The organism is Helicobacter sp. 11S02596-1, from assembly GCF_002272825.1.
Taxonomy (GTDB): domain Bacteria; phylum Campylobacterota; class Campylobacteria; order Campylobacterales; family Helicobacteraceae; genus Helicobacter_J.
The window spans coordinates 57672-115342 of the sequence record NZ_MLAM01000007.1 but is presented as its reverse complement, the minus strand read 5'-3'; the positions used below and the strand labels follow the sequence as shown (position 1 = coordinate 115342).

General features: G+C 41.8%; 56 protein-coding genes and 1 tRNA gene (1 of these 57 only partly in view). 14 read left to right on the top strand and 43 right to left on the bottom strand.

Annotated features, from left to right (window positions below; all coding sequences use genetic code 11):
• Positions 1-114 precede the first annotated feature (114 nt).
• Together BJI48_RS05745 and BJI48_RS05740 are read left to right on the top strand one after the other, a co-directional pair.
• Positions 115-2361, top strand: a complete 2247-nt coding sequence (locus tag BJI48_RS05745) for a TonB-dependent receptor (protein WP_095332868.1) — start codon at positions 115-117, stop codon at positions 2359-2361.
• A gap of 116 nt (positions 2362-2477) precedes the next feature.
• The gene (locus tag BJI48_RS05740; protein ID WP_095332866.1) at positions 2478-3425 is read left to right on the top strand and encodes a catalase; all 948 of its coding nucleotides are present in this window, start codon (positions 2478-2480) and stop codon (positions 3423-3425) included.
• Positions 3426-3484: 59 nt separating this feature from the next.
• Here the strand turns inward: BJI48_RS05740 and BJI48_RS05735 are convergent, their stop codons facing one another.
• Both BJI48_RS05735 and BJI48_RS05730 read right to left on the bottom strand, forming a co-directional pair.
• Complete coding sequence (locus BJI48_RS05735) at positions 3485-4534, bottom strand: AAA family ATPase (RefSeq protein WP_095332864.1); 1050 nt, start codon at positions 4532-4534, stop codon at positions 3485-3487.
• Positions 4535-4544: 10 nt separating this feature from the next.
• A complete protein-coding gene (locus tag BJI48_RS05730) occupies positions 4545-5585 on the bottom strand; it encodes an aliphatic amidase (protein WP_095332862.1) in 1041 nt (346 codons plus the stop codon).
• A gap of 293 nt (positions 5586-5878) precedes the next feature.
• Between BJI48_RS05730 and BJI48_RS05725 the strand changes: the two genes are divergently transcribed.
• On the top strand, positions 5879-8053 hold the full coding sequence (locus tag BJI48_RS05725; protein ID WP_180763062.1) for a TonB-dependent receptor: 2175 nt from the start codon (positions 5879-5881) through the stop codon (positions 8051-8053).
• A 15-nt stretch (positions 8054-8068) separates the two neighbouring features.
• Positions 8069-8821 carry a methyltransferase domain-containing protein gene (locus BJI48_RS05720; RefSeq protein ID WP_095332858.1) on the top strand — a complete coding sequence of 251 codons (753 nt, stop codon included), beginning with the start codon at positions 8069-8071 and terminating at the stop codon, positions 8819-8821.
• Between the two features lie 122 nt (positions 8822-8943).
• Here BJI48_RS05720 and BJI48_RS05715 read toward each other — a convergent pair whose 3' ends face one another.
• The 18 genes from BJI48_RS05715 to BJI48_RS05635 form a co-directional block, all read right to left on the bottom strand.
• The gene (locus BJI48_RS05715; protein WP_143428775.1) at positions 8944-9366 is read right to left on the bottom strand and encodes an acyloxyacyl hydrolase; all 423 of its coding nucleotides are present in this window, start codon (positions 9364-9366) and stop codon (positions 8944-8946) included.
• 179 nt (positions 9367-9545) lie between these two features.
• Positions 9546-9692 (bottom strand): hypothetical protein, encoded by a 147-nt coding sequence (locus BJI48_RS09445; RefSeq protein WP_180763061.1) that lies wholly within the window; start codon positions 9690-9692, stop codon positions 9546-9548.
• A 74-nt stretch (positions 9693-9766) separates the two neighbouring features.
• Positions 9767-10789 carry a uroporphyrinogen decarboxylase gene (hemE, locus tag BJI48_RS05710; protein ID WP_095332854.1) on the bottom strand — a complete coding sequence of 341 codons (1023 nt, stop codon included), beginning with the start codon at positions 10787-10789 and terminating at the stop codon, positions 9767-9769.
• A 98-nt stretch (positions 10790-10887) separates the two neighbouring features.
• A complete protein-coding gene (locus tag BJI48_RS05705) occupies positions 10888-12219 on the bottom strand; it encodes a cation:dicarboxylase symporter family transporter (protein ID WP_095332852.1) in 1332 nt (443 codons plus the stop codon).
• A gap of 147 nt (positions 12220-12366) precedes the next feature.
• Positions 12367-13023 (bottom strand): hypothetical protein, encoded by a 657-nt coding sequence (locus BJI48_RS05700; protein WP_095332850.1) that lies wholly within the window; start codon positions 13021-13023, stop codon positions 12367-12369.
• 20 nt (positions 13024-13043) lie between these two features.
• Positions 13044-14417: a M28 family peptidase gene (locus BJI48_RS05695; protein WP_095332848.1), complete on the bottom strand. Its 1374-nt coding sequence runs from the start codon at positions 14415-14417 to the stop codon at positions 13044-13046.
• Positions 14414-15127 (bottom strand): 3-methyladenine DNA glycosylase, encoded by a 714-nt coding sequence (locus BJI48_RS05690; RefSeq protein ID WP_095332846.1) that lies wholly within the window; start codon positions 15125-15127, stop codon positions 14414-14416. Before BJI48_RS05690 ends, BJI48_RS05695 begins: the two co-directional genes overlap by 4 nt.
• On the bottom strand, positions 15120-16706 hold the full coding sequence (locus tag BJI48_RS05685) for a tetratricopeptide repeat protein (protein ID WP_095332844.1): 1587 nt from the start codon (positions 16704-16706) through the stop codon (positions 15120-15122). The genes BJI48_RS05690 and BJI48_RS05685 overlap by 8 nt, the downstream gene beginning before the upstream one ends.
• Before the next feature lie 35 nt (positions 16707-16741).
• Positions 16742-18289 carry a flagellin A gene (locus BJI48_RS05680; RefSeq protein ID WP_095332842.1) on the bottom strand — a complete coding sequence of 516 codons (1548 nt, stop codon included), beginning with the start codon at positions 18287-18289 and terminating at the stop codon, positions 16742-16744.
• Between the two features lie 141 nt (positions 18290-18430).
• The gene (locus BJI48_RS05675; RefSeq protein ID WP_095332840.1) at positions 18431-19729 is read right to left on the bottom strand and encodes a (Fe-S)-binding protein; all 1299 of its coding nucleotides are present in this window, start codon (positions 19727-19729) and stop codon (positions 18431-18433) included.
• A 1-nt stretch (position 19730) separates the two neighbouring features.
• A complete protein-coding gene (hemN, locus tag BJI48_RS05670) occupies positions 19731-21137 on the bottom strand; it encodes an oxygen-independent coproporphyrinogen III oxidase (RefSeq protein WP_257874411.1) in 1407 nt (468 codons plus the stop codon).
• Positions 21138-21139: 2 nt separating this feature from the next.
• On the bottom strand, positions 21140-21619 hold the full coding sequence (locus BJI48_RS05665; RefSeq protein ID WP_095332833.1) for a DUF2603 domain-containing protein: 480 nt from the start codon (positions 21617-21619) through the stop codon (positions 21140-21142).
• Complete coding sequence (gene argF / locus BJI48_RS05660) at positions 21595-22551, bottom strand: ornithine carbamoyltransferase (protein ID WP_095332831.1); 957 nt, start codon at positions 22549-22551, stop codon at positions 21595-21597. The genes BJI48_RS05665 and argF overlap by 25 nt, the downstream gene beginning before the upstream one ends.
• A 189-nt stretch (positions 22552-22740) precedes the next feature.
• The gene (gene aroC / locus BJI48_RS05655; protein ID WP_095332828.1) at positions 22741-23826 is read right to left on the bottom strand and encodes a chorismate synthase; all 1086 of its coding nucleotides are present in this window, start codon (positions 23824-23826) and stop codon (positions 22741-22743) included.
• Positions 23827-23830: 4 nt separating this feature from the next.
• The gene (rnc, locus tag BJI48_RS05650) at positions 23831-24520 is read right to left on the bottom strand and encodes a ribonuclease III (RefSeq protein ID WP_095332826.1); all 690 of its coding nucleotides are present in this window, start codon (positions 24518-24520) and stop codon (positions 23831-23833) included.
• A complete protein-coding gene (gene rnhA, locus BJI48_RS05645) occupies positions 24513-24977 on the bottom strand; it encodes a ribonuclease HI (RefSeq protein WP_257874410.1) in 465 nt (154 codons plus the stop codon). Before rnhA ends, rnc begins: the two co-directional genes overlap by 8 nt.
• Positions 24974-26047, bottom strand: a complete 1074-nt coding sequence (locus tag BJI48_RS05640) for a tetratricopeptide repeat protein (RefSeq protein WP_095332823.1) — start codon at positions 26045-26047, stop codon at positions 24974-24976. Before BJI48_RS05640 ends, rnhA begins: the two co-directional genes overlap by 4 nt.
• Before the next feature lie 2 nt (positions 26048-26049).
• Positions 26050-26922 (bottom strand): peptidylprolyl isomerase, encoded by an 873-nt coding sequence (locus BJI48_RS05635; protein WP_095332821.1) that lies wholly within the window; start codon positions 26920-26922, stop codon positions 26050-26052.
• Positions 26923-27036: 114 nt separating this feature from the next.
• On the opposite strand from BJI48_RS05635, the gene BJI48_RS05630 reads away from it, so the two are divergent.
• Positions 27037-28200 carry an MFS transporter gene (locus tag BJI48_RS05630; protein ID WP_095332817.1) on the top strand — a complete coding sequence of 388 codons (1164 nt, stop codon included), beginning with the start codon at positions 27037-27039 and terminating at the stop codon, positions 28198-28200.
• A 22-nt stretch (positions 28201-28222) separates the two neighbouring features.
• Positions 28223-29497: a DNA recombination protein RmuC gene (rmuC, locus tag BJI48_RS05625; protein WP_095332814.1), complete on the top strand. Its 1275-nt coding sequence runs from the start codon at positions 28223-28225 to the stop codon at positions 29495-29497.
• 562 nt (positions 29498-30059) lie between these two features.
• Here rmuC and BJI48_RS05620 read toward each other — a convergent pair.
• From BJI48_RS05620 to BJI48_RS05610, 3 genes are all read right to left on the bottom strand, one after another.
• Positions 30060-30923: an outer membrane beta-barrel protein gene (locus tag BJI48_RS05620; RefSeq protein ID WP_095332810.1), complete on the bottom strand. Its 864-nt coding sequence runs from the start codon at positions 30921-30923 to the stop codon at positions 30060-30062.
• Between the two features lie 19 nt (positions 30924-30942).
• The gene (locus tag BJI48_RS05615; RefSeq protein WP_180763060.1) at positions 30943-31929 is read right to left on the bottom strand and encodes a tRNA-dihydrouridine synthase; all 987 of its coding nucleotides are present in this window, start codon (positions 31927-31929) and stop codon (positions 30943-30945) included.
• A gap of 78 nt (positions 31930-32007) precedes the next feature.
• Positions 32008-33300, bottom strand: a complete 1293-nt coding sequence (locus BJI48_RS05610) for a hypothetical protein (protein WP_180763059.1) — start codon at positions 33298-33300, stop codon at positions 32008-32010.
• A 113-nt stretch (positions 33301-33413) separates the two neighbouring features.
• On the opposite strand from BJI48_RS05610, the gene queC reads away from it, so the two are divergent.
• Together queC and BJI48_RS05600 are read left to right on the top strand one after the other, a co-directional pair.
• On the top strand, positions 33414-34091 hold the full coding sequence (queC, locus tag BJI48_RS05605) for a 7-cyano-7-deazaguanine synthase QueC (RefSeq protein WP_095332802.1): 678 nt from the start codon (positions 33414-33416) through the stop codon (positions 34089-34091).
• A 454-nt stretch (positions 34092-34545) separates the two neighbouring features.
• The gene (locus tag BJI48_RS05600) at positions 34546-35697 is read left to right on the top strand and encodes an AAA family ATPase (protein ID WP_095332800.1); all 1152 of its coding nucleotides are present in this window, start codon (positions 34546-34548) and stop codon (positions 35695-35697) included.
• Positions 35698-35849: 152 nt separating this feature from the next.
• Here BJI48_RS05600 and rimP read toward each other — a convergent pair whose 3' ends face one another.
• The 14 genes from rimP to BJI48_RS05530 form a co-directional block, all read right to left on the bottom strand.
• The gene (gene rimP, locus BJI48_RS05595; RefSeq protein ID WP_095332898.1) at positions 35850-36287 is read right to left on the bottom strand and encodes a ribosome maturation factor RimP; all 438 of its coding nucleotides are present in this window, start codon (positions 36285-36287) and stop codon (positions 35850-35852) included.
• Positions 36280-36690 carry a 30S ribosome-binding factor RbfA gene (gene rbfA / locus BJI48_RS05590; RefSeq protein WP_095332798.1) on the bottom strand — a complete coding sequence of 137 codons (411 nt, stop codon included), beginning with the start codon at positions 36688-36690 and terminating at the stop codon, positions 36280-36282. The genes rimP and rbfA overlap by 8 nt, the downstream gene beginning before the upstream one ends.
• 27 nt (positions 36691-36717) lie before the next feature.
• Complete coding sequence (infB, locus tag BJI48_RS05585; protein WP_095332796.1) at positions 36718-39354, bottom strand: translation initiation factor IF-2; 2637 nt, start codon at positions 39352-39354, stop codon at positions 36718-36720.
• On the bottom strand, positions 39336-39623 hold the full coding sequence (locus BJI48_RS05580) for a DUF448 domain-containing protein (RefSeq protein ID WP_095332795.1): 288 nt from the start codon (positions 39621-39623) through the stop codon (positions 39336-39338). Before BJI48_RS05580 ends, infB begins: the two co-directional genes overlap by 19 nt.
• Positions 39624-39641: 18 nt before the next feature.
• Positions 39642-40526: a homoserine kinase gene (gene thrB / locus BJI48_RS05575; protein ID WP_095332792.1), complete on the bottom strand. Its 885-nt coding sequence runs from the start codon at positions 40524-40526 to the stop codon at positions 39642-39644.
• Between the two features lie 31 nt (positions 40527-40557).
• On the bottom strand, positions 40558-41100 hold the full coding sequence (locus BJI48_RS05570; RefSeq protein ID WP_095332788.1) for a hypothetical protein: 543 nt from the start codon (positions 41098-41100) through the stop codon (positions 40558-40560).
• Positions 41101-41142: 42 nt separating this feature from the next.
• Entirely contained in the window at positions 41143-42042 is a 900-nt protein-coding gene (gene lpxC / locus BJI48_RS05565) for a UDP-3-O-acyl-N-acetylglucosamine deacetylase (protein ID WP_095332786.1), read from the bottom strand.
• Positions 42039-42596, bottom strand: a complete 558-nt coding sequence (gene minC, locus BJI48_RS05560) for a septum site-determining protein MinC (RefSeq protein WP_095332784.1) — start codon at positions 42594-42596, stop codon at positions 42039-42041. The genes lpxC and minC overlap by 4 nt, the downstream gene beginning before the upstream one ends.
• Positions 42568-43116 (bottom strand): M23 family metallopeptidase, encoded by a 549-nt coding sequence (locus BJI48_RS05555; protein ID WP_095332782.1) that lies wholly within the window; start codon positions 43114-43116, stop codon positions 42568-42570. Before BJI48_RS05555 ends, minC begins: the two co-directional genes overlap by 29 nt.
• A 78-nt stretch (positions 43117-43194) precedes the next feature.
• The gene (locus BJI48_RS05550) at positions 43195-43995 is read right to left on the bottom strand and encodes a hypothetical protein (RefSeq protein WP_095332780.1); all 801 of its coding nucleotides are present in this window, start codon (positions 43993-43995) and stop codon (positions 43195-43197) included.
• Between the two features lie 35 nt (positions 43996-44030).
• On the bottom strand, positions 44031-45311 hold the full coding sequence (locus tag BJI48_RS05545; protein WP_095332778.1) for a 3-isopropylmalate dehydratase large subunit: 1281 nt from the start codon (positions 45309-45311) through the stop codon (positions 44031-44033).
• Positions 45312-45363: 52 nt separating this feature from the next.
• A complete protein-coding gene (locus BJI48_RS05540; RefSeq protein WP_180763058.1) occupies positions 45364-46341 on the bottom strand; it encodes an outer membrane beta-barrel protein in 978 nt (325 codons plus the stop codon).
• A 9-nt stretch (positions 46342-46350) separates the two neighbouring features.
• The gene (locus tag BJI48_RS05535; protein WP_095332774.1) at positions 46351-47001 is read right to left on the bottom strand and encodes an outer membrane beta-barrel protein; all 651 of its coding nucleotides are present in this window, start codon (positions 46999-47001) and stop codon (positions 46351-46353) included.
• Positions 46991-47653, bottom strand: a complete 663-nt coding sequence (locus BJI48_RS05530) for a hypothetical protein (protein WP_095332772.1) — start codon at positions 47651-47653, stop codon at positions 46991-46993. The genes BJI48_RS05535 and BJI48_RS05530 overlap by 11 nt, the downstream gene beginning before the upstream one ends.
• A 156-nt stretch (positions 47654-47809) precedes the next feature.
• Here BJI48_RS05530 and panB point away from each other — a divergent pair, with 156 nt between their 5' ends.
• The 4 genes from panB (at position 47810) to BJI48_RS05510 (ending at position 51543) form a co-directional block, all read left to right on the top strand.
• A complete protein-coding gene (gene panB / locus BJI48_RS05525) occupies positions 47810-48595 on the top strand; it encodes a 3-methyl-2-oxobutanoate hydroxymethyltransferase (protein ID WP_095332770.1) in 786 nt (261 codons plus the stop codon).
• A gap of 3 nt (positions 48596-48598) precedes the next feature.
• Positions 48599-49627 carry a Holliday junction branch migration DNA helicase RuvB gene (gene ruvB, locus BJI48_RS05520; protein ID WP_095332768.1) on the top strand — a complete coding sequence of 343 codons (1029 nt, stop codon included), beginning with the start codon at positions 48599-48601 and terminating at the stop codon, positions 49625-49627.
• A 169-nt stretch (positions 49628-49796) separates the two neighbouring features.
• The gene (locus BJI48_RS05515) at positions 49797-50012 is read left to right on the top strand and encodes a DUF262 domain-containing protein (protein WP_095332766.1); all 216 of its coding nucleotides are present in this window, start codon (positions 49797-49799) and stop codon (positions 50010-50012) included.
• Complete coding sequence (locus tag BJI48_RS05510; protein WP_180763057.1) at positions 49981-51543, top strand: DUF262 domain-containing protein; 1563 nt, start codon at positions 49981-49983, stop codon at positions 51541-51543. Before BJI48_RS05515 ends, BJI48_RS05510 begins: the two co-directional genes overlap by 32 nt.
• A gap of 1017 nt (positions 51544-52560) precedes the next feature.
• On the opposite strand, the gene accA is transcribed toward BJI48_RS05510, so the two are convergent.
• The 5 genes from accA to rpsU form a co-directional block, all read right to left on the bottom strand.
• A complete protein-coding gene (gene accA, locus BJI48_RS05505) occupies positions 52561-53490 on the bottom strand; it encodes an acetyl-CoA carboxylase carboxyl transferase subunit alpha (RefSeq protein ID WP_095332762.1) in 930 nt (309 codons plus the stop codon).
• A 15-nt stretch (positions 53491-53505) separates the two neighbouring features.
• Positions 53506-54756, bottom strand: coding sequence for a beta-ketoacyl-ACP synthase II (locus BJI48_RS05500; RefSeq protein WP_095332760.1), 1251 nt, complete (start codon positions 54754-54756; stop codon positions 53506-53508).
• Between the two features lie 54 nt (positions 54757-54810).
• Entirely contained in the window at positions 54811-55044 is a 234-nt protein-coding gene (gene acpP / locus BJI48_RS05495; protein ID WP_095332758.1) for an acyl carrier protein, read from the bottom strand.
• Positions 55045-55146: 102 nt separating this feature from the next.
• Entirely contained in the window at positions 55147-55890 is a 744-nt protein-coding gene (gene fabG / locus BJI48_RS05490) for a 3-oxoacyl-ACP reductase FabG (RefSeq protein WP_095332756.1), read from the bottom strand.
• Positions 55891-56014: 124 nt separating this feature from the next.
• Positions 56015-56227 carry a 30S ribosomal protein S21 gene (gene rpsU, locus BJI48_RS05485; protein WP_095332754.1) on the bottom strand — a complete coding sequence of 71 codons (213 nt, stop codon included), beginning with the start codon at positions 56225-56227 and terminating at the stop codon, positions 56015-56017.
• A gap of 126 nt (positions 56228-56353) precedes the next feature.
• Here rpsU and BJI48_RS05480 point away from each other — a divergent pair.
• Positions 56354-56430: transfer RNA gene (locus tag BJI48_RS05480), tRNA-Arg, on the top strand.
• A 136-nt stretch (positions 56431-56566) separates the two neighbouring features.
• Entirely contained in the window at positions 56567-57169 is a 603-nt protein-coding gene (locus BJI48_RS05475; RefSeq protein ID WP_095332752.1) for a phosphatase PAP2 family protein, read from the top strand.
• 43 nt (positions 57170-57212) lie between these two features.
• On the opposite strand, the gene dcd is transcribed toward BJI48_RS05475, so the two are convergent.
• A protein-coding gene (gene dcd, locus BJI48_RS05470) for a dCTP deaminase (RefSeq protein ID WP_095332750.1) crosses the window boundary here: on the bottom strand, positions 57213-57671 show its 3' portion. The gene runs 111 nt beyond the window's last position; 459 of the gene's 570 nt are visible here — the last part of the coding sequence; its start codon lies off the right edge, out of view — the gene reads right to left on this strand; the stop codon is at positions 57213-57215.

Here is a 57671-nt window from a genome sequence, read left to right as displayed (position 1 = left end):
AAAATAGATTTATTACATAAAATTAATTTTTAATAATATATTAAGATTTAGTTGATATTATGTTAATAATATTATTATAAAAATAATAATAAATCTGATGGATTAAGGAAGATAATGCGAACGATTCAAAGGAAAAAACATTTTGTTTTAGTGCCCTTACTGCTGTGTGTGGCAGGTGGGACACCCGCACTTTTGGGTGATGAGGCAAAAGACTATGAGCTTAATAGGATTGTAACGACCTCAACACGAACGCCCACGATGATTTCAGAAGCCCCGGGCAATGTCAGCGTGATGGAACACAAGGAGATAAAAGACAGGACATCCCAGCAACTCAGCGATATGATGCGGGTAATGGCAGGCGTAAAAGTCGATAAGGACGCAGGGTATAACGGCAGACCCCAAGTTTTTATGCGAGGGATTCCCTATGGGACACTCATAATGCTTGATGGGGTAATCCTCAATGACTTGGAGGGCGAAATGCGTATCATCCAGTCGATTTCGAGTATGGATATTGAGAAAGTCGAAGTCGTCCGCGGTCCATTTAGTAGTCTTTATGGGACAGGTGGGATTGGCGGGGTAATCAATTTCATCACATCAATGCCAACTAAGCTTGAAGCCAAAGCCGAACTAGGTTATGGCAATGAAATCGTTAATGGCGGGGCGGAGCAAAACCGCGTGCGGGGGTATTTTAGTATCGGGGATGCGTTTTTGGACAAACGATTGCGTATCAAAGCCAGCTATGGATTTAGTAGTAGCGATGGCTATGCCCGTGTGCCAGCGATAATGAAAAATACTTTTAAAAGTGGTAGTAATATCACCTTTGATGGGCGCGCCCCGCAAAAAGGCGATGTGGTGGGTAATGTCGGGCGGACCGGGTATCTCACCAACAACGCCCATATCAAAGCAGCATACGATTGGAGTGAGAAGGACACCACGAGTTTGACATTCAATATCTCCACCATCAATGAAAATCAAAACTCGGTCAAAACAAATTTAAGATCAAGCAACCAGCCAGTTTATGGGGGTGAAATTAATAGCAGTGGATTTTATAGCCCTTTTTATGGGATTGGTTGGTCGGGATTTCGCTTTGAGCAAAACTACATCGCTTCGATTTCACACAAACATTATTTTGATGATGATTCTTCGCTCACCACGACGATTTCAAGCGTGGATTTGGTATCGCATTTTTCTGATGGGGATGCTTCCAAAGCCAATGCGAGTATTTTTGGCGGTCCGGGCAAATCGCTCGATAATAATGCGAGTAGCAATTATTTAGACATCATCTATCAAAACAAACTTTCTCCGATCCATACGCTGATGGTGGGCTTTCAGGGTAGGTTTATGCAGGCGTCAAATGAAAGGCATTATGTAGGCAATTGGACGCAAAGGGATTTTTGGAAAACTTACACCGGTCTTTATGGGCAAGACAAAAGCAATGCTTGGACAATCGCTGCTTGGGGACAGCTCACCAGCAAATGGAGTGATGTTTTTAGCACCAATTTGGGCTTACGGCTCGATTATTGGCAGACATTTAATATGACGACGCTGGATAAAACCTCAATAAATCCGAATAAAGAAACCTTGCCAGATACCAAAAAATTCTTCCCCTCACCCAAATTTGCTATCAATTACAAACCCTATAAATACACCGTGCTAAAAGGCTCGATTGGCTTGGCATTCCGTGCGCCCAATACCCGAGAAATGTATGCACACGCCCATAGCGGGGATTATCAAGCGAGCAACCCGCTCCTTTCTCCAGAATACGGGCTGGAGTTTGACCTCGGCATAGAGCAAGGGAATGCTTATGGCGGGCTTTTCAAAGCGTATTATTACCAAACCGAGATGTTTAATGCGATCTACAAAAGTGGCTCTGGCACGGAATCTGACCCCTACAAAAACATCAATGGCGGGCACGAACGTATCAATGGTGTCGAGCTAGAAGTCGATCAAAAAATCTATGGGGATCTCTCTATAATGGCAAACTATACATTTACCAATGCTCGGGTGGTGCGAAATGATAATGAACCAAGCATCAATGGGCATCATATCGCTTATATTCCCGAGCATATGGGGCATTTGGCGTTATTGTATGGGGGTGAGGATCGCGTGGGATTTTTTGGGTCATTGCAGATGAATGCCCAATCAGGCGCTTATGTAAGTATCAAAAATACCAAAATGCCCAAAAATAGCTTTGGCTCCGTCGATCCACGTGTAACATTTGATGTAAAAATTGGCTATGAATTCCATAACAAAACCTCCTTGTCGCTAAGTTTTCTAAACTTTACCAATTCGCAATATTATGATTATTATAAAGTGCCGGGGGCATCATTTTATGTCCAGATTGCCAGCAAGTTTTTTTAAACTTGCTTGATGGGGTTAGAATTTCTAAGAATCAAATGCCTTATTAAAATGAGGTATTATTTTATCATTTAAAAATTTTTATTATCATAAAAGTTATTTTATTTAAAAGGAAGCGAATGAAAACAAAATGCGTATTACTATCCATCGGTTTAATAGCGGGCATACTTTTTGCCCAAGAGACAATGACCCCAGAAAAAGCTGCAGATTTTTTTTATAATCAATTCAATCACAAAGAACACCCGCATATCAAGGTAAATCACACCAAAGGATTTTGTGCTACAGGGAGTTTCACCCCTCGAGAAGACATCAAAGAATTTGTCAATATCCCCCTGCTAAATACAAAAGATAAAGTTCTCGCACGCTACTCTACAGGTGGGGGAAATCCCAAAGCTGATGATAGATTTAGCGCCCACGGCCTCGCACTTAAAATCAGCAATGACAAAGAACAATGGGATTTTGCAACGCTTAATGCTGTCATCAATGCCGGAAAAACCCCCGATATCATCTTGAAATTTTTGAGCCTCGTAGGCAAACCAGACAAAAAAGATGAACTCGCAGCCCTAGCCAAAAAATATCCGAGTGTCGCCCAAGTTTTGGCATATAACCAAACCATTGGGGCGACCAAAAGTCTCGCAAATACGCAATTCAACAGCCAACACACTTATAAAATCACAGGGGCGGATGGGAAAATCATCAATGCAAAAATTATCTTTGTCCCACAAGATGGCATTATCGAGCTTTCAGCCAAAGAAGCCAAGAAAAAAGGTCCTGATTACCTCGAAAAAGACCTACAAAAAAAGCTCAAAAATGCTAGCGTCAAATACTATATGTATCTGCTTGTAGCCAATCCAAAAGACGTGGTTGATGACATTAGCGCAGTTTGGGAAAATACCAATAAAAAGATTTTTTTAGGCACGCTAACGCTTGAGAAATACACCGGCGCTACCTGCAATTCTGATGTGTTCTTGCCCGGCATTTTGCCTGATGGCGTGGGTGCGCCCATCGATCCTGTGTTTGAATTTCGCAATCAAACCTATAGTATCACCCATTCCCGACGCCAATAAACCCCCAAGCACCTCAAAAGCACGCATTTATTGGCGTGCTTTGGCTTTATTTTCTTTATTTATTTGATAGAATTTTCCCCAATCTCCAAAATAAATCGATTGTTTTTAAAATCAATACCAATACGTCCAGAACCGCTGGGATTGCAAAATATCCACTCGGCAACAAGAGGCTTTATGTGGGTTGTGAATTTTCTAGCAATATCGCGTGCGCCATATCGTGGGTCATAGGATTTTTGGAGCATTTCTATCGCATTTTCAGATAAGGAAATCTTAAGTTCTTTGTTTTGAAGAAGCTCGTTGAGTTGGTCTAGCTCAAGCTGGATGATTTGTTTGATGGCATTGGTTGGGATTTTTTTGTAATACAAAATCGTATCGATACGATTCAAAAATTCAGGGTCAAAAAACGCTTCTAGCGAGGATTTCAAAATTTTATTTTCTTTTTTGCTGTGTTTGAATCCAAAAAAATTCCAAAGTTTGTATAAAAAACTATTTTGAAATATGGCTAATTTCTTTGAACCCAGATTGCTTGTCATAAAAATCAAGCTATTTTTGAAATCAATGCTTCTATTCCCTGAAGTCAAGGTCATTTTTCCATTATCGATGATATTGAGTATCGATCGGATGACTTGAGGATTTGCCTTTTCGATTTCATCAAACAAAACAATACCGGGTTTTGAATAGCTCCCCTCAATCAAAGGGATTTCAAAAAGGGTATGCCCCTCTTTGCTCCCGACATAACCCGGCGGTGCGCCAGTTAGGGAGGCTGAATAATGTTCTTGAGAAAGTGTGTTCATATCAATGCGACAAAATCCATCTAGCGAATGGTGGATACATTGGGCGATAAGGCGGATGGTTTGGGTTTTGCCCACGCCCGTAGGACCGATGAGGAGAAATACCCCCAGTGGTTTTTGCGGGTTGGTTATCCCTGCTTGGATGACTTTTAAAATTTTTTCAATCTCTAAAAAAGTATCATCTTGAGCGATGATTTGAGAGCGCAAATGCCGAATGATTTCTAAGTGATCAAAACTAAAGCGCGAAATCCCTTTTTTACTTGGGACTTCGCGTTGATTGCGTTGATTTTGTTCGAGCATATCGTTGATAAATGGCATTTTTCTTCCGTTAGATTTCTTTTTCTTTGCCACTATGGGGCAAGTTTCCAACCGGGCATTCCGCTACGCCGATGGTAGAGCGTGTGATTTTTTCGACATTTTCTTGGGCTTTTTTGGCATCAAGCACCCAATTGCGATAAAAATCAAATGGGCAATCTGCGATCCCTTTGTCGCCATCACCCCCGTTATATACGCCTGAATACCCTCGATGGAGAATCTTGAAAAGATGATTTTGGGATTGATCGTATTTTCTGGCGTCCCTGATTTCTGGGATAGATAGTTGGGCGTATTGGATACCATTTTCCTCCTCGCCACATTCCCCAAGCGTCCTGCCATCAAACCCTACGATAGCAGAATGCCCAAAATACGTATAAACACCATCAAAGCCCGTCGCATTCGCAACAGCCACATAGCAATTATTCGCCCAAGCCATTGCTTTTGCCATCAATACTTGTTGGTCTTTGGCTGGATACATATAGCCTTGGCAACGGATAATCAGCTCAGCACCTTTCATCGCACAATCTCGCCAAATCTCGGGATAATTCCCATCATCACAGATAATCAGGGATATTTTTAGTCCCTTCGGACCTTCTGAAACATAGGTCTGATCGCCAGGATACCAGCCCTCAATAGGACACCAAGGGATGATTTTCCGATATTTTTGAACGATTTTTCCTTCATTATTAATCAAAACAAGCGTGTTGTAGGGCGGTTTATGGGGGTGCTGCTCGTGGCGTTCGCCCGTGAGGGAAAATACGCCCCAGACATTGGCTTCTTTGCAAGCTTGCGAAAAGATATTGGTTTCATCTCCGGGGATACACGCAGCCGTTTCCATCATTTCTTTGGGATCATACATAATACCCATCGAGCTGTATTCGGGAAATACAATCAAATCAAGTCCGGGAAGCCCCTGCTTGATACCTTTTATCATATTTGCAATGTTTTTACAATTTTCCAACACTTCTGCTCTTGTATGCAAACGAGGCATTTTATAATTAACTACTGCTACCCCAAGGGTATTTGGGCTACTACTAATATCACCGTGTCTCATTGGTTTCTCCTTGAATTTTTGTAGATGAAAATCTTCATCTATTTCTATGCTAGTAGATGAGTGGCAATCAAAGATAAATAAATATGAATAAAATATGAATAAATTGTGTGTAAATCTACTTTTAATTGTTATGGTATTCTTATTAACTGCATAAAAATGAAAAAATGTAACAAATAATTTTTAAAAATTAGAATCAATCTCTTAAATCTTTTATTTTTCATAAATTCTTATGTATAATCGCTCCTGTCAGTAATATTTCTAATACAAAAATAATAAAAAAATGGATGGTGGAGATGTTGAGTAGATTCTTGGTTATGATTTTGGGCATAGTGGCGGTGAGTTTTGGCGAGGATGAAAAAAGCTACATACTCGATAGGCAGGTCAGCACAGCCACACGCCTAGAGACCACCACAGACAAAGCCCCAGGCAATGTGAGTGTCATCACCCCCAAAGAAATGAAAGAAAGAAGCCCGCAAAAGGTGAATGATTTTATCAAGAATTATGAGGGAATCCATATCCTCAATGACGCCGGTCTCAACCCGCGCCCTGCCATCACGATACGGGGGATCAGCAAAGGGACGCTCGTAATGCTTGATGGGGTGATATTGAGCGATTTGGAGGGGGAAAATCGCATTCTTGATGAGCTTTCTCTTTATGATATTTCCCGTGTGGAAGTGGTGCGAGGACCTTTTAGTAGCCTCTATGGGACAGGTGCTATCGGCGGCGTGGTAAATTTCATCACCTCAATGCCGACTAAGTTTGAGAGTATGGCACTTTTGGGCTATGGCAACGCATTTAAAAATCGGGAAGCCGATATGAATTTAGTCAGGGGGTATGTGAGCGTAGGCGATGCGTTTTTGGATAAACGACTGCGTATCAAGGCAAGCTATGGATTTACCACCTCTGGAGGGTATCCGAGCGTGCCTGCCTTTGGGAATGCGACAAATTTTGCTAAACTGAACAACATCACGGGCTATTTTATCGACAAAGCAGGCACTTATATCGCTGGGGATGCCGGCAGGCGGGAATATGCCCTCAATGATGGGCGAATAAAAATAGAATATGACTGGAGCGATACAGATACCACAAGCGTGATGGCTTCTATCTCTAATCACCATTATCGCTTTGTCGATCCCAAAACAATCCTCAAAAACGCTCAAGGACAGCCCGTATATGGCAACGACCAATACAACCCATTTGTGGGGAGTGGCTATGCAGGGATTGGGAGCTATACGCATTATATCGCCTCCGTTTCACATACCCATACATTTGGCGATGACGCGACATTGCAGACAACATTTTCAAGCGTGAATCTTGATAGCTACTGGCTAGACGCTACTTCTGCCACGCCCGCTCCCAATCTCGCTGGGGGCAAAGGGTATTCCCAAGACATCGATACATCGAGCAATTATCTCGATATTGTCTATACCAAAGCATTTGACAAGCAAATCCTAACTGCTGCCTTGCAAGGGCGCTATATGTGGCTAGAACAACTCAACTATGGCTTGAGCGACTGGAAAGTGCGCAATTATGATTTGGGATTGCAAAATGCCTTTGGGGGCAAGGCGTTTTTGGCAGCTGGGTTTGTCCAGCTTGATAGTAATTGGACCGAACGATTCCATACGACTTTGGGGTTGCGCTATGATTATTGGCAAAATTTTGATAATTATACCTGGATTGATAACAAACGCACGCCGGTGAAAAATATTATCCAAAATAGCGTGTCTCCAAAGGCTTCGATTAATTACAATCTTTTTGATGGGGTGGTTTTGAAAGCTTCGGCGGGGACAGCCTTTCGTGTGCCAACTCTGCGAGAGATTTTTAGAATCAGTGCTGGTAGCCAAAAGTGGCTGAATAATCCCAACTTAAAACCCGAGCAAGGCATTTCGTTTGATGTTGGCGGGGATTTTAATACCTTTTATGGCGGGCTATTTAAAATCTATTATTTCCAAACCGAACTTGATAATGTGATTTATCGCTCCGGAAATGGCAAAGAGGATAATCCTTACCAGAATAAAAATGCGGGACACGGGCGTATCAATGGTGTTGAAGTCGGTTATATCCAACCATTGAATGCGCTCTTGAGTCTGAATGCTAGCTATACCTATACCAACGCAAAGATTATCAAAAATTCTGCAAATCGTGCGACAGAGGGGAAATTCATCGCTAATACCCCCGAGCATATGGCACATATTGCCTTGCTTTATGGAGGCAAATACGGGTTTTATGGCTCGATTGCGGGTAACTTTCAATCAAGCGCTTATAGCGATGATACCAATACCAAGATTTTCAAACACACCTTTGGCTATTATGATACCCAGCTTTATTTTGACGCCAAATTAGGCTATGTAATGCAAAACAATCTCGATTTAAGTATCAGTTTTTTGAATTTCACCAACCAGCGATATTATGATTATTATCAAGTTGCTGGGGCGTCATTCTTCGCCCAAGCGAGCGTAAAATTTTGATGTTAAGGCAATAAAATGTTAGAAGAAATACAAGACTATTGGAATGCCCGCTCAGCAAGCTATGCGGAGCATAATCTCGAAGAACTCGCCAGCATAAAACGAGAAAAATACCAATCGATCTTTTTGCAGTCCGCCCCCATCCCGCTTGAAAAAGCAAATGTGCTTGATATTGGCTGTGGTCCGGGAATCTTTTCTGTTATCCTAGCAGAAATGGGGGCGAATGTGAGTGCTTTGGACTACACACCAAAAATGCTCGAAAAAGCCCAAAAGAATGCTACCAAACACGGGGTTAGTATCCGTTTTTTTCAAGGCGATGCGCAAAATCTTCCCTTTGAAACAGGGTGTTTTGATCTCGTGGTTTCTAGGAACTTGACGTGGAATCTAAACGATCCCATCAGGGCGTATCACGAGTGGTATCGGGTGCTCAAAAAAGGCGGGAAAATGCTGAATTTTGATGCGAATTGGTATTTGTATCTTTATGATACAAAATGCAAGGAGCATTATCAAAAAGACAGGCAAGAGGTCGCAAAACAGGGGATTATCGATCATATGACAGATGGTTATCCTGATGCAAAAAAAATGGAAACGATTGCGAAATCTCTCCCACTAAGCAAGATTCATCGCCCCCAATGGGATAGGCAAACCCTCGAATCTATCGGCTTTGAAAATATAACTTGCGATGAAGATTTTTATCAAGAAATCTGGGATGAGAGCGAAAAATTAATGTTTGCCTCCACACCGATGTTTTTCATCAGCGCACAAAAGTGAGTTATCAAAAAAGATTTGACTTCTGGAGTTTTATCGCCAAAAATCCTCAAATCCTATAAATAGAGTTTGAGGGTTGCCAACAAATTATTTGATTTTTAGGCGAATTGCTTCAAACGATACTATCAATGGGAGTGGGGTAGCTTGAAAAGCAATGACAAGCCCACAGAGGTATAGCCCGCATTTGGCGTTGCGAGCGCGCCATTGGAATAATGTCTTGCAAATATTTCATATACCAATCTTTTGGTATCGATGGATAAAAATAGCCTCTCACCAAATGTGAAATTTGAACCTATCCGCTCATCACGATGGTTGCGGATATAAATCCCCAAACTCACACCGAGTGCCATATGGCACCAAGTAGGCGTGAGGACTTCTTGAGCCACACCTATGCCTACTTGATTGTAAGCGATCCCATCAAGTATCATCAACGCTTCAAGATTGACTCTCCCGGGCGCTCTCATAAAGGTATTGTCTTGTTTGTAGGCAAATTCGAGGATTTGTTTGTTGGTAAAACCTTCTCTTTTGAGATCAGCAGAGAGATTCACACCCAAAAGATCATCTGCGAAGCTAGTCTGCCCCCCCCCCTATCAAAAAAAGACAGCATAAAATTTTTCTTAAAAACGACATAAAAAAACCTTTCTTGTAAAATATTTTGGCTAGATTATATATTTTTTTTTGGGGGGGGGGGGGGGTGAAAAGAGCAGAAGCCCAGAGAGTGTCTGGACTATTGTCTAGGTATCCAAATGGTTTGCTGGGATGCTTTAGAAGCCATATTAGATGAAGCTCCCATCGCCAAGACCGAACTATCGGTGCTTGCAGCACAACCGCTTAGCCAAATAATACCTAAAATGCTTATTATCAATGTTTTCATTTTTAATCCTTTTGATTCATTTTTATATTCCGAATCATAAGGATTAATTATAAATAATTATTAAATGATAATTTTTATCTTTTAGTTTTTTCTCGAACCATCTGCACCAATGCTTTGGCATTTTCTCTGGGTAAATCTGGCAACATCCCGTGCCCGAGATTGAAAATATGCCCGGGCGTTTTGCCCATCACGCCAAGGATTCTATCCACACCCTCTTCCATCGCCCCTCTATCATAGAGCCGTGAGGGCTCAAGATTGCCCTGCAAAACATATTTGTGTCCCAAATGCGCCTTTGCCATCTCTAATGGCGTCCCCCAATCCACGCCAAAGACATCAAAATCCCCATCTATCTTATCAAGATAGCTCCCAATGCCTTTGGGGAAAAGCATTACAGGAATTTCAGGAGATTGCTTTTTGATATGGCTAGCGATTTCTTTCATATAACGCCAGCTAAATTCCAAATACGCCTCCCGCTCTAACGCCCCCGCCCAAGAATCAAACACCATCACGGCATTTGCGCCTGATTTTATCTGCATATCCAAATAACCTTTTAGCTCCTCCGTGAGAGTAGCAAGCAATGTATGCAATACATCAGGCTGGGTATAAAGCATTTTTTTGCTATGAGCATATGTCTTGCTCCCCTCACCCTCGATCATATACGTAGCGAGCGTCCAAGGCGAGCCACAAAAACCTATCAAAGCCTTTTGTTTATCGAGCTTTTTACGCACATCACAAAGCGTATCATATACATAAGAAAGGTTTTTATAAGCGTCCTTTTTCAGACCAAGCACGCTGTTTTTGTCCCGAATAACTTCACCAAAGCGAGGGCCCTCCCCACTCACAAATTCCAAAGGCAAGCCCATTTCCAAAGGCACAACCAATATATCGCTAAAAATAATCGCCGCATCGACATCCAAAATATCTACCGGCTGGAGGGTAACCTCACTGGCGAGCTTGGAATTAAAACACAAATCCAAAAAACTCCCCGCTTCTTTCCTAGCCTCTCGGTATTCTTCTAGGTATCTCCCAGCTTGGCGCATCATCCAAATCGGGGTGTAGGGGGTTTCTTTTCTCTTGCACGCATCAATAAAAATCATTGCAGTCCTTTCAAAGGTTCAAAAATCAAATAGGCAAAATCAAGCACAAAACCGATCAAAAGTATATAAAGTTAGGGTAAATTCGCCCGTTTTTTAAGCTAAACCACCCGAAATTCATCAGGATGATCGAGTGCGTAGCGGAATTTATCCATATCGATTTTTTTATCCCAAATCGAAACAATCATACACGCCACCGAATTGCCACACAAATTCCCCACCGCACGCATTTCGCTCATAAACTTATCCACGCCCAAAAGTGCTGCCACGGTTACTGCAGGTATCGTGCCAGGACCTGCGCCCATCGCCTGCAATGTGCCTGCTAAAACGATAAATCCTGAACCCGTAACGCCCACCGCACCCTTTGAAGCGACCATCAAAATGACAATCATCGCAATCGTTTGCTCCAAGCTCAAAGGGATATTGAACGCTTGGGAGAGGAAAATAACGCTCAAAGATAGATAAATATTGGTGCAATCGAGATTAAAAGAATAGCCCGTCGGCAAGACAAGCCCCACAGAACCCTTGTGCATACCTGCACGCTCAAGCTTACGCATCAAAGGGGCAAGGGCGGTTTCAGAAGAACTCGTAGCAAAGACAATCAGCACCTCTCTAGCGATAAATCGCATAAACTTAAAGACATTGACTTTAGCGAGCGCGCAGATGATTCCCAAAATGACAAAAATAAAAAACAAGCACGAAAACAACATTACAAAAAGCAAGTAAGCCATATTAAACAGGGTTTCAAAACCAAATTTCCCAATCAAAAATGCCATCGCCCCAAATGTCGCAATTGGGCTGTAATACATCAAAATCGTGAGGATTTTAAAAAAGAAATTCTGGGCAGTTTCTAGGGGCTTGATGATCTTGTTTTTGAGCTGTTGGTTAAAAAACGAAACCACAATCGCAATCACGACAGCCATAAACAAAACCTGTAATGTATTGCCAGTCAGAAATGGCGTGATAGGATCATCAGGGATCGCACTCAAAAGAATCGATTTGAACGAATCGACATTTTCACCCGTGTGCGAGGTGTATTTGGCAACCGAATTGGTATCGAGGGCATTAACATCAAGATTCATCCCGTGCCCGGGCCGAAATAATTCACCAAAACCCACCCCCGCAACGAGTGCGAGCGTGCTTACCACCTCAAAATAAATGATGGTCTTAATACCCAAGCTCCCCAAGGATTTTAGATTTTCCAACCCCACGATACCACAAATGATTGTCGTGAAAATAATCGGCCCGATGAGCCATTTTAATGCCTTGATAAATGGGTCGATTGTCCATTCTTTTGTCGCAATGCCTGCCTGTGGTGCAACATAGCCCAAAATCACACCAAAAATAATCCCCATCACCACCCAAAACGCCAAACTTTTAGCCAGTCTCCTTGCGATTGTGGGTTTTTTTGCACGCAAACCATCCTGTGGCATATCCTTCCTCCTAATTCTTAAATTAAAGAATATACTACCATATTCATCGATGTTAAGCGATAAAAAATCAAGATTTTTGCTTCCAAGATACAATCAGTAACGATTTGGGTTGCTATCAATTCAAGCTACGCCCTAAAAAATGCCCCGCTAAATCCCAAAATCATAAAAAGTAAAACTTACCATCACCGCATACATATTAAATTTGGGTTGATTATAGGCTTTTGCCTGATCGCCTCTGACAATATGAAAAGGCAAGCCCCCACGAAACTCAAGACTCACGCCAAAGCCTTGGGCGATATTGGCAAAAACCCCAATCGTGCCGACTGCCGATTGGATATTGTATTGACTAGAATCATTGGGCAAACTCAAATGCTGGAGTTGGTAACCAACCGAAATCTTTGGAATCAGCCAGCCATCGAGAAGCCGAAGCCCAAACATCGCCCCAGCAGAGAGATAATACGTCGTCCCCGCACCCGCATCCAAATAGCCCCCAAACATTAGCATTTTGTTTGGACCGCCCACATAGCCCCGCTCAAGACCAAAATACGCATTGCTTGAGCCGAGATGATAGGAATCAGTGCCATCTTTTAGCGGGATTTTTTTGGACCAAAGATTTTGATAAACATACCCGATCCGAAATGCCCCATAAGAATGCTTTGTGGGCGCTGTGGGCGCAAATACGAAATCTTTGTCTTCTTCTTGTTGCTTGGGGTTTGTCGATTCTTTATTATCAGAAATCCCCTGATCGAGGGCATTTAAATAACACCCGCCCAAAAACAAAAAACATAAAAGCAATCTCCTCATTTTCTTCCCTTAAAAAAATGTTATATTCTATAATTTTCAATCAAACTTTCCAACACCCCAAAAAATTTCTCAAATGCTGGCAAATCTAGCCTTTCATCCAAAGAATGCGGGGAGAGAATCGTAGGGCCGATGGAAAGGATTTTGAGATTTTTTTTGCCCATATTTTCAAGTCTGGCTTGCAAAATCCCGCATTCTAGCCCGGCGTGTATCTCACACAGCGTGATAGGATAATCCCCAAATGCCTTTTTCACACTTGCTAAAAAATCATCGTCCCCAGAGATATTGCGCTCCCAAGGCGGGTAAAAATCATCGATTTGTATGCGGGCATTTGGATTTATTTGCTTAGTGAGTGCCTCTAAATCAGCGAGGTTTTTTTCAAGCAAATCTTTTGTGTTCGCACGCCCCATCAGATCAATGCAGACTTTTGATGATGTGAGCTTAACCAAAGAAATGTTAAGCGAATCAATTACATCTTGCCCATTTAAAGCACGCACGCCATTTTTTGCCCCAAGGATAAAAGCCATCAAAGGCTCTTTGGCATAAACAGGGGCTTTGGTTTGGATTTTTTCAACCAAAAAATCCTCACAACTTTCGATGATGGCATTGGTTTTGATAATCGCACACGAATGCACGGGGATGGAATTTATCTTCTCGCCTCCCTCAAACGCACAAATCCCGCCTGTAATACCAGAAATAAATTCTGCCAAACGCACGATGGCGTTTTTGATGCCTTTGTGGATGTCAATGCCACTATGCCCGCCTCTAAAGCCTCTCGAAGTTATGCGATAGGTAAAATCATACGAACGCTCATCTCTAGGGAGTTCCAAAACAATACGCATATCATAGCCCCCCGCACAGCCTAGCACGATCTCGCCAAAGGTTTCGCTATCAAGATTGATGATCCTCTCAGAATCGATGGGTAATTCCAAGCCTTTCGCACCCAAAAGCCCGACTTCTTCGTTATTGGTAAATAAAAATTCCAAATCACTAGCTTTTTGCATTAAATACAATTGCAACGCCACGCCAATGCCATTATCTGCACCCAAAGAGGAATTTTTCGCCCGCAAAAAGCCATTTTCTCTAAAAAGCTCCAACGGCTTATCCGCCTGCCCCACGCCAACCATATCATAATGCGATTGGAAGCAAAGCCTGGGCGGGACTGAAGTTTTAGCGTGAATATTTTGGGCTGTGTCTGTGCGGACTTCATACCCACAACTTTGGGCAAATTCACAAATATAGGCAAACAAATCTTGTGTGTGAAAGCTCATATGCGGGATATGTGCGATTTCTGCAAAGATTTCTAAGGGGGTTTTGATTGTTTTGTTTGCAGATTTTTTGGGGTGGGTCGGTTTTGTAGGCTTACTAAATTCGCTGGATGGGGATTTTTGGCTCATTTTGGCAACTCCAAGGTGATTTTTTTCTTTGAAGATTCTACAATCTTTCCGTGAAACCGCGCATAAATGCACGCCAAAGGCAATTTTTCGCCATAGAGCTTAAAAACATTTTGCAGATTTTCTTCGATACCTTTTTGAAACCACGCTTGCAACTCATCATAATCAGGGATTTCTATTCCCATAGCACACAAAAATTTATATGTATATTTATCTACCACCATCACATCACGCCCGCAAGCGTAATTGAGGATAGAATCCGCACTTTCTTTGCCAATGCCTTTTTGAGAAAGCAACCATTCTCTACTGACCTCACAAATAAAATTTTCAAAACTGCCAAAATCCTTTAAAATATTTTGGCATAGCAAGATAAGGCGTGCGCTTTTTTGGTTGAAAAATCCACTTGAAACGATGTGGCTTGCCAAAACATCTTGATGGAGATTGGCGATATTTTGCAAGTTTTTTTCATCATCGGCAAGATTTTGTGCCAAAATCTTATACCGAGCCTTGTAAGTTTGTGGCGTATTCTCTAAAATGCCTGCATTTTTGAGCGATTGCAGGCTTTTTTCGACATTTTCCCATTTTGTATTTTGGGTCAAAATCGCCCCAACGATGACCTCAAAACTCCCAGCCCCAGGCCACCAATACGGCGGCGACTTATCTAATAGATGAAGTTTTTTTAAAGCCACTAACACATCATAGCTATCAAACATTTTTTAGATACTCCCTTAAAATCTCTAGCACGCTCGCCCAGTCTCCCGCACGCTCTTGGGCAATACCTGTGATACTATCATACCAAGGCGATTTAATCGGATAGACTTGCCCCAATCTCCCCCATCGCCAATCGTATTTTTTATGCAAAAGCACGATCGTAGGGATTTGATACATCCCTGCCAAATGCACAATCGCAGAATCCACGCTCACAAGCAAATCGAGCGTTTTGAGTTCTGTTAGCGTGTCATCAAAATTTTTGATCTTATGGGATAAATCTTTCACGCCAAATTGCTTACAAAGCCCCTCATCAATGCCTTCAGGTTGCAAGGAATAGAGATCAAAACCTTTGAGGGATTTTAAAAGAAGTTTTGGCGGGATAGATTTTTCAGCAAAATAAACAAAATCCCGATTTGATGAAAAAAATAGCCCAATTTTTTTGATGTTTTTAGGTTTTTGACAACAACGCTCCAATCGATTCAATCCAACCGCACGCACGCCAAGCATAGCCGGCAGTGAAAGCAAAGAAAATGCCCGCTCATAGCTAGGGATATCGGCTTGTTTTTGCTTCACACATTTCCCCCATTGCTGCTCAAAAACCTTGTGGAGGGGTTTTTGTGGGTAGATACTTAGGGATTTGACTTGTGGTGTGAGCATATCAAGAAATCGTGCAAACATCAAGCTATCGCCAAAACCTTGCTCGTGATACACCAAGACATTTTTGTCGCAAAAATCCTCACATATAAGCGCTGTATCGATAGGCAGAGGCAAGATATTTGGCAACAAAAGGCGTTTTTGATAGTGCCTAAAGCCCGCTTCAAATTCGCCTAAACTCAAAAGCAAATAGGCATAATTCACATAAAAAATAGGGTCTGGCAGGAGCGATATTGCCTTTTGATACAAGTCTTTTGCCCCATCAAAATCCAAAGTCGCCCACAACGTATTGGCGGTGTTGAAACAAAAATAAGGATCACTAGAATGCTTCACCCAAAGGCTCTCATAAATACCTAATGCCTGTTTTTCCTCAAAAAGTGCGCTATAAACACCTGCGAGATTTATCCCCGCATTTTCATTGCCCATTTCAAAGCTCTTTTTGAAGGCAATGCACGCCTTTTGATAATCTTTTAGCTCAAGCAATTGGTTGCCTAGATTGTGCCAAGCGAGGGGATCATTGGGGTTGATTGCCAAAACGGCGTGATAATGCTTGATAGCTTGGGCGTGGTTTTTGCCATCACTCAATGCCCGTGCAAGATTAAAATGCAAATCAGGATTTTGGCTCGGAAGACAAGAAGATAAAATTGCGATCGCCTTTTCTGGATTGCCTGCTTTTCGATACATTTCCCCCAAGCTAATCTGCAAAGAAATATCATTCTTATCGTTATCATCGTTATAAAGACTTAAAGAATGCTCAAGATACTCAATCGCCTTATCAATCTGCCCCAAAGCATATAAAGCAAAAGCACAAAGTTGCCAGGTTTTGACATCAGATGGGTGATAAGACAAGATTTGAATACAGCAGTCTATACATTCTTGATAGCGGTTTTGAGAATAAAAATTTTTGGCAGAAGAATAATCAATCATTAAAAACCCTCCCAAAAAGAGGGAGGGGGCTAAGATTAGCTAAGAAGTCTTAAGATATTTTGCTGGACAGCATTCGCTTGACTCATCGCATAGCTACCTGATTGTGCCAGGATGTTGTATTTGTTGAAGTCAGCAGACTCTTGAGCAAAATCCACTTCACGGATTTGAGATTCAGCCGCTTTGACATTCACCTGAGTGATAGTGATGTTATTAACGGTGCTAATCATTTGTCCTTGGACAGAACCCAAGTCAGCACGGACTTTATCAAGCATTTTTTGTGCAGATTCAGCAATATCCATTACCACCATCGCACCTTTGAGGGTTGTTACCCCGGAACCAAGGCTTGTATTCCCGCTAGCGATTACGGCATTGTAGTTCGCACCAGAAGCCGATTTTACAGCTGCGTTGAAAGTTCCGGTAACATCCCGTAGATTCACGGTGGTTTGGGCTACTTGAGCAGTCCCAAAACCGATACCAGAAAACCCGCCAGTGGTAGAATCTGCAGCTGAAAGCACCATAATATCTCTGGCATCTAGTCGGCTCAAAGACAATCGACCAAAGTTTGTTGAACCATTATTGATGTCTTGCCCGCCATTTACCGTAGCGATAGACACAGGACCAGCAGCTGAAGTCCCGCCTGCAGGAGGGGTTGTCCTGAGGTCGATCCCTCTACCATCAATACTTCTTAGGTTCAAACGACCATTGATGTCTGTGTAAGCTTCCACGCCTGTTTCTGAAGTAACCGCATTAAATGCTGCGACCAAACGACCATCGCTATCATTGTGTCTGATACCAACGATATCACCCAAAGCAATGCCGTTGATAACCACGCCATTGAGGCTTCCAGACATAATCGCTTGATCTGATGTCGTGATAACATTCGCTTGCGCTCGGATACCTGTAGCATTGGTGTTTTTATTGATAACCTCTGCTAAAACACCCAGACCTGTGCCTGCAGAAGTGGAGATTCTCACCGATTCGAGCTTAACATCCCGGACGCCATCGACTTGCTTGAATGTCAAACTCACATCTCCAGAAGCCGTGATCAAAGCACCTGTCGCGATTCTCACTTGCCCGATTTTGTCAGATGTGGTAGAACCGATAGAGGCTTTGATACTTTGGTTTGAATACGCTCCCACTTGAAATTCTTTATTGGTGAATTGTCCAGAAAGGAGTGCTTGCCCATTATAAGAGGTTGTATTACCGATACTATCAAGCCCTTGAATCAAACGGATAATGTCTGATTGGATCGCTTTTCTTGATTCGGTAGTCTGACCATCTTGGGCAGCTTGAGTAGCTTTAACCTTGATAGTATCAAGAATCTTGATTTGCTCATCCATCGCTTTGTCGGCAATCTGGATAATACCCATACCATCGTTTGTATTTTGAATCGCCTGACCCAAAGCACTCGCTTGAGATTTCAAGCTATCAGCGATAATCATACCAGAGGCATCATCGGCTGCCTTATTGATTCGAAGACCAGAACTCAATTTTTCAAGAGAATTTTTAAGATCCCTCTGTGTAAGAACGGATTGTGCGTGTGCATTCAACGCATTGATGTTTGTATTGACCTGAAAAGCCATTGTGTAACTCCTTGTTATTTTATCCAAAGCTTCCTTGCTTGGTTGAAAAATATATCGGCTGTTTTAAAATGATTTTAATATTTTTTAAAATAACTTATGGGGATGGGATTTGATGAGAGATTTCACCCATTCGCAATAAGTTTAAGATTTTCCTAATGCGTTGGCGATGAGCTCAAGTGGGTGCAGAAACGTTGCTTGCACGCCTGCATTATCCATCGCATTATTGATTTGCATCCGACAAGCACTGCATTCAGCACTCACGATATTTGCCCCACTTTCTTTGATCATCTGCGCTTTAGGCATACCTGCTTTAAAGACAAGATCATAGCGATCACTCTGCATACTCACCCCGCCAAAACCACAACACCGGCTTGAATCACTCATTTCGACCAAAGAATAGTTTTTACCCAAAAGATCGCGAGGTTCTTTATAAATCCCAAGCACCTTTCTGGCGTGGCAAGGATCGTGATACGTGATATTCCCGGCAAGCTTTGGCGACTGGCTCAAAAACTCACTCAGTGCGGTTTGGCTCTCAAGCCATAGGCTTGCCATTTTCATTTTTGGGATCAATTTTTCGAGCCTATCTTGCCATTTTTGAGCGTCTTTATCGTGTTCTAAGGCGTGTTTCCAATCCTCAATCAACATCGCTGCACAGGTCGCTTCAGGGATTAAAATCGCATCGACTTCATCGATGAAGCGCTCCATTTGGGCGATGTTTTTTTTGATGAGAAACAGCACGCTTTGAATATCCCCGCTAAAATACGCCGGTGCGCCACAACATTCTTGCTTGGGAATCAATGCTGTGATACCGAGCCTATCAAGCACAAAAAGCAGGCTTTCCCCGACATTGGTGTAATTATAATTACTCAAACAACCGATAAAAATCGCTACTTTATTGTGTTTGAGTTTGGGATTTTTTAGCGGTTTTTGTGGTGGTATCTCGCCACTATGGCGTTGCAGAAAGCTTTTAGAAGAAAATGGAAATATGGTTCTTTTACCCATTTTTGGCAATGGAAAACGCAGGCGATTTTTGGTCTTGGTTGTATCAGATTTGAACGCACAGGGGGCAATAAAATACACAAAAGAAAAAACAAAATCCATCAAAGCCCGATGTTTTAGCAGATAGAAAAACACCCGTTTATACCACGCAATGCCGTATTTTTGAGCAATTGCAACACGAATATTTTCAATCATCACATCAACAGGCAAGCTGCTTGGGCAAGTCTGCACGCAAGTGGTGCATAAAAAACACGATTCAAAGATGGTTTTGGCGTTTTTATCCAGTGGCAAATCCCCCCGCTCATACGCCCCAAGCAAATCCAAAAACCCTCTTGGAGACGTGCTTTCATCTCGATTGACTTGATAAATCGTGCAACTAGGGATGCATTTGCCACATTTTACGCAAGCTTGCGAGATGGTTTTGAAATCAAGAGAACTCATTTCATACCGTTTTGCTAAATCTTCTTTTTTCTGGAGGGATTTTATTTAAATACGCATCAAAAACCATCGCAATATTGCGAATCAACATCCCGCCTGTCGGGCTTGTAGCGATACCACTTTGCGTGAGACTCACCAAATCGGTGCCCTCATATTCTTTCAAAGCTTCCAATTCCGCCTTAAAATATTCTTTGAAATTAATATGGAATTTATCTTCAATGCTCTTAAAATCCAAGCGTAGATTATTCATCAATCCCATAATGACTTCTTTTCTGATAATGTCATCATTGCTGAGGCGAATCCCCCGCTCAACCGGCAAAATCCCGCTATCAATAGCATTTTCATAATGTTGCATATCTTTGTAATTTTGGGTGTAATAATCCTTGCCCTCCCCAATGCTAGTGAGTCCAATGCCGATAGTTTGGGAAAATCCTCGCGTGGTGTAGCCCTGAAAATTACGGCGTAATTCACCCTTGAGGCTTGCGAGATAAAGTTCATCTGTTTGCTTGGCAAAATGATCCATCCCAATCATCTCATAACCCTTGTCTGCCAAAAACGCAATCGTATGCTCCAAGATAGCAAGCTTATTGTCAGGCGTGGGGAGCGTGGTTTCATCGATTTTTCGCATTGTTTTTTTCATCCACGGCACGTGGGCATAATTAAACACCGCCAAGCGATCAGGTGAAAGCGTAATCACCTTTTTAAGCGTCTCTTCAAAGGTCTCTTTGGTCTGAAAAGGCAAGCCATAAATCAAATCAAAATTGATCGAATTAATACCAAACTCACGGGCAAGATTCACAGAATTTGCGACAAAATCAATGCCTTGAATGCGATGGACAGCCTCTTGGACTTTGGGTTCAAAATCCTGCACGCCAAAACTCAAGCGATTAAAACCGCCACGTTTAAGGACTTCCATTTGCGCGCGGTTAAAATGTCTGGGGTCGATCTCACAGCTCACTTCTGCATTGGGGGCAAAGTTGGGGAATGCCTCTCTAACAAGCCTGATGACCTCTGCAAGCTGGTCGCTATCAAAAAACGTCGGTGTCCCGCCACCAAAATGGAATTGCACGACCTCACGATGGGTATTCATCGATTTTTTAAGGAGTTCAAGCTCTTTTTTAAGATAGCCAATATAACGATCTTTTTTGTCTTCTTTGCTTGTATAGATCACATTGCACCCACAAAAATAGCACGCACTCCTACAAAATGGCAAATGCACATAAAGTGAGAGCGGGAGCTTGTGCTGGGAATACGCATCGATATTGTCATTACGCACAAAAGAGGCTTGGAGCGCCTCGTTATCAAAATTGGTATTAAACTCTACAGCCGTGGGGTAGCTGGTATATCGGGGACCGGATTTGGAATATTTGACAAATTTTTTAAAGTCGATCATTTTTTCATTACCACACATTATTAATTGAAAGATTTTTGTTTGCGGAAGTAGTCATCAATATCAAAAAACAAATTAGGATAGTCCTTTTTGAGCTGTTCTACAAAAGAATACGTATCAATGCGGGGCAAACTCCCATCGCTTTTGCGAAATGATTCGAGCTTTTTGGTAGCCACTGCCATCACATCTTCAAAATCAATGGGCGTATGTGTGGCAATATCACGCTCAAGCTCGACACGCAATTTGTCCTCGTGAGCTTTGCGGATAGTCTGGACGATGTTTTTAAGCAATGCTTCAGGAATCATCACATATTCTTGATGTTCCTCATCCCTAACAAACCACGCTTCTTGGGGATTAAACGAGCCATTTTGCAACTCTAAAAGAATCTTGGTATCATCGATTTTTTTCGCCTGGACTTGATTGTTGCCTGATTCGAGACTATGATACATCGCCTCGGGTTTTTGGGTAGCCAAGTATTTCACGCCCTGTTTTTGTGTAGCCATACCATTATCCCCTTTTGTGCGTGGAGTCGATTTTGTGCCTCGTGAAAGACCCGGCTTTGTTTGCCCTCCAAAACCCCCTCGCTGACTTCTTGCCCCCGATATGCAGGGAAACAATGCAAGAAAATCGCTTGTTTGGCTGCCTTTGCCATCAAGTCTTCATCCACGCAATAATCTTTAAAAATCTTTTGTCGGATTTCTTTTTCATCTTCTTGCCCCATCGAAGCCCACGTATCGGTTGTTACGACATTAGCGCCACTCACAGCTTCTTGTGGCGATGGACATACGATAATATTGCCCCCACTTTTTTTTGCAAACTCAAACGCAAGCGAAAGGATCTTTTCATCGGGCATATACCCATCTGGGCAGGCAAGGCGAAGCTCAAAGCCCATTTTGGAAGCCAACATCAGCCAAGAATTTGCCATATTATTCCCATCGCCGATATAAGCGACTTTGGGAACGCCGATATGCGGGGTGTTATAAGCCCTATCAGGGAGATAAATCCCGCATTCTATCATCGTGAGATAGTCTGCTAATAATTGGGCGGGATGGAACAAATCACTCAAGCCATTGATAACAGGCACGGGCGAGTAATGCGCAAATTCTTCTAATCTCTCTTGGGCATAGGTGCGCAACATCACCATATCCACCATCGAACCAATCGCACGGGCAGTATCTTTGATAGGCTCACCACGCCCTAGCTGGATATCCTTGCTCGAAAGAAACATCCCCATCCCACCAAGCTGATAAATCCCTGCTTCAAAGCTCACACGTGTGCGTGTGGAATTTTTTTCAAATATCATCGCTAGGATTTTATTTTGCATTGAAGTATTGAGGCGATTTTGCAGAAATTCCTGCTTGATCGTGATGGCTAAATCCAAAATATCAAGAATTTCTTCCTTACTGCAATCCCTCAATGTTAAAAAATGTTTCATAAACAGCCTTCCTAATAGGGTAGTCCAGATTGTCAATTGTAAATCACCATCGCATATCATCACGATATTTTAGGTAATCATAAATGCTTAATATACTTGAATTAAGATAACAAAACCCTTAGGGGGCTATCTACAAGCCCCCCTAAAAATGGTCGTGCCAAAAATCCCAAAAAACACTTGATTTATGCGTTACCCGTATATCTTTTTAATATTTTCCATTTTTGCACCCAGATTGAGCAAAACCATATCTGCCAGAACCAATGCGAGCATACTCTCACACACCACACTCCCACGCACAGCGATACAAGGATCGTGGCGACCTCTGAGCGCACAAATCGCATTTTCTCCATTCATATCAAGCGTTTTTTGTTCCAAAAAAATACTTGGCGTGGGTTTGAAATAAACTTTCACCACGATTTCATTGCCACTACTGATACCGCCCAAAATACCCCCAGAATGGTTGCTTAAAAAGCCATTTTTATCCATCGGATCATTGTTTTGACTCCCAAACATCCTTGAAGCAGCACAACCCGCACCGATCTCAACGGCTTTCACGCCATTAAGCCCCATCATCGCCCCACCAATCGCCCCATCTAGCTTGTGATACATCGGCTCACCCAGCCCAGCAATCATCTTCCCATCTTTCCCCCTAGCCCGAATGATCGCCACGCCCCCAACGCTATCGTGAGCGTTTCTGGCTTTTTTGATGAGGGCTTTTTGCTTTTCTTCCACACCGCTATCTAAGGCAAATATTTCACTTGTGCGTGCGTTGGTGAAATCCAAATCTTTTGCCTCAATCTCACCGATGGCATAAATCCCGCTTTCACAGATGACGCCGATCTCACTCAGGAGCATTTTGGCAATCGCACCACCTGCTACCCGTGCCACACTTTCCCTCGCAGAGCTTCGCCCCCCACCTCGATAATCCCTAATGCCGTATTTTTGATGATAACTCCAATCAGCGTGTCCGGGGCGAAAAATGGATTTAATGCTTTCATAATCCTTGCTTTTCATATCGCTATTTTGCACCAATAGCCCGATGGGCGCACCCGTGCTAGTCCCCTCAAAAACACCGCTGATGATTTCGACTTCATCAGATTCTTTGCGTGCGGTCGCATAGATATTTCTCCCGCCTTGACGGCGTGAGAGTTCTTCTGCGATAAATTGCGTATCAATTTTTAGCCCCGCTGGCACCCCATCAACCACGCAACCAATGCCACTGCCGTGGGATTCCCCAAATGTGGTTAATGCAAATCTCTCTCCAAATGTATTCATTCCTTTAGTCCTTTTTGAGCTTTAATTTTTCATAGGCGATTTTTGCACAACTTTGCTGGGCATCTTTTTTGCTCGCACCGCTCGCCCTAGCATATTCTTTGCCTTTAATCAATAATGCCATTTCAAATTCTTTATGGTGATCAGGCCCGCTCTCACTGACTAAGACGTATTTGGGAATCTGAGAAAATTTCGCTTGCGTGAGTTCTTGGAGTGCGGTTTTAAAATCAACAAACAAGCTTTCAATATCGATATGTGGGTAGGCTTTTTCCAAAAGAATATGCACGATTTCACACACCTTTTCCAGCCCGCTTTCAAGATAAATCGCCCCCATCAAGGCCTCAAAGGCATTGGAGAGGATCGAGGGTTTATCCCTGCCGTGATTGCTCTCCTCACTCGAAGAAATATGCAGATACGCACCCAAATCAATGATTTTTGCCAGATACATAAAACCCTTTTCATTTACGAGTGCCGCACGCATTTTTGAGAGATTGCCCTCCGCACTCTCTGGGAATTTGTGAAACAAAAATTCGCCTACGACCAGATCCAAAACCGCATCGCCCAAAAATTCCAATCGCTCATTATTGGGGAGTTGCTTGCAACTTTTGTGCGTGAGCGCTTCTAATAAAAGTGCTTTATCTGCAAACACATAGCCGATGGTTGCCTCAAGCGCACGGGGATGATTTGGCTTATCCATTTGATTCCTTTTTATATTGCAATGCTTCTTCTTTGGCGATTTTGTCGCATCTTTCATTTTGTATATGCCCGCTATGCCCCTTGATCCAATGGGTTTGTATCTGATGGGGGGCAGAAAGGGCGAGATATTCTTGCCACAAATCAGGATTTTTCACTTTGGCAAAATCCTTTTTCACCCAGCCAGCCAGCCAAACACCAATCCCATCACACACATATTTTGAATCGCTATAAATAGCGATTTCACAAGGAACTTTCAGGCATTTAAGCGATTCATTGACTGCTTTTAGCTCCATCCGATTATTCGTTGTCATCTTTTCGCCACCCCGAATGATTCGCTCATTTTCCCCATACTGCAAAATACCGCAATACCCCCCCGGTCCGGGATTACCAAGTGAAGAACCATCGCAAAAAAGCTTGATTTGCTTTCTTTCCATCGGTGTTTTTATGGCTGTTTTCATAGCTTTTTTGTCCTGCGAAGTTTTAAGACCAAATCCATCATCCCAAGCTCTGAACACGTCGGGCAACGATACGCATCAAATGGAAAAATGCTTTTGCAACTATGGCAGCGGTATTCAAAATCAATGTCAGCTTGAAAATGCGTGGTGCCACTAGAAAGCACACGCAAAATCTCAAGCTCAAAAATATGGCATTCTTTTTGATCGCTGATATAGTCTTTGGCACGATAAATATCCAAAACACTTTGGGAATCCTTGAGGCTATCAAAGGGAATTTGTTCTTTTGGAAAATCCCAAAGCAAGTCGATAAAATTACGCACATCACGCCGTGGGGTCATCTGCGTAGCGATTTGCTCCCAAAACAAGGCTGGGGCGTAGGTTTTAAGGTATTGCAACACCATTTTCTGAAGCGAAGGGGCTTTTTTTGACAGGGCTAAAATCTGGCTTTGTTTTTGCTCCAAAGAGAGAAAATTTTCATTGATAAGCATCATCAGATACAAATAATTTTTGTTGTCTGCTATCTCGCTATTTGCGTTATTTTTGGTATCTGTGCCAAATTCGAGTTCATCTAAGCAATCCAAAACTTCCAATGCCTTTTTGTATTCGCCCATACTTTCATAAGTCCGCATTAGATAAGAAAGCGTGCTGGAATTTCTAGGGTAGCTCTTGAGGATTTCGATAAAAATAGTCTTGGCTCGCTGCAAAAATCCTGCATTAAAATACGTGATACCCAATGCTTCCAAAATAGGGATTTTATCCTTTGCCTCCAGGGTTTTTTCGAGCATACTCAAATAGATTTTGATCGCTTGTTCGCTATCCCCACTTTTTGCGTAAGTTTGGGCTAGAAACATCAGCGTAGGGATGGGATTGTTTGCCAAAGCCAAAAATTCCATCACCCCATCGCTAAGCCCGCCATATTCATAAGATTTCGCAAGATTTTTCAAAGATTGCGAGCGCTTTTTGGAGCGATAGCGGTTGCGACTATAATCAGCCAATGCCACAATCGCAATGATAGCGATCAAAATCGTGATACCAAACAGGGGATCTCGGTAGATAAAAGCAATGTCTCTCAAATTTATTCTCTTATGATGTTGATTTTTGCTTTTGCCCTTATTTTTTCAAAATACTCATCAAGGATTCTATCTTGGGAACCCTCCACCAACTTTTGTGCGATAAAATTCTTTGCTTGCTCAAAAGGAATCTCAACTTGCCCGATTTTGTCTTTGATAAAAAACGATACATAGCTTCCCTCTCCCGCATTCAAAATCGGTGTGAAAGCATTTTTGTCCGTTTGGATAAACACTTGGGCAACTTGGGGATTGAGCGCTTCTAAAGAGATCTTTTCTTCCCCCCGATCTACCCCTGAAATCTTCATCATTGGGTTTTCGAGTGCTTTTTTGAGTGCTTCAGGATCTTTGGAAACATAACGGATAGTTTCGACCTCTTTAGGCACACTAAATTCGGCTTTATGCTTGTCATAATAATCGCGCATTTGGGTTTCCCCAGCCGTATTGACATTGGAAAGCAAGACGCTTCTTAGCAACTCTTGAGTTTGGATCTGTTCTTTGAGCTCATCTTTGTATTTTCCATAGCTTATGCCTTGGCTGATGAGGGCATTGACAAAACTATCACGATCCATCCCGTTATGTTTGGCGATATTTTCTATTTCTTGCTCGACTCTCGCATCATCAATATGGATTTTGAGACGCTTGATTTCTTGCGTTTTTATCCTTTGGGCGATCAGCATATCGATCGCCTTTTTTTTGGAAATTTTCATTTTTTTTTGGGTTTCTTCTATCTGATAAAGCGTGATAGGATCGCCATTTACCGTGATAGCAATCCCCCCAACGATATTACTTTGATGGTCCTGATTGGTTTTTTGGGGCGAATTAGCAAACAACACACCCAAAGCACCTAGTATCAAAAAACCGAAAAAAAACTTTCCCAAAAGCGCTCCTTATGAAATGTTTTATTTTAACATTAAAAAACTTAGAATACAGAAATTTCAGATACAATTTGAAACCTCAAAAAACATATCAAATTCATCCATTGGACAAATAATATGAAACTTGATGCTTCCAATAAAGCTATTTTGGCACTCGCACTGAGTGCATTTTGTATGGGTGTGACAGAATTTATCGTTGCGGGGATTTTGCCCGATATTGCCAAATATTTTCATACCACCCAGCCCATCGCCGGGTGGCTAGTAACTCTCTATGCCATCGGTGTAGTCATCGGCGCACCACTTTTGACAATTCCTTTAAGCCATTTGCACCGCAAGCAACAGCTCCTGATTAATCTAGGCATTTTTGCCCTGGCGAATCTCATCATCGCTTGGAGTGATAATTTTTATCTCACGCTTTTTGCAAGGCTTGTGGCGGGCTTTATGCACGGGGTGTTTTTTGTCATTGCTACGATCACCGCACTCAAAGTCGCTAAAGAAGGCAAGCAAAATCAAGCCCTTAGCGTGATGGTTTCCGGATTGACCGTTGCGCTTGTAACGGGTGTGCCACTCGGGACATTTGTCGGGCAAATATTTGGATTTCAAGCGGTGTTTTTTCTGATTTTTGTGCTTACAAGCATTGCGTTTGTGAGTGTTTTTGTGATTATGCCAAATAACCTACCAGGCTCGCCTACAAAAATCAAATACCTTTTCTTAGCACTCAAAGTCCCCCCACTACTCAAAGCCTACGCTATCACCATATGCACCTGCGGGGCGGCATTTGTGCTTTATACCTACATCGCAGATATGCTTTTAAACATCAGCGGTTTTAGCAAAAATATGATCGGGATTATCTTGCTTTTGTATGGCATTTGTGCGATTATTGGCAATCTCATCGGGGGGAAACTCACTGATTCAAAAGGCTCGATTATGGCATTGCGTATTATTTTGTTTGGGCAGGTGGTCGTGTATGCGTTGGTGAGCTTGAGTGCGTATTGGCAACTTGGTGTGATTATCAATTTGTGCTTGATGGGATTTTTTGCGTTTGCTGGGATTGCCCCGCTCAAAACCTTTGCGATGATGAGTGCGCAAAAATACACGCCTGATTTTATGGATAGCTCCATCAGTATCAATGAAGGGTCTTTCAATGTCGGCATTGCGCTCGCATCGTTTATTGGCGGGGTGGTGTTTGCCCATCTAGGCATTGTTTTTAATCCAATCTTTGCAGCGCTGTTTGCCTTGCCCGGTCTTATCATCGTGCTAAAAAGCCCCCGAGCCATCTAATGAAATATCTAAAAGGAGAACGATGTTAGCGATATGGATGAGCGCCGTTGTTGTTTTGTTGCTTTTATGCGTGGGTTTGGGATTTTTGCTCGCACTTTCTCGGATGAAAATTACTAGCCAAGAAATCTATTGGCAAAAAGCATTTGCAAACGAACAAGAAAAATTCCAAAGCCAACTCCAAAGCCAAGAAGCCCAAAACCAAGCACAAAAAACGTATTTTTCCCAACGCCTTGATGATGAGCGTGCTAAGATTGAAGCCCTCAAAGAAGAACTCCAAAACACCGAAAAAATCAAAAAAGAACTCAAGCTTGAATTTGAAAATCTCAGCCAAAAAATCCTTGAGAACAAAACCCAAGATTTTCACAATTCCCAAACAAAAACCCTCGCACCATTGCAAAAAGAAATCAAAGATTTTAAAGACGCATTTGAGAATCTCAAAAACGAACAAACAAAGGAGCGTGCGAGTCTCATCACAGAAATCAAGCTCTTAAAAGATCTCAATGAAACCATCTCCAAAGAAGCCTCCAATCTCACCAAAGCCCTCAAAGGCGAAAGCAAAACACGTGGGAACTGGGGCGAGATGATTTTAGAATCAATGTTGGAAAAAAATGGCTTTATCGAGGGGCAAAACTACCGCAAACAAGTCGATATGCTCGATGAGGCCTCTGGCAAACATTTCCAGCCTGATATTATTATCGATCTCCCTGATGATAGGGTGATCATTATAGATTCCAAACTCAACCTCAACGCTTATGATGCCCTCCTTGCCACAGATTCCAAAGAAGAAGCCGATAAGCAGATCAAAAATCTTTTGGCAAACATTACTACCCATTTTAATGAACTCGGAAAGAAAAAATACCATCTACTCACCAAAGGCAAAAGCCCCGATTTTACGATTATGTTTATCCCGATTGAAGGGGCATTTATCGAAGCGATGCGTGCAGATACGGAATTATTCAACAAAGCCTACAATCTACGGGTCGTCATCACCTCGCCTAGCACGCTGATGTCAATATTAATGACGATAGCTAATCTCTGGAAAAACGAGCAGATTGATAAGGATTATCGCAATATCATTTCTAAAATCCAAGCACTCCAAGACAAGCTAAACACGTTTTGTTCGCATATGGACAGCTTGGGCAAGGGTATCGAGACGATTCAAGCCCGTTATAATGATACCAATGCTGCCTTGCGGGGCGGGCGGGGCAATATTATGGCTAGAGTAAAAACACTTACAACCTCCCAAGCAATGCCTGATATGTCTGAATCACCCAATTCATTGCCCAATTCTCTATAGGTTTTTACTCGGTTTGGATTTTTAATCCAAACCTGAAGACCACTGCGGGCAGTAAAACCGCCCTACGTTCCTAAAGCATAGGGTTATTCCCAGCTATCGCTGGTCATCAACTTGGGGCGGGTGGGTAAAATTTCTAAGGTTTAGAAATCCTATCCGCTTTCAAACCCAAGCCCGCTACGCCTTTTCACCCTGTATTGCACGGGGGGCGGGTCAGGGGGTTTTACCCGCCCGCCCGATGAGTTTGAGGGGGATATTTCTACCCGCCCACCCATTAAGGGCGGACTTCGCAAGGAGGAGAGCCGTTAAAAAAAGATAACTGCTTATCTTTTTTAGGCTCGCACGCCGATGCGTATATGCCCGTAAGGGCATAGCGGACGGCTAGCCCCTTGTCCCCTCTCAAAAAGAAAACAAAACTAGGGATTTTTTAATTTGCCTTTAAATCTTTTTTATTTCCCAAACAAAGCCTGTGCGTTAGAAATAAGTTTCTAAGGTTTTTATTATCCTTGCTCAATTCACTGCCTGAATCTGAAGACCGCTCTCACGGGCAAGCAATGGATTATTTTCAAAAAAGATAAGTATAACTCAGCTTGATTTCACTCCCGCGTGAAATATCAAAATTTTGCCTCAAAAGTTGCTGTTTCCACGGATCAGGATCGCCAAAATCATACCAATTTTGGGCGTTGAGACTATAATAAGGTATCTTTATGCCAACATTGATACGATTATGACTACCCAAATAAAGCGAACCCCCAAGATTGGCAAAAACCCCACTCCCTGAAGCAAAAAATTTCTCATTTTTATTAATCGTGTTATTTTGCCAAGAATTACTCCTTAGCATTGCATATTCAACGCCCCCGCCAGCATACACACCGATCTTAAAAAAAGGCATTTTGCTCCAGAAAAATTTCCTTATCAAAATATCGATGGGGAGATTGAGGAAAAAATCAAGATTGACCCCGTAAGTCATCCAAATGCCATTTGCAAACAAATCATCTTGGGGGTTTGGGACAGATTGCATCGGGACTTTGCCGATCGTTGGCGTGTTAAATTTATCAAAACCGGTAATGGTCTCAAACTCTTTATCCCGTGCAGCTTCTTCGCTCACACTACCTGCCCTAAGACTCCCTAACGAGGCATTGGCATACTCGATATTCCCATAAATACGCAACCCAGAAATATAATATGCATCAAAAAATACCTCATCGCCCAGCGATAGATTAAAAGAATTGCTTTTTTTGCCCGCGTAACTCCCGCTTGTCTTGTTCCCTATGCACGTCCCACCCTCACAAGAATGATTGTCTTTTGTAGTCTGTTGCCAAAAATCGGTTTGAAATGGCGCTCCCAAACCCACCCCAAAACTGGCAAATAAATTATTTTTGGCTGCAAATAAGGGAAAAATCAGAACGCATAAAATAAGTAATCTCATCGCAACCTCTTCACGTGCATTATATGCTTTTTTTGTTGAGTTCTACTAGCAACGGCAAGTCGTTCTCAATCGCACGCTCATCAAAAAATTCCATAATACTTTCTCGCATTTGTTTTGGTGAGGTCATTGTATTGACTTTTGTGCGAAACTCGCTTGCCCCAGAATGCCCCTTGGCATAGGCGTGGAGATTCTTGCGGAACATCACCACGCCCCGATCGCCATAAAAATCAACCATCCCATCAAAATGCTCCAAAACCAGCTCCTTTTTTATCACAGCCGGGAGTTCTTGGGTATTGTTTTTGATTTGCCAGAATATCCACGGGCTAGTAAGTGCCGCCCGCCCGATCATCACGCCATTAGCACCCGTAATTTCTAAAACCTCCCTAGCTTTTTGCACCGAATCGATTTCTCCATTGGCAATCACAGGGATTTTCAAGATTTTTTTCATCTCCTTGATACTGCCATAATCAATGCGTTCTTTTTTGTATCCATCGCTACGGGTGCGCCCGTGAATCACGACAAAATCCACTGGGGTATCGTTGATGGCGTGGGCGATTTCTTGGGGGATTTTCTTGTCAAATCCAAGCCGGACTTTCACGCTCGTATAGGGTTTATTGGTATTTTCTTTGATGATTTTTAGTATTTTTACCAACTGGTTCAAATCCTTTAAAAGCCCGCTTCCATTGCCGTGATTAGCGACTTTTGGTGCGGGGCAACCGCAATTAAAATCAATAATATCAATGCCTGTGTTGTCATTGAGTAATTCGACAGCTTTTTTGACAATCTCTTCTTTAGAGCCAGCAATCTGGACAGAATAAGGCGTCTCCGCACAAGATTTTTCTACCATCTTTTGTGTTTTGGTATTCGCATAAACGAGGGCGTGGGAGCTAATCATCTCACTCACGGTAATATCGACGCCAAATTTCTTCACCACGCTTCTAAAGGGCAGATCGGTATAGCCTGCCAACGGGGCCAACATCAATAGATTGTTAAAATTTATCTGCATTTTTTGCCTTTTTGCCATCAAATAATTATAGCGTATTCACACGTTAGAACAATAATCACCCATAATAAATTCTTATCATTATTTATATAAATAAATTTTTTTTACAAATGCTATTAAATCTGTTTTTGAATTTGCCACCTCGCCGTTGATAACCCCATCAAGCAATAATTCAAGCACCTTGCCTATTTCTTTGCCCTGCGTGATACCTAATGCGTGAATGTCATCTCCATTGACTTTTAGATCTTGCAATCTAAATGCTTGTTTTTCTTCCAAGATTTTTTGGAAATCTTTAGCCACCTTGCAGAGTTCCTGAATTTCCTTGTTTGCCCCGAGTGCTTGGGCGTGAGCGATTTTGAAATCCAAAAGCTTACCAAAATTATCTTCCCCCATCGCACGCAGATATTTTTTGATTAAAATACCCGTGAAAGATTCTTGCCTAAAAGCGTGGCGATAAAGCAAATCTATCGTTGTTTTGAATTTTTTGTCATAAGGAAGTGTGGCAAAAATCTGCTCTAATATGTCTTTGCAAAAAGCCTGCAGGCTTTTGGAGTGGGCTTTTGATGGGTAGGGCGGGGGTGGCAATAACGCCAAAAAACGTGTCGCAAAGTCTTGCGGGCAATGCTGGAGGATTTCTAAGGAAAGAGGCGTTGGAGAAAAACTCAAATTTTCAAAGATGATGGGGGTATATTGCACACAAATTTCTCGGGCAAACTCCCCGCAAATAATACCCCGAAATTCCTCTTTAATGCGTTCTTTAGAAACAAAATCCAAAAGCTTTTGGCAAGCAAACATCGCTGAATTTGTCCGGCTAGCGATCTCAAAACCAAAGCGTGAAGCAAACCGCAATGCACGCAAAATCCTCAAAGCGTCTTCTTCAAAACGTTTTTTTGCCTCACCGACTGCGACAATGCGTTTTGCCTCCAAATCCTTTTGCCCCCCATAAGGGTCAATCAGACCAAAACTCGGGTGATATGCCATCGCATTGATAGTAAAATCACGCCTGCTGAGATCTTGCCTCAGATGGGGCGTGAAAAAAACCTGCTTGGGCTTGCGGTGATTGTGGTATTCCCCATCGATTCGATAGGTGGTAACCTCGTAGGCACGATGATTTATTATCACCGAGATAGTGCCATATGCCACACCCGTAGGCACGATGTGAAAATTTGCAGATTGCAAGACTTCCATCGCTTCAAGCGGTTTGGCAGATGTCGCAATATCCCAATCTTTTGGGGCAATATTGGCAAATTTTGGCACGCTTTGCTGCAACAAGCTATCACGCACGCACCCCCCAACCACAAATGCCTCAAAGCCGTTGTTTTCTAGGATTTGAATGATTTTAACAACACTTGAGGGCAGATCAATCACAACCATTGGCTTGCCTATTTGGGTGTCCAAGTCAGAGTGTAAGCCCATCGAAATATTGTCATCCTTTAAAAAATTTTTGTATTATATCGAAATATCAAACCCCTAAAAGAAGGAAGAAAATGGCAGAAAAATGCGTTGTGAGCTTTAGTGGCGGGCAAGACAGCACGACCGTGGCAGCGTGGGCGAAAAAAAATTTTGATGCCGTTAGCCTCATCGGATTTGATTACAACCAAAAACACAAAATCGAACTCACCCAAGCCAAAACTATCGCCCAAAAACTCGGCTTGGATTTGCATATCATCCCTATCGAATTTTTCTCTCAAATCGTCGAATCGGCATTATTGCAAAATAGCCAAAAAGACATCAACGCCCCCCATTGTGCTAATCCTGACCTGCCTGCTTCATTTGTGCCTAATCGCAACGCCCTTTTTATCACTATTGCCCATAGTTTCGCCCAAAAAATTGGCGCTCGCCATCTCGCCCTTGGGGTTTCAGAGCAAGATTATAGCGGGTATCCGGATTGTCGGGCGGGCTTTATTGCTTCGATTGAAGCTTCTTTGAATCTCGGGTCTAGTGCCAACATAAAGATCCACACCCCCCTAATGCGGACCAACAAAGCACAAGAATTTGCCCTCGCTAGGGATTTGGGCGTGCTTGAAATCGTGCTTGAAGACACGCATACTTGTTATGAGGGTGTGCGGGAGATAAGGCATCCTTGGGGCTATGGGTGTGGGGAATGCAATGCGTGCGTGTTGAGGAAAAAGGGCTATGAGAAGTATATTGATTCGCTGGGGTGAAATAGTGCAGATTATGCCGTAAAACTAAGTATCAAATCCATTAAAAAGCTATCAGGCAAATCCGAGCAATAAAAATCCAGAAAAGTTAATTTTGCTATTTAAAAAAGAAGATAATATTGACTTGTGCCCTAAGATTGTCTCATACTAATCTATCCAGCATTCGCTTCTCAAAGCCTCCTATTGGAAGCAATTCGAATATTCTAGCAAGTGAAACATTTATCAAAATATTGGAATTTTCTTTAATAGATATCCTAAGCGGGACTAAATTAGTTATCAAAATCTTTGGTGGCATTTTCTATAGAGTCTGTTTTTTCTGTTCCTATCCATTTTAGATTTGGTATTACCATTCCGTTTTGTAATATTAAAATTAAGTAAATATATATAGCTACAATTTATTATATAATTGATATTAATTATTAATTTAATAATTAAAATTTAGATAAAAGGATTGATCGTGGAGAAAAAAGCAAAAACTATTTGTTTGTTTAATCATAAAGGTGGTGTGAGCAAAACAACCACAGCATTTAATCTTGGCTGGAGTTTAGCAGAGAAAAACTATAAAGTATTGATGGTTGATTTGGACTCTCAATGCAATTTAACAGGTCTTGTAATAGGTGAAAAGACACTAAATGAGGAGTTTATGAGAAATCTGTATGGAGATGATTGTACTTCAGAGACCAGTAGCTATCTGACTTTAAAATCCATAGTGAAAAAAATCATTGATGGACAAACCCCGCAAACCGTTATAGATACCGAAAAAGGGCAAATTTACAAAACAGAAAATAAAAATTTATTTTTACTGCCAGGACATTTGAATGTGTCGGATTTGGATTCTCAAATTAGTGTTTCTCTTAAAATTGCCCAAGGTGTGCCTGCCACAAGGAATATCCCTGGAAATTTGCCAATGGTTTTGCAACTCATCGCAGAAAACAATGGAATTGACTATATAGTTCTTGACTTAAGCCCCAATGTAGGCGGGCTTAATCAAGTTGCCTTGATGTCAAGTGATTATTTCATTGTGCCTACCTCTCCTGATTATTTTTGTTTGCAGGCAGTCCATTCACTGAGCAAAAAAATAAGAGAATGGCAAAGAGAAATTGACCTTTTCAAAAAAAATGCTGATGAGGCAAGCAGTTCTAAAGCATTAAAAAATCAGCCAATATTTTTGGGTGCTATCCAGCAAAGATATAGGCCAAGGGATGGGAAACCTGCCAAATCCTTTCAAAATTGGATTGATAAGATAAGAGATGCTATCAAAGACGAATTTGTGCCTGTGCTCAAGGAAATGAGCTGTATCATCGATAAAGAAAAGTTTAAAAAAATCGTCTCGCAAGATAAAGACAATGGTCCAGAAATTTATGATTTGACTCATATTCCAGATTTCAATTCCTTGATAGCAAAGAGCCAAGAGCGTTCTAAACCCATATTTGAATTAAACGAAGAAGACTTAAAGAAAGACGGGCTTGTTGGTGTAGCAGCAGAGACTATGCTTGATAATGTAAATAAATTTAAAGAAATTTTTAAGAATTTGGGCGCAAGCGTGGAAGCGCTGACAAATGATACTGAAATGAGAGGAAATGAGGGATTGATTTTTAAGCAATACTAGTAATAAAAAACCTTTAAGACTACATCAAAAACAGCAGAGATTCCGCTGTGAGATTTTTTGTGGTCTTATGCTTGTCTTTTCTACATTGCTATAAGACTATGACACTCTCCAATACAGCAATCTTCTATTGGCATAAATCATCCAAACAAAGCTTAAAACTCAAAAATCGTCTTGACCTTTTTGAGTGCTTCAAAGCTAAAGGCTCGCTCACCCTCGCTGGTTTCAAACACCACGCCTTTTTCATCAGCATATTTGAGAATCCCTTCAAATTCTTCTTTCTCAAATGTCTTTACCGACACTTCTTCACCGATAGAATGCAAAAAATGCCTCGGGGTTTTAAGCACACGCTCCACACCCGGAGAACTCACCTCCAGAGTGTATTTTGAACTGATGGGATCATAGACATCAAGCAATGGCGAAATCAGCTCGCTAATCTCTTGACAAATATCCAATGTCGTGCCGGTATTTTTCGCCACAATACTAACACGCAAAATATGGCTGTTGTTTTCTTTCAACAAATCAATACTATAAAGCTCGCAGTCTTTTGATTTTATCACTTGCTCCAATTTATCCTCAAGCTCTTTATGCACCATCGGCACTCCCTCCATTGGTTTTTTCGGATTTTTTGGCAATTTTGGCAATTTGGGCAAAAATCTCATCAAGCGTTTTGGACTTTTGTAAGCTATCATCAAAGCAAAAATTTAATTTTGGGCATTTATACCACCCGCTCGCACTCAAAACATACTCCCGCAAAATCCCCTCTGCCTTTTTGAGACCGCTTAAAATCTGCTTGCGCTCATCGTTAGCATTGCCACCATCTTGAATAGGGAAATCTGGATGGATAAAAACCTCCGCATAATATTTGCCTTTTGAACAACGCACACCCGTAATCCCCAACGCATTAAGCTTTATATCTCCCAGCGAAGAAATCGCTTCTTGGAGAAGCTCTTTTAAGACCGATTCTGTGCGTTGCAAACGAATGCTTTTATCCATTATTTTTCTCTTGCGATTCTCTTTAGATTAAATCACTTGGCTTTTTTGGATTTCTTTATACGTCTCAAATACATCCCCAACTTGAATGTCATTATAATTTTCGAGCATAATCCCACATTCATAGCCCTTAGCGACCTCTTTGGCATCGTCTTTGAAGCGTTTGAGCGAAGCGATCGCACCGGTGTGGATCACGACCCCATTGCGAATCAAACGCACATTGATACCCCGAGCGATGATACCATCTGTAACCATACAACCCGCAATCGTCCCGACCTTTGAAATCACAAATGTATCACGAACTTCTGCTTGCCCGGTGTTTTCCTCCTCGATAAGAGGCGACATCATCCCAGAAATCAGGGCTTTGACATCATCAATGAGCCCATAAATGATCGAATAGGTTTTGATCTCAACCCCAAGCTCCTTCGCCCTGGTTTTTACCACGCCCGTAGGTCTGACATTGAAACCTAAAATCAACGAATTGCTACTCGCTGCTGCTAATGCGATATCACTTTCAGTAATCCCGCCGACACCGCTATTGATGATATTGATACTCACCTCATCATTATTGAGTTTTTCTAAACTCGCACAGATCGCCTCTAGGCTACCTTGCGTATCGGCTTTGATGACGATAGGAATCGACTTGAGTTGGCCCTTGGCAACCATTTGAGAAAGCTCATCAAAAGAAACTTTTGTGGTTTTGCTCAGCTCTTTTTGGCGCAAATAAGTCGCTCGCTTTTGGGCGTATTCTTTTGCGATGGCATCATTTTCCACACCAATGAGAATGCTCCCCGCACTCGGGACTTCTGATAGCCCAGTAATCACAGCAACACCTGATGGGGGCAATGCACTCACATTCCTGCCTTGATCATCAATGAGTGCGCGCACCCGCCCAAAAGCCGTATCTGCAACGATCGAATCCCCAACTTTTAATGTGCCATTTTGGACAATCAAAGTCGCTACGGGACCCCGCCCCTTTTCCACACTACCCTCCAAGATAACAGCCCTTGGGCTTGCGTCTGGATCAGCTTTTAGCTCCATTACTTCGGCTTGAATCAAAATCGTTTCAAGCAAATGCTCGATTCCCTCGCCACTTTTTGCTGAAATCGGGATAAATTCATACTCCCCGCCCCAATCAATCGGATTGAACCCAAGCTCGGCACATTCAGCTTTTAGCTTATCAGGATTGGCGTTTTCTTTATCCATTTTATTCATTGCGATAATTATCTGCACACCGGCTGATTTGGCGTGATTAAATGCTTCGATGGTTTGTTGCTTGACCCCATCATCAGCAGCGATCACAATGATAGCAATATCAGTAACCTGCGCCCCACGACTTCGCATTTGACTAAACGCTTCGTGTCCGGGAGTATCGATAAAAGAAATCATCTTGCCGTTTTTCTCAACCATATAAGCCCCAATATGCTGGGTGATACCCCCTGCCTCACCGCCTGCGATGCGGGTATCGCGTATTTTATCGAGCAAAGAAGTCTTGCCGTGATCAACGTGCCCCATAATCGTTACCACAGGGGGACGTTCCTTTAGCGTGCCGGAACTTTGTTGTTGCTCGACATATTCAAGCTCTTCAGATGTATTTTGAATGCTAACTTCTATCTTGAACTCATCAGCCAAAATCTCAATGGCATCCCGATCCAAAAAGTCATTTTTGGTTACCATCATCCCCAGATTAAACAACACTTTCACCACTTCTGCGAGATTCCTGCCGGCAATGTCGGCAAACTCATATACACGGATTTCTTCTGGGATACTAATAACGCTTTGGGCGATTTTAAGAGAAGACTCCTGACGCATTGGTCTTCTTCTTTTTGTGCTTCTTTTGATACTGCCCTCGCTCATCCAAGGATTTTTCTTATGCACCTTGATTCTATCGGTGATGGCTTGTTTGACTTGGTTTTCTTCCTCTTCATCACGGATATCTTGCTGGTGGAGATCAAAAAGCATAATCTCATTTTGCTCATCATCATATTCATCGACTTCCTTAAGCACCCTATCGCTAAGGAGATCCATTTTATGTTCTTTATTTTTATGCGGGGTATGGGCTTTGGGTTTAGGGAGTTTTTTGGACTTTTTTGCCCCTTTTTCTTGGATATTTCTGAGTTCATCAAGCATTTCTTGTGCGGAGGGAGCATATTGGTATTTTTTGGATTCGCTCGGTGCGGGGGTTTTTTCATCATTCCCTTTTTTGATGATACGGATACCCGTTCTTCTGGCAATACCTGTGTGTATGGGGGTTTTTTCCTCTATAATCGGTTGTGGTTCTTCTGGGGGTGTGGGGACTTCAAGAGGTATCTGTTCTGTCTTGGAGACTTTCTTGGGCTTGGCTTCTTTTTTGGCAGGCTTTGCTTCTTCATTTCGTGTTTCTTGATTTTGCGCTATTTGATCTTGGGATTTCTGGTGTGGGGATTCTTGGGTTTGTTGTTTTTTGGTGTCTTTGGTGGGCTTAGCAGCAGGCTTGGTTTTAGAATCACTTTTGGGGAGATTATTGACTCCAGTGGTGATATATTCATACAGATAAGCAGCCTCTTCATCGCTCAAGCCACTCGAAACGGTTTTGACATTCAGCCCCATTTCTTTGGCTTTTTCCAGCACCTCTTTTGAGCTTTTGCCTGCTTCGGTTGCAATCTCTGTCAATCTAACTTTTGCCATTGAATTCTAATCTCCTCTATCTGCTCTTTGATAATATTTTTGTCTTTGGGGGCATTTTTGAGTTTGGTTAAACTTCCGATTATCTTGTTGTTATCAATACATTCCTCGCATAAATAAAAGCTTCTCCCACTGCCATCAAATAGCCCAATCCTTGCGTTATTTATCTTGAGCCTAAAAAGCTTGCTTTGTATAAAACGTTTCCGGCAACAAACGCACATCCTGACAGCATTTTGAGATGAAAATCTCCTAAAACCTCTCGATTGATTCATCATTATACCAAAATTAATTTATTCTTGCTCAAGCACAATGCCTTGATTATCAAAATTTAAAACAAAAACCCTGAAGTTTGGAAATTTTTTATTAAAAATTTCTGCAAGCCTTTCGGCATCATCTGCATAACACATATTAAAAAACGAAGACCCGCTCCCTGAAAGTGTGCTCATCAAAGCCCCATTCTCCAAAGCAATTTTTTGAATCGCAAACAAAACAGGAAAATGCTTCATCCGCCGTTCCTGATGAAACCTGTCTTTAGAAGCCATTTTCAAAAGCTCCCATTTCCCTTGCGCAAATGCCATACTCATCAATGAAGCACGTGAGAGATTAAAAACACTCTCGGCAGTCGAATATCTCTTGGGGAGCGCTTGCCTAGAGTATTTCGTAGAAATAGAACGATTAGGCACGACCATCACGGCTTTGAGCGTTTCGGGGATCTCTTGCTTGAGTTGATAGACTTTTTTGTGATCGACAATAGCCACGTTAAACCCCCCATAAACAGCGGGGGTAATATTGTCAGGATGGGGTTCATAAAGGAGTGCGGCATTGAGAATCTCCTCTCTATCCAAGCCCTTGCCAGCGAATTGATACGCCGCACCAATCGCCCCGACAATCACAGCCGAACTGCTCCCCATCCCTCTGGAAATGGGGATTTTATTTTTAAAAAAAAACCTAAAATCACTCTGGGGTATCCCAAAATCTAATAAAATCTTTTTGAATATCTTTACAAACATATTATCAATACGAAATTTTGGGAATCGCTCGCCTTCGCCGACAAGCTGGATACTCGTGAGGCTTGAGGGCGTAATATCAAAAACATTTCTAAAATCAAGGCTTAATCCCAAAGAATCAAATCCGGGTCCTAGATTTGCACTGGTTGCAGGAACACTTATAATCATTTATTTCCTAAGTCTTTTTCGGCATTATATCTTAAATAGGGGGCAAAATATAAAGGGGGGCATTTTGGGAATCAAATGCTGATAAATCGATGGTTTGCGGGAGAAAAAAATCATCATTTTCTTGGCGTGCATTTTTTTGACTTGTATGTTTTTGACTGGCATTACTCGCAGGATTGTCATCGTTTTTTGAAATATCGATTTCTTCAAGCTGGATTTCCCCTGATGGCTGGCGGACAAAAAATTTATTCCCAAATGCCTTGATCGGAGCATTTTGGTTAAAATAAAAACTATCACTTGCATACAGCTTGACCCCCAAGCTCAATGCCAAAGTCTGCAAAAAAATATGCGTGAGCTTGAGTGAGGTAAAGCTCCCCGGCCCTCTAGCATAAAAAATCGATTCAAGCTCCCAGCCACGCTCTTTGAGATAAGAAAAAACAGCAGAAAAAATTTCTAAAAGCCCATCGCTAGTTTTTTGCATAGAAACAAATGTTTTTATAAGGCACAAATCCTCATAAATCCCACATTTGGCTGGCGAATGGATAGCAATCAAAACCAAATCGACCTTTTTAGCCATCAGATTTCCATTAATTTATTCATCAAATCGCAACGTTAGCCATCAAATCGACTGCGATTCTTTGGCAAATTCAAGCGCATTTTCTTCCTCATTTTGCTCTAGCGTGAGGATTTCATAAGCATTGCTTTCTGAAAGTATCTTTTGGGTAAGCAAGGAGTTGAGTTTATGGCTACCAGCAAATGATATATAACTCCCCATCAAAGGCATTCCAAGTATAGCCATATCCCCGATGGCATCCAAAATTTTATGGCGGACAAATTCTTCTTTGTAGCGCAAGCCCTCTTTGTTGAGGATACCGCTTTCATCAAGCACGATACAATTACTCAAATTCCCGCCTTTTGCCAAGCCCTGCGAACGCAAATAATTCACCTCGTGTAAAAATCCAAATGTCCTTGCACGTGCGATTTCTTCTTTGTAAGCCAGCTTATTAAAAACAAACTTATAGGCTTGTTTTTTGATGGCTGGATGGGCAAAATCAATGCTAAAATCAAACACCATCCGATCGTTTGGCTCAACCCTGACAAATTTATCGCCATCACGCACCTCAATAGCTTTTTTGATTTGTAGCACCCTTTTAGCGCTAGATTGCTCGATAACGCCGGCTTCATCCAAAAGCATACAATAAGCGATCGAACTCCCATCCATAATCGGGATTTCTTCATTATCTACAGAGATCTTGAGATTATCAATCCCATAGGCATTCACAGCCGATAACAGATGTTCGATGGTTGATATTCTAACATCACCCACCCCTAGCACCGTTGCCATCATCGTATCGACGACATTTTCAGGCTTCATTGGGATACTCACTGCCTCATCGCTACGATAAAAGACGATCCCACTATCAGCCTCTAAAGGCTCTAAAACCATCTTCACAGGCACGCCCTTATGCAAACCAATACCAATAAGCTCGACTTTTTTGGCTATCGTTTTTTGTTTCATTTTATTTCCTTTACGGATATATTATCGCCATTTTTTGTGATTATTTTTAACAAATCATTACTGCTAAGCTTCTCAATAATTTCTGGACCTAAAATCTCCCCTTGAAACACGATATGATGAGAACACAGCGTTTTTAAAATCAAATATTGCCCCCCACAAACTATAATCCCCTCGCATTTCCCATATATGCTGATATTCCTTTCTGATACGATTCTCGCACCATTATTGACATTCCCAAGAATGATAATATCTCCCGAACTCTCGAGTTCTTCGCCACTGCGAATGTTTCGATTGCAAATCTCGGTTTTGGTATCGATCGCATTGATAGTGGGGGTTTTGGTAAGCTCCCTGCCCCTAAGTTCATTTTCAGCGATGATATAAGTCATTTTAAGCTCGCCAAGCACCGCTGTGAGTGCGGGTTCAATCGGGGCTTTAAAGACCAATAAATAATCTTTTAGCAAAACAAAATTTTTCGTTACAAACTCAATATATTCTGCGCTCTGCCCACTCTCTAGCTCAAAAACCCTAATATTTTTCTGTCTGGTTTTGATCATCTAGCCCCTCAATCGTGTTTTTTGCTTTCAAAAACACATCCGTGATATTTGCTTTGATCCATTTGGGATCCATCCATTCCACATCCCTGACAGGATGCCCTTGCACCAATATCCCCAAATGCAAATGATCGCCAAATGCCCAACCTGTCTGACCGGTAAGCCCGATGATTGTCCCAGCGGCTATTTCTTCGCCGGGCTTGACATCAAATCGCGACATATGCGAATACAGCGAAGCCAGACCAAAGCCGTGATAGATAATCGTAGTATTACCATATACGCCCAAAAGCTCGGTAAATACGACTTCACCTGGATTGGTTGCGATGATAGGAGCGTGACTCACACTCGCAATATCCAATCCCAAATGCATTGATTTGCTGATTTGTTTCTTGCCCAAAAAATAACTCCGATGATCGCCAAAATTTCCCACTACAGCGCTCCCTTTGAGTGGCAAAAAGGCTGAAAATGTGATAGGCTCACTCAAAGATGTATAATCCACATCGCTCGCAGCTTTGATAATCATTTCTTCATCTCTTTGGCGGATACCCTCATTGATATATTTAAATTTTTCGATCGGATTTGAAAAACTCTCCGGCTTTCTTTAGCCGATGGTATCGACTAGTTCATTGAGCTTGCCATTCAAGAAATTTTCCTTGACCTTGATATTGGAATACCGGTATCGTGCGCTCATATCTTTGATGAGAGGAATCGAGACCCGTTTTTGGTTGAATGCCTTGTCTAAAACCGTTATGGTTCCATTAAAAAAATTATTTTGCACAGGCCAAGCCAAAATCACAGCATAATAGCCTGGTTTCATAAAAGGAAACACCTTAAAATCATCTTCGCCATTACTCACACTGATGGAGCGCACGCCATTATCAATGACCTTAAAAATCAATAACGCACTCCCGCCATACGTGATTTTATAAGAATTGGCAACGATATTTATCAGAGGGGCTTGGGTATCAACAATCAAATCCAGCTCTTTTGTGGTGGTATTGCCACTGAAAAAATGTGCATTACTCCAGTCGGTAACCGAGATTTTGTAATGGATTTTCATCCCATCAGGGAGCTTGATTTCAGGCTTTGGTAGCAAAAAAGTCTGCTCTTTGGGTTTGTCTAATACGATTTCTTCTTTGTCAAATACCACGACATTATCTGAAGTAACCGCACGCACTTTATAAGACCTAATACCCGTGTCATCAGTGGCTTGGATAGTGATTTGTTTATTGGGATTCCAATACGCCTCATTGCCTAATTGCACGCGATCTTTTTTGTCAATAGACATATAAATGGCGACTTCTGGAGGATTTCTCTCAAAAAATTTTGAATTATAAATCGCATAAGCACCCACAATCACCACGACCAACAAAAATAGTTTTATGAAAGTTTTAAATTTCATTGATAACCTTTACGTCCATTATTTTTCCCATCATTCTATACTCTAGGATCTGCTATTTTACCCTCAATGGCACTTTTAGCCACGACAGCAGCATTTGCCAAATAAACCTCTGAACTCCTCGCCCCCATCCTGCCGACAAAATTTCTATTTGTCGTAGAAATACAACGCTCATTATCTCCTAATATCCCCATATACCCGCCCAAGCAAGCCCCACAAGTCGGATTAGAGATAAGCGCACCCGCTTCGATGAGCGTATCGATGTAGCCAAGCTCTTGGGCTTGCTTGTAGATACGTTGTGTCGCTGGGGTAACGATGAGACGCACATCTGAATGCACCCGCTGGTCTTTGAGTATCTCGCTGGCAATCTTGAGATCACTCAAACGCCCATTCGTGCAAGACCCAATAAATGCTTGATCGATTTTTAGCTCATCTTTTAGTGCCACGCTCACAGGCTTGCCATTGCTGGGGAGATAGGGGTAAGCTACCATTGGCTCAAGCTTGCTCGCATCAATTGTAATGACTAAAGCATAGTTAGCATCGCTATCAGATTGGTAGTATTTTGGCTCGGCACGCAAATTCCCATTAAGCTCTTTTCTATTGGCTAAAAACGCTTTGGTGATCTCATCAGCAGCGATAATGCCGTTTTTTGCCCCCGCTTCAATCGCCATATTACACAACGAAAAACGATCATCCATACTCAAATACCCTATCGTATCCCCGCAAAATTCGAGTGCTTGATAAAGCGCACCATCCACGCCGATTTGGCGGATGACTTCCAAAATCAAATCCTTGCCATACACCATATCAGAGGGCTTGCCACTGAACTCAACCCGTATGCTTTTTGGGATCTTAAACCAATTTTTACCCGTAATCATCGCATACGCCAAATCCGTGCTTCCCATCCCGGTAGAAAATGCCCCCAAAGCCCCGTGCGTGCAAGTATGCGAATCCGCCCCGATAATCACATCGCCACTTAGCACCAAGCCTTTTTCGGGCAAAAGGGCGTGTTCAATCCCCATATCCCGCTCATCAAAATAATTTTTCAAGCCAAATTCCTTAGCAAAATCACGACTAATGCGTGCTTGATTTGCTGAAGCGATGTCTTTGGCGGGGATAAAATGATCCATCACGATACAAAAATTATCCGGCTTTGCCAATGCCTTTGCCCCGCTACTGCGAAATGCCTTGATAGAAAGTGGCGTGGTGATGTCATTACCAATCACCATATCGATTGGGGCTTCTACAATTTCATCAGCATACACCGCCCTTTGGCAATGGGCGGAAAAAATCTTTTCTGTAATCGTCTGTCCTGCCATCTTGCTTCCTTTTTTAATTTTGAATTAAATTTTACTACGCTTTCTTTAAGTTTTAAAATACATAAATATAACTCGCTGTCCAAATCACAGAACGTTTGAACGCAATATCTTTGGACTCTAGCGTTTTACTCGCCCCGCTGGCAGTGCTATAGGTCGCTGGACTCTCCAGTCCTAGTCTCAAAAAATTCCAAGGGATTTTTGCTCCGACTTCCAGGCGATTTTTTGCATTGATAGTAAAAGCTAGCCCAGCATTGAATGTATAATCAATCTGGAGCAATGTATTCCACAGCACATTATCACTGCTATAGTTTGGGTCTTTTAAAAGGCGACTTGTTTTCTCCTCATCCTTATCGGCACTATCAAGCAATACCATCGCCCCAAAGCCGATACCAAAATACCCGCCAACAAAATATTTAAACCCTCTATCCAAAGGCACATCCACAAGCAAATCAAGATTCATCGCCCCAAGCATATAAATCACTGAACCAATCTTTTTATCTTTTAGACTGCCATCATCGCACGGATAATTCTTTGCTGTAAGTCCCCCTGATGCTATCATCACATCCCCATAGACCCGTGCACCAAAATAGGGATTGAAAAAGCTCTGATACCCTAGTTTGCCCCCAAACATAGGGAGCTTAGAAATAGTGTTTAAAGGGGATTTCAAAACACCTGTTTTTTGAGTTTGCAGATCGGGGATCGTTGTGGTGGTCTCATTATAATGCCCATCAATATAATCATTAAACAACGCACCATAGCCTACGTTGATACCCATAAAAATACCGCTTTTAGCATCTGAACGGCTGTATTTTTCTCGCAAATGTTTCTTTTTGTCTGCAGAAGCATTGGGATAATGCGACTCGATATAGTCTTGATTGGGATAATATTCCTTAGGCGTGCCACCATTTTTGATGATTTGTTCTTTTAGTGAGCGGATCTCTGCTTCGAGTCCAGCTACCATCACAGGCGCAACGGGTGTCGCCTTTGCCCCAAATGCCATTGCCAATAATAGTAAAATAATTTTTTTCATCATTTGCCTCTAAAACAATAGATTATAGCTTATCAGATACACATTTGTCGTAGAAAGCTCACGTGAAGAGGCTTCTTTGAGCTTGATTGGAGGGATTTTCAAACCTAATTCAATGCGATGCCTGACTTCTAGTGTCAAAGCCACGCCGAGATTGATTACCACGCCAAACTGGCTCAAAGCTGGCTGGCTACTCTTATCGCTATAGCCAACCCAACCCATCCCCACACCGCCAAACAAGCCCAAAGCGTATTTTTTATCACTATCTAATGGCACATCTGCGATCAAATCAAGATTAAAGCTTGCCAACTGGTAAGCCATACCCTCCATATCACCCCTGAGGTATTCCCCATAAAATCGAAGACCGCCAATATAATCTTTGAGATATTTTTGATAGCCCGCCTTTGCCCCATAAAGCAAAGGATGTGAATCCATATACCCCGCAGGCGTTGTATGGAGTGTGATATTCCCTACAAGGACGCCAACAAAAAAGCCATTTTTTTGTTTTGCCATCGCTTCAAGTGCGAGTTTTTGTTTTTGTTCATAAAGCTGGCCTTTGAGCATATAAATTTGCCTTTTTTGCTCTGCAATATCATCGGCTTGAAGACTTAGATTCACGCTCATTGCGAACAAAAACGCTAGGATTAGGCGCTTAAAAAACATATTGATACCCTGTCATAAAAAGCGCGCCGAGCCATTCGATATTTTTGTCTGTGATGAGCTTGAGCTCAAACTCCAAACGATTATGACCAAAAATCGTAACCCCAAAACCCGCATTTGCCATCACGCCAAATTCAGAATTTGCATTATAGCTGTGGATCATACTGCCTAGCCCAATACCAGCAATCACACCCGCAGAAAAGTTTTTAAAAACAGGCAAGTCAATCATCACATCGCCATTCACACCGATGAATGAAAAACCCAGTCTCCCTAACGCTTCTTCTTTGCCCTTAGTGCCTAAATACTGGATATAGATCCTCCTACCGACATAATTGGGCAAAAAAAGCTTCTCAAAAATCGAAGGGATAAACGACTGGTAGCCAAACTTAGCCCCATATGCGAAAAGATAATTATTTTGAAGGTCGCTACTGACATCATTGCTGAAAGCCCCCGCACTCAATCCCAAAAAAAGTCCCGTTTTTTTGTCGGCTTCATTGAGATTTTGCACGAGGTCAGCGATTTCTTTGTCGGTTGTTTTCTGATAAAACTTGATATAGGGATAATAAGAAGGGTCGAGCGTGCCATAATCAATCGTTTCTTTGGCAACAACACTGCCTAAAAATAACAACACCAAAAGTGCAACCCGTCGCAACATTTCCCAACCTTAAAAACCTGATTAAAAACATCGAAAACTCTGGCTATTTTATCTATTTTTATATAAAATTTCGTTTTATATAAAAATTTTTAGAACAATTTTGATAAAAAAGCTTCCACTAAAGAAATTGTATAATACTCCAAAAAGGGGCAAGCAATGAAAACCACCATCCACGCACTCCAGTCCAAAAAAGGGGTCGAAAAAATCACGGCCATCACGGCTTATGACGCCTTATTTGCGAGCTTGTTTGACGCCCAAGTCGATGTTATTTTGGTCGGGGATAGCCTGAATATGAGCTTTGGGGGCAAAGAAGACACACTCAGTGCGACGATGGATGTGATGATTTATCACACAAAGGCAGTCTGTGCGGGAGCAAAAGAATCCTTTATCATCGCTGATATGCCATTTGGAAGCTATCAAACCCCCAAGATGGCGATCAAAAATGCTTTAAAGTTTTATCAACAAACCCCCGCTGATGCCATCAAGCTTGAAGGGGGCAAAGAACGCTCCAAGCTCATAAAGATGATTGTCAATGAGGGGGTAGCTGTGATTGGGCATATCGGGCTAATGCCTCAATTTGCCCGTTCAGAGGGGGGCTACAAAATCAAAGGCAGGAACGAAAAAGAAATGCTAAAGCTCACAGAAGATGCCCTTGCTTTGCAAGATGCGGGCGCTTGTATGCTCGTGCTTGAGGGGATCACCGCTAAAGTTGCCCAACACATCACCCAACAGCTAAATATCCCTACCATCGGCATAGGTAGCGGGGAAAAATGCGATGGGCAAATCCTCGTATGGAGCGATATGATGGGCTTTTTTCAACGATTTAAACCAAAATTTGTGAGGCAATACCTCGATGGGGCAAACCTCATCCAAACAGCACTACAACGCTATGTTGCCGATGTAAAATCGGGGAATTTTCCCTCTTTGGAAGAAAGCTACTAAACAATGGAACGCCTATCGCTAGAAGAAAATAATCGTATCATCGATATAGAAAAACTCGCTTTTGAAGAAAGTGCCGAAAACTCGCTCAGACCGACGCTGTGGGAAGAATACATCGGGCAAGAAAAAATCAAAAAAAACCTAAAAATTTTTATTCAAGCGAGCAAAAAACGGGGTGAATGCCTCGATCACACGCTTTTTTTTGGACCTCCGGGGCTTGGAAAAACCACGCTTAGCCATATCATCGCTAATGAAATGAATGCCAACATCAAAATAACCGCTGCCCCAATGATAGAAAAAGCCGGTGATCTCGCTGCGATTATGACAAATCTCGATGATGGCGATGTTTTGTTTATCGATGAGATACACCGCCTAAGCCCTGCGATTGAGGAGATCCTCTACCCGGCAATGGAGGATTTTCGCCTAGATATTATCATCGGCTCCGGACCTGCAGCCCAAACCGTTAAGATCGATCTGCCCAAATTCACGCTGATTGGGGCAACTACACGGGCAGGAATGCTAAGCAATCCTTTGAGGGACCGCTTTGGAATGAGCTTTCGGATGCAGTTTTATGAAGTCAGCGAGCTTGCTACAATCGCCCAAAAAGCCAGCTTGAAATTGGGTAAGACCCTCGATGCAGAAGGCGCAAAAGAAATCGCCTCACGCTCACGGGGAACGCCTAGAATCGCACTCAGATTATTGCGGAGGGTGCGGGATTTTGCTGAAGTTGCCGAAGAAAAAACCATTGGGCTAAGCACCACACGATACGCCCTCAACGAACTCGGTGTGAATGAATCGGGCTTTGATGAGTTGGATTTGCGTTATTTGCAGATTTTGGCAGAATCCAAAGGTAAGCCCATTGGGCTAAGCACCATCGCAGCGGCGATGAGCGAAGATGAGGGGACTATCGAAGATGTGATCGAGCCTTATTTGCTTGCCAATGGCTATCTTGAACGCACCGCAAAGGGGAGAATCCCGACATATAAAACCTATGAGCTTTTGAATCTCAAATTAAGCCCAAAAGGGCTTTTGTAGATGGGGTATTTGCCCTGATGATGGGTTTTGCAAGGGTGGATTTTGTTTTGAGCAGGTGGTTAAATTTTCCCTATTTTTCGCCCACATTCTGTATGTTTTAGGTTTTGGCTTTAGATTCAGTTTGTAGGTGCTAAAATCAAATGTTATTTTTAAATTTTAAGGAGTAAAAATGAAAGCACACGAACAGCATTTTGGATTTATGCAAAATGAAACCATTCAAATCCCTTTTTTTCAGAGAGCTTATGTTTGGCAAAAGGAACAATGGGAAAGGCTTTTTGAAGACCTAGAAACAAGCTTTGAAAATAAGACTTCACACTTTTTGGGTTCTATCATTTTAAAAGATGATTCAGCTAATGGGGGGGGGGGCAGTCAAAAGCCTTATTGATGGCCAACAAAGACTAACTACCTTTTCGATCCTTATCAAAGCTTTATATGACAATCTTAGCGAAGAAGATAAAAAAGAGCCTCGTTACGCAGGGCTGTTTTATGATAGTCTTAGCAAAAAAACCCCTAAAATCACTCATTCTCATCTAGATAAACCGGCATTTGAAAGCATTATACAAGCTGATGATATAAGTAACATACCAAAAGCAAAAGATGAAAGCCAGTTGGTTAAATGTTACCGGTATTTTTCTACTCAAGTGCAAAATTTAGACAAGAAAAAGGAATTTTTAGATTATATCTTGACTCAAAAACTCTGGGTTATTATTCAGTTAGATAGCAACGAAAATGAGCAAAAAATATTTGACTCTATCAATACCGCTGGATTGAGGCTTTCGGTGCTTGATATTATCAAAAATAGTCTTTTTTATCAGATTAGGAATCTCGAACCCCGAGAGGATATTGTTCGGGGTTGGTATGAGCCATATTGGAAAGATGTTTTTGAAAAAGATGCCGACACGATCAAAAATTGGGATAGGGTGCATTTTGATCGCAAAAGGGGCAGAAGCCAGAGCGATGTTTTTATCTATGCGTTTGCGGTTATTGAGGGAATTTTTGAACTTAGCAAAGGACATCGAATAGAAAATCTCAGCCAACTCTATAAGGAAAAATTCGCTAGTCTTGAAAGCCTGCCAGACAGCAGGAATTTCCTTCAACGGATGAAAAAATATGCAGAGCTTTATGCCCAATTTCCTGTGATTGAAAAAAATGAATCTTTTATTTATGAAGATGATATTAAAAGATTTTTCCATATCCTTTCTTTTATATCGGCAACACCAATCCCATTGGTTTTGGCACTCAAGGCTAAGCTTGAAAATGATGAGAAAAATTTTCTCCAATGCCTCAAGATACTAGAAAACTTTTTGATGTTTTGTTGGTTTAATCGTATCAATACAGATAGCTATAGTGCGTTCTTTTTGGGACTAACTTGTGATGTAATAGCCCATCAAAACAATCAAAATTTATCAGAAGTTTTGAAACGAAAATTTAAAGAAAAACTTCAGGAATATGATAACTTAGGAAATATGGATGACGCGCTAGAGGAGCAAATAAAATGGAAACCTAAGGATGCAAAACTCGTTTTATTTTGGATCGAGCTTTACCGACAGGAAGAATTAAAGGGCAAGAAAGATAGAGAATCAGATGGGTTGGTTTTTGATATGTTGCAACTTGAGCATATCTTGCCCCAAAAATGGCAAACAAACTGGAATTGCGATGACAAGAGTGATGAAGAGATGGAATATTTGGTCCATATGCTGGGGAATATGACCTTGCTTCAATGGAAAAATAATGTAAGCTTAAGTAATTCTTCTTGGGAAAAGAAAAAAGAGCAGTTGGAAAAAACATCAGATTTTATTATCAATAAAGAAATCATCAAAAACGAAAAATGGGATGAAAACGCCATCAAGGCACGCACGCAAAATTTTATAAAAGAAATTTATAAAATTTGGGATTTTAATAGCTTTTTGCAATAGGGGCATTTAGATTTCAAATATTTATGGAGACAAATCACAAGTCAAAATAAAAAACTTCTAAAGCCCATCTTGAGTGCATAATATTTTGGTCTTGTCAATGAGATGATGGCTTTGAGAACAAACCAGGATTTACCTTTTAGGGAAAGGGGCTAGACACCGACTATGCTTTTGTGTATTACTTCGCTGTGTTTTGCCCCACTGGCACTAAAACCAAGCAACTGGCTTTGATTTAACACCTCGTTAAAATCCACGCAAAGGTCAGTGCGGTAAAAATCGCCTTTAAAAACCTAAGCCACTCCCTGCCAGATTCCTATCAAAGCAGATAGAATCTGTCCCTAAAATTTCTGTTGTATTCCCCTCTTTTGGCTATCAAACGATTGCTTACAATCATTCAATAGAACCCTCAAGTCCTAAAGATTAGCAGGTGCGAGGTTGCCACTTGCGGGCTAATATAAAATATTTATGTTATTTTTGATGATTTTATATGTTATTTAAAGTAATTATTAAATACTCCCCCACAATATGAGATAAAAGGGATGATTGGCTTGATTTAGGAATTAAAAACTCATAAAACACGTATCGCAATGCTTTTGGATTTGGGAATGGCTCAAGAAAAAGGGGCGCTTATCTTGCTTGCCCCACACAATGATTATAAGCCTTATGAAGATAGCCAATAAACCTGGCAAAGGCAAATCAAATGCCTTTGGGGGTTGTTTTGTTTGTTGTGAGATTTTTGGCGACTTGGGTACTCTCTGTGATGATATATCTAAAACGCTAGTTTGACTTGATTCTTTTAATCTCTATAATCAAATTTGTATGATTTCAAGGGATTACAAATTAAGCAACTCCACCACAATGACATTGTAATGCTTCCATTAGTTTAAAATTTATTTAAAAATATATTTTCAAAAATTACATAATCATCAAACCGCTTCAAGTCAAACAAAAACTATTTTTCAGTCTTAAAAATAAGCAAGGAAGCTTTGTAGGAATTTGTTTGTGTGAGAAAAATTCGAGTTATTCAGAAAATGCCCCATAAGCCATCAATTTTTCATAACGTTTTTGGATAAAATCAGAATCCTTTCTGATAGCCTCCAAACTGCTTAAAAAATACTCTTTGATGGCATTTGCGGCGTGGGTTTTATCACGATGTGCGCCCCTGCTTGGTTCTAAAATAATATCATCAATAAGCCCAGCTTTTTTGAGTTCGTCAGGAGTGATTTTCATCGCTTTTGTTGCGGATTCTATCTTGCTGGGGTCATTCCACAAGATAGCCGCACAACCCTCTGGGGAAATCACGCTAAAAATCGAATACTGCATCATAGCGAGCTTATCAGCCACGGCAATTGCCAAAGCACCACCACTCCCGCCCTCTCCAATGACAACCGAAATCGTAGGGACTTTCAAGGCTGCAAAATCCTGGAGATTTTTTGCAATCGCCTCACTCTGCCCTCTTTCTTCTGCGCCCAAGCCCGGATAAGCACCCGCAGTATCAACGAGCATCAATATAGGAATATCAAACTTTTCAGCAAACTTGGCAGCCTTGAGTGCCTTGCGATAGCCTTCTGGATTTGGCATCCCAAAATTACGCATTAATTTGTTTTTGGTCCCGCGCCCTTTTTCCTCGCCAATCACCAAGGTGGTTTGCTCACCAATCTTTCCCAAAAAACAAACGATCGCCTTATCATCGCTAAAATGCCGATCCCCTGAGATTTCATAACCATCTTTTAAAATCAAATCGATATAATCCATCGCATAGGGTCTATCGGGATGACGAGCTAGCTGCAATTTTTGGTAGTCATTCATATGGGAATAGACCGCACGAACTTCTTTTTCAAGATCGATTTCTAAAATATCTTTGGCAGCCTCATCGCCACGAATCGTAGCCATTTCTATTTCATCTTGGATATTTTTGATACGCTGTTCAAAATCCAGATAAGTTGCCACTGCTATACTCTAAAATTATACTTTTTTGAAAATCACGACACCATTTGTGCCACCAAAACCAAAAGAATTACTCATCACGATTTCAACCTTTGCTTCTCTAGCAACATTAGGGATATAGTCGAGATCGCATTCTGGGTCGGGAGTTTCTTGATTGATAGTCGGTGGCAAAATGCCTTCATTCATCGCCATAATCGAAATCACAGCCTCGATAGCACCTGCTGCACCCAAACAATGCCCAATCTGCCCTTTTGTCGAACTCACAGGGGGGACATTTTCTTTACCACCAAAAACATTTCTCAATGCGATTGTCTCAAACAAATCATTATACCCTGTGCTTGTGCCGTGTGCATTGATATAGCCGATCTTCACATTTGCTACGTTGCCCGCCATACTCAAGGCGGCTTTCATCGCCCGATAAGCCCCCTCACCCTCAGGTGCTGGCGTAGTCATATGATTGGCATCGCCACTTTCTCCAAAACCTATAAGCTCAGCATAAATCTTCGCCCCTCTTGCTTTGGCACTCTCATAGTCTTCTAGGACCAAAGCACCAGCACCCTCACCCATCACAAAACCATCTCGATCCTTATCAAAAGGTCGTGAAGCCTTTAGGGGATCGTCATTCCTACTCGATAATGCCTTCATAGCCGCAAAACCACCAATGCCGACTGGACAAATTGTCGATTCTGCTCCAATCACAAGCATCCGATCGGCGCCATTAAGCATAATCGTCTTGGCTGCCTCAATGATAGCGTGTGTCCCTGCAGCACAAGCGGTAACACTTGATACATTAGGACCTTTGATGCCAAATTCTATTGAAGTAAAACCGCCCAGCATATTCACGAGGGCTGATGGGATAAAAAACGGGGTAATCTTTCTAGGTCCTTTTTCAAAACACGTAATGGAGTTTTTTTCGATATTTCCCAATCCACCAATCCCTGCTGCAGAACTCACACCAAATCTATCGGCAATGCTCGCTTCACACTTACCTTCAGCGTCCAAAAGCCCGCTCTCAATCATCGCCTCTTTAGAAGCTTTCAGTGCCAATTGGATGAAACGATCAGCCTTTTTGACCTCTTTGGGATTCATCACCTCATTGGGATCGAAATCCGTTATTTCCGCAGCGATTTGCACAGGAAAATCAGTCGTATCAAAACAGGTAATTCTTTTAACGCCACACTTCCCATCTATAATAGATTTAAAAGAATTCCCTTTATTTAATCCCAGCGAATTAATCATCCCCAATCCCGTTACAACGATCCGACGCACATACACTCCTTATGATAGCATTCAAATGATAGGTCCCTCTTTCAAGGGAACAGATTACTTTTTATTGGCTTCGATAAAATTGACAACATCACCAACGGTTACAATCTTTTCGGCTTGCTCATCAGGAATTTCAATGCCAAATTTTTCTTCAAGCGCCATCACGAGCTCGACTACATCAAGGGAATCAGCACCCAAATCCTTTACAAACTCTGCTTCCAATTTTACTTGATTCGCATCCACGTTCAGTTGTTCTACTACCACAGCTTGTATATCATCAAATAAAGCCATTTTTTCTCCTTTGTTAATTTTCGATTTAGAGTTTCTAATTCTAACTAAAGTTTTGATAAAAACAAATAAAAAATAAAAAAATCTGCATTTTTTTGCAAGATTTTACATATAAAGCCCGCCATTGACTTTCAAAACCTCACCCGTAATATAGCTTGAATGATCGCTCAACAAAAACGCTACAGCATCGGCAATTTCTTTGGTATTTCCCAATCTCCCTAAAGGAATATTTTTAATATAACTTTCTTTAACCTCATCTTTGAGGACATCGGTCATATCTGTTGCGATGAAGCCCGGGGTAATGGCATTGAATCGCACATTTCTGGAAGCCCCTTCATAGGCAAAAGACTTACTCATCGCAATCATCCCGCCCTTGCTTGCTGCATAATTGGTCTGCCCTGGGTTGCCTCGTTCTCCAACGATGGAGGCGATATTCACCACACTGCCAAATCGCTGTTTGCTCATTATCTTGAGAGCTTCCCGACAACCAATAAAAGCCGATTTCAAATTCGCATTGATAACATCCATAAATTCTTCAGTTTTCATTCTTAAGGCAAGCTTGTCGTTGGTGATTCCTGCATTATTGACCAAATAAGACAACTCACCATCACAATCAATGATAGCCTTTATCCCTTCAAGGAATCCCTCTTCATCGGTAACATCAAATTTGATAAGTGCAGCATTGCCACCAGATTTTTCGATTTCTGCTTTGAGATTATCCGCTATTTGGGGATTGCTTCTATAATTGATCCAAACCTTGAGGCCAAAGCCTGCTAATGTTCTAGCAATCTCTGCACCAATGCTCCGTGAAGCACCTGTTATGAGAACATTTTTACCGCTAAATTTCATTGATTACAACTCCTATTTTTAAATTGATTTTAAAGAATATTAACAAAAAAGCTTTGAATTTAATATAAAAGGAAGATTATAGGGGATTCTAAAAACCCCCCATCGGGGTTTTTAGAAGAAAAGGCTAGAGTCTGGACTCGTAACGTCTAAGCATATAAAGGCGTTTGAGCATTTTTTTCTTCGCATTGATCTTTTGCTTTTTGCGCTTTTCAGTCTTTGACTCAAAAAACCTTCTAGCTCGACACTCGGTTACTACCAAGTTGCGATCGGTTTGTTTTTTGAATTTTCGATAAGCTTCATCAAAAGACTCATTTTCTCTGACTTTCATACCAGGCATTTGCAATCACCACTTTCTTTATTTAGATTATCGAAGCCTAAACTTCTCAAAAGGATTATAAGCCAAAAATGATAAATTTAACATAAAATCAAGAAACTTTTGGTAAAATGCCACCCTTTTTATTGCGTGCCCATAGCTCAGCTGAATAGAGCAACAGGTTGCGGTCCTGTAGGCCGGGGGTTTGAATCCCTCTGGGCACACCACTTCATTCCAAACATTCCAAATTAATCCAAATAAAATCCATCAAAATTTGACATCTCAAAGCAAAATAATCCCAATAAAGACGTCCAAAAACAAGTATAATGTGAATCTCAATTAGTTAAAACGAGGTTCATATCAATGAAGTATTGTAAAATATTTTGTATCGCTTGGATACTCGCAGGTTTGCTTACTCAAGCCCAAGCCCGCCAGAAAGATGGGTTTGAAATCTATGGCGATATTTTTCAGTTTCTCCCCGCAATGGCAGCTGTGGTTTCGCTCGCTCAAAAAGACTACAAAGGTCTAGGTTATCTTGCCATCGGCACAGGGAGCACGCTAGCAGTAACATTTGCGACCAAATATAGTTTTGTAGGTATTTCTAGAAGCCATCCTAGCTGGGCAAAGATCAGCCAAAGACCCAATAACGGGAGTTACGATGGCTTCCCATCTGGGCATACCGCTTCGGCATTTTCTGCAGCAGGCTTTATGCAAAGGCGATACGGCTGGAAATGGGGTGTCCCAACCACCATTTTGGCAACACTAGTCGGGGTTTCACGAGTTACTGCCCAAAGGCATACCGTTACACAAGTGATCGCAGGGGCGATTCTTGGATATGGCGTTTCCTATCTCGTTACAAGCAAGCTCAATCAAAATGTCAATATTGATGTGGATGTCGATCAAGAAGAAGTCTCTAAAGGCGTATATCAAAATATCTATGCTTTACGCCTAAACTATCGTTTTTAAAATATTTTTTAAGACTTTTTTTAAGATTCCTGTGCTTAGAAAATCATTTTAAAATTTTTGGCAGCGTGATACCCATTTGCCCTTGATACTTCCCTTGTTTGTCCTTGTAGCTGACCTTGCAGGGTTCATCACCTTGCAAAAACAGCACTTGAGCAATGCCCTCATTAGCATAGATTTTTGCTGGCAGGGGCGTGGTGTTGGATATTTCAATGGTGATATGCCCTTCAAATTCAGGTTCAAAAGGCGTTACATTCACGATAATCCCACACCTTGCATAGGTGCTTTTCCCCAAACAAATCGCGAGCGTATCTCTAGGCATTCTAAAATATTCCACCGTCCGTGCTAAGGCAAACGAATTGGGCGGGACAACACAATAACCTTGCTCTGAAGCATCAACTTCGACAACATTATCATAATGAAAATCCTTAGGATCGACTATCGTCGCCCCGACATTGGTAAATATCATAAATTCATTCCCAACCCTAATATCATAACCATAACT

Coding starts and splice junctions, on each gene's coding strand:
- hemE (WP_095332854.1), bottom strand. CDS start 10,789: ATGATTTTTATTGATGCGTGCAAGAGAAAAGAAACCCCCTACACCCCG.
- rpsU (WP_095332754.1), bottom strand. CDS start 56,227: ATGCCTGGTATGAAAGTCAGAGAAAATGAGTCTTTTGATGAAGCTTAT.
- BJI48_RS05735 (WP_095332864.1), bottom strand. CDS start 4,534: ATGCCATTTATCAACGATATGCTCGAACAAAATCAACGCAATCAACGC.
- BJI48_RS05725 (WP_180763062.1), top strand. CDS start 5,879: ATGTTGAGTAGATTCTTGGTTATGATTTTGGGCATAGTGGCGGTGAGT.
- BJI48_RS05695 (WP_095332848.1), bottom strand. CDS start 14,417: ATGAGCCAAAAATCCCCATCCAGCGAATTTAGTAAGCCTACAAAACCG.
- BJI48_RS05580 (WP_095332795.1), bottom strand. CDS start 39,623: ATGAATCAATCGAGAGGTTTTAGGAGATTTTCATCTCAAAATGCTGTC.
- BJI48_RS05730 (WP_095332862.1), bottom strand. CDS start 5,585: ATGAGACACGGTGATATTAGTAGTAGCCCAAATACCCTTGGGGTAGCA.
- BJI48_RS05530 (WP_095332772.1), bottom strand. CDS start 47,653: ATGTTGCGACGGGTTGCACTTTTGGTGTTGTTATTTTTAGGCAGTGTT.
- BJI48_RS05545 (WP_095332778.1), bottom strand. CDS start 45,311: ATGGCAGGACAGACGATTACAGAAAAGATTTTTTCCGCCCATTGCCAA.
- BJI48_RS05610 (WP_180763059.1), bottom strand. CDS start 33,300: ATGGTTGTGATTGATCTGCCCTCAAGTGTTGTTAAAATCATTCAAATC.
- ruvB (WP_095332768.1), top strand. CDS start 48,599: ATGGAACGCCTATCGCTAGAAGAAAATAATCGTATCATCGATATAGAA.
- BJI48_RS05680 (WP_095332842.1), bottom strand. CDS start 18,289: ATGGCTTTTCAGGTCAATACAAACATCAATGCGTTGAATGCACACGCA.
- queC (WP_095332802.1), top strand. CDS start 33,414: ATGGCAGAAAAATGCGTTGTGAGCTTTAGTGGCGGGCAAGACAGCACG.
- BJI48_RS05510 (WP_180763057.1), top strand. CDS start 49,981: ATGGGGGGGGGGGCAGTCAAAAGCCTTATTGATGGCCAACAAAGACTA.
- BJI48_RS05705 (WP_095332852.1), bottom strand. CDS start 12,219: ATGCCACAGGATGGTTTGCGTGCAAAAAAACCCACAATCGCAAGGAGA.
- BJI48_RS05675 (WP_095332840.1), bottom strand. CDS start 19,729: ATGAGTTCTCTTGATTTCAAAACCATCTCGCAAGCTTGCGTAAAATGT.
- BJI48_RS05685 (WP_095332844.1), bottom strand. CDS start 16,706: ATGATTGATTATTCTTCTGCCAAAAATTTTTATTCTCAAAACCGCTAT.
- acpP (WP_095332758.1), bottom strand. CDS start 55,044: ATGGCTTTATTTGATGATATACAAGCTGTGGTAGTAGAACAACTGAAC.
- BJI48_RS05720 (WP_095332858.1), top strand. CDS start 8,069: ATGTTAGAAGAAATACAAGACTATTGGAATGCCCGCTCAGCAAGCTAT.
- lpxC (WP_095332786.1), bottom strand. CDS start 42,042: ATGAAACAAAAAACGATAGCCAAAAAAGTCGAGCTTATTGGTATTGGT.
- infB (WP_095332796.1), bottom strand. CDS start 39,354: ATGGCAAAAGTTAGATTGACAGAGATTGCAACCGAAGCAGGCAAAAGC.
- BJI48_RS05745 (WP_095332868.1), top strand. CDS start 115: ATGCGAACGATTCAAAGGAAAAAACATTTTGTTTTAGTGCCCTTACTG.
- BJI48_RS05690 (WP_095332846.1), bottom strand. CDS start 15,127: ATGTTTGATAGCTATGATGTGTTAGTGGCTTTAAAAAAACTTCATCTA.
- aroC (WP_095332828.1), bottom strand. CDS start 23,826: ATGAATACATTTGGAGAGAGATTTGCATTAACCACATTTGGGGAATCC.
- BJI48_RS05615 (WP_180763060.1), bottom strand. CDS start 31,929: ATGCAGATAAATTTTAACAATCTATTGATGTTGGCCCCGTTGGCAGGC.
- BJI48_RS05740 (WP_095332866.1), top strand. CDS start 2,478: ATGAAAACAAAATGCGTATTACTATCCATCGGTTTAATAGCGGGCATA.
- argF (WP_095332831.1), bottom strand. CDS start 22,551: ATGAAACATTTTTTAACATTGAGGGATTGCAGTAAGGAAGAAATTCTT.
- BJI48_RS05555 (WP_095332782.1), bottom strand. CDS start 43,116: ATGATTATCAAAGCTGCGAGCGATGTGGATTATACATCTTTGAGTGAG.
- rnc (WP_095332826.1), bottom strand. CDS start 24,520: ATGGATAAGCCAAATCATCCCCGTGCGCTTGAGGCAACCATCGGCTAT.
- BJI48_RS05665 (WP_095332833.1), bottom strand. CDS start 21,619: ATGGCTACACAAAAACAGGGCGTGAAATACTTGGCTACCCAAAAACCC.
- BJI48_RS05515 (WP_095332766.1), top strand. CDS start 49,797: ATGAAAGCACACGAACAGCATTTTGGATTTATGCAAAATGAAACCATT.
- fabG (WP_095332756.1), bottom strand. CDS start 55,890: ATGAAATTTAGCGGTAAAAATGTTCTCATAACAGGTGCTTCACGGAGC.
- rbfA (WP_095332798.1), bottom strand. CDS start 36,690: ATGGATAAAAGCATTCGTTTGCAACGCACAGAATCGGTCTTAAAAGAG.
- BJI48_RS09445 (WP_180763061.1), bottom strand. CDS start 9,692: ATGAAAACATTGATAATAAGCATTTTAGGTATTATTTGGCTAAGCGGT.
- BJI48_RS05540 (WP_180763058.1), bottom strand. CDS start 46,341: ATGAAAAAAATTATTTTACTATTATTGGCAATGGCATTTGGGGCAAAG.
- BJI48_RS05620 (WP_095332810.1), bottom strand. CDS start 30,923: ATGAGATTACTTATTTTATGCGTTCTGATTTTTCCCTTATTTGCAGCC.
- rmuC (WP_095332814.1), top strand. CDS start 28,223: ATGTTAGCGATATGGATGAGCGCCGTTGTTGTTTTGTTGCTTTTATGC.
- BJI48_RS05550 (WP_095332780.1), bottom strand. CDS start 43,995: ATGAAATTTAAAACTTTCATAAAACTATTTTTGTTGGTCGTGGTGATT.
- BJI48_RS05535 (WP_095332774.1), bottom strand. CDS start 47,001: ATGTTTTTTAAGCGCCTAATCCTAGCGTTTTTGTTCGCAATGAGCGTG.
- minC (WP_095332784.1), bottom strand. CDS start 42,596: ATGATCAAAACCAGACAGAAAAATATTAGGGTTTTTGAGCTAGAGAGT.
- rnhA (WP_257874410.1), bottom strand. CDS start 24,977: ATGAAAACAGCCATAAAAACACCGATGGAAAGAAAGCAAATCAAGCTT.
- panB (WP_095332770.1), top strand. CDS start 47,810: ATGAAAACCACCATCCACGCACTCCAGTCCAAAAAAGGGGTCGAAAAA.
- hemN (WP_257874411.1), bottom strand. CDS start 21,137: ATGTGTGGTAATGAAAAAATGATCGACTTTAAAAAATTTGTCAAATAT.
- BJI48_RS05700 (WP_095332850.1), bottom strand. CDS start 13,023: ATGAGGAGATTGCTTTTATGTTTTTTGTTTTTGGGCGGGTGTTATTTA.
- thrB (WP_095332792.1), bottom strand. CDS start 40,526: ATGATTATAAGTGTTCCTGCAACCAGTGCAAATCTAGGACCCGGATTT.
- BJI48_RS05630 (WP_095332817.1), top strand. CDS start 27,037: ATGAAACTTGATGCTTCCAATAAAGCTATTTTGGCACTCGCACTGAGT.
- BJI48_RS05475 (WP_095332752.1), top strand. CDS start 56,567: ATGAAGTATTGTAAAATATTTTGTATCGCTTGGATACTCGCAGGTTTG.
- BJI48_RS05570 (WP_095332788.1), bottom strand. CDS start 41,100: ATGGCTAAAAAGGTCGATTTGGTTTTGATTGCTATCCATTCGCCAGCC.